The sequence below is a fragment of the Actinokineospora globicatena genome (genome assembly GCF_024171945.1).
Classification (GTDB): Bacteria; Actinomycetota; Actinomycetes; order Mycobacteriales; family Pseudonocardiaceae; genus Actinokineospora; species Actinokineospora globicatena.
Window position 1 is genome coordinate 1 of record NZ_JAMTCR010000002.1, and the last position, 57,671, is coordinate 57,671.

At 71.1% G+C, this 57,671-nt stretch carries 45 protein-coding genes, 1 rRNA gene and 1 other RNA gene (1 of these 47 running past the window's edge); 16 read left to right on the top strand and 31 right to left on the bottom strand.

Annotation, left to right across the window (positions count from 1 at the left end; genetic code table 11):
* The 4 genes from LV79_RS00010 to LV79_RS00025 form a co-directional block, all read right to left on the bottom strand.
* A 16S ribosomal RNA gene (locus LV79_RS00010) occupies positions 1 to 194 on the bottom strand; the annotation flags it as partial.
* Positions 195 to 624: 430 nt separating this feature from the next.
* Positions 625 to 4,158: an FkbM family methyltransferase gene (locus LV79_RS34310; RefSeq protein ID WP_253831118.1), complete on the bottom strand. Its 3,534-nt coding sequence runs from the start codon at positions 4,156 to 4,158 to the stop codon at positions 625 to 627.
* Between the two features lie 64 nt (positions 4,159 to 4,222).
* Positions 4,223 to 5,566 carry a type I glutamate--ammonia ligase gene (glnA, locus tag LV79_RS00020; RefSeq protein ID WP_253831119.1) on the bottom strand — a complete coding sequence of 448 codons (1,344 nt, stop codon included), beginning with the start codon at positions 5,564 to 5,566 and terminating at the stop codon, positions 4,223 to 4,225.
* Positions 5,567 to 5,582: 16 nt separating this feature from the next.
* Positions 5,583 to 6,860: an MFS transporter gene (locus LV79_RS00025; protein ID WP_253831120.1), complete on the bottom strand. Its 1,278-nt coding sequence runs from the start codon at positions 6,858 to 6,860 to the stop codon at positions 5,583 to 5,585.
* A 72-nt stretch (positions 6,861 to 6,932) separates the two neighbouring features.
* Here LV79_RS00025 and LV79_RS00030 point away from each other — a divergent pair, with 72 nt between their 5' ends.
* Positions 6,933 to 7,904, top strand: a complete 972-nt coding sequence (locus LV79_RS00030) for a GlxA family transcriptional regulator (protein ID WP_253831121.1) — start codon at positions 6,933 to 6,935, stop codon at positions 7,902 to 7,904.
* Here the strand turns inward: LV79_RS00030 and LV79_RS00035 are convergent.
* Positions 7,885 to 8,460 carry a hypothetical protein gene (locus LV79_RS00035; RefSeq protein WP_253831122.1) on the bottom strand — a complete coding sequence of 192 codons (576 nt, stop codon included), beginning with the start codon at positions 8,458 to 8,460 and terminating at the stop codon, positions 7,885 to 7,887. The genes LV79_RS00030 and LV79_RS00035 overlap by 20 nt on opposite strands.
* Positions 8,461 to 8,637: 177 nt before the next feature.
* Here LV79_RS00035 and LV79_RS00040 point away from each other — a divergent pair, with 177 nt between their 5' ends.
* From LV79_RS00040 to LV79_RS00050, 3 genes are all read left to right on the top strand, one after another.
* The gene (locus tag LV79_RS00040) at positions 8,638 to 9,342 is read left to right on the top strand and encodes an LppX_LprAFG lipoprotein (protein ID WP_253831123.1); all 705 of its coding nucleotides are present in this window, start codon (positions 8,638 to 8,640) and stop codon (positions 9,340 to 9,342) included.
* Complete coding sequence (locus LV79_RS00045; RefSeq protein ID WP_253831124.1) at positions 9,339 to 10,865, top strand: MFS transporter; 1,527 nt, start codon at positions 9,339 to 9,341, stop codon at positions 10,863 to 10,865. Before LV79_RS00040 ends, LV79_RS00045 begins: the two co-directional genes overlap by 4 nt.
* A 957-nt stretch (positions 10,866 to 11,822) precedes the next feature.
* Positions 11,823 to 12,362, top strand: a complete 540-nt coding sequence (locus LV79_RS00050) for a GNAT family N-acetyltransferase (RefSeq protein WP_253831125.1) — start codon at positions 11,823 to 11,825, stop codon at positions 12,360 to 12,362.
* Here LV79_RS00050 and LV79_RS00055 read toward each other — a convergent pair.
* The gene (locus tag LV79_RS00055) at positions 12,359 to 13,894 is read right to left on the bottom strand and encodes an alpha/beta hydrolase (protein WP_253831126.1); all 1,536 of its coding nucleotides are present in this window, start codon (positions 13,892 to 13,894) and stop codon (positions 12,359 to 12,361) included. The genes LV79_RS00050 and LV79_RS00055 overlap by 4 nt on opposite strands.
* Positions 13,895 to 13,906: 12 nt before the next feature.
* Positions 13,907 to 15,487, bottom strand: coding sequence for an alpha/beta hydrolase (locus tag LV79_RS00060; RefSeq protein ID WP_253831127.1), 1,581 nt, complete (start codon positions 15,485 to 15,487; stop codon positions 13,907 to 13,909).
* A 109-nt stretch (positions 15,488 to 15,596) separates the two neighbouring features.
* On the opposite strand from LV79_RS00060, the gene secA2 reads away from it, so the two are divergent.
* On the top strand, positions 15,597 to 17,948 hold the full coding sequence (gene secA2, locus LV79_RS00065) for an accessory Sec system translocase SecA2 (RefSeq protein ID WP_253831128.1): 2,352 nt from the start codon (positions 15,597 to 15,599) through the stop codon (positions 17,946 to 17,948).
* An 860-nt stretch (positions 17,949 to 18,808) separates the two neighbouring features.
* Here the strand turns inward: secA2 and LV79_RS00070 are convergent.
* From LV79_RS00070 to panB, 6 genes are all read right to left on the bottom strand, one after another.
* Positions 18,809 to 19,570 (bottom strand): helical backbone metal receptor, encoded by a 762-nt coding sequence (locus LV79_RS00070; protein WP_253831129.1) that lies wholly within the window; start codon positions 19,568 to 19,570, stop codon positions 18,809 to 18,811.
* Positions 19,563 to 20,231, bottom strand: coding sequence for an NADPH-dependent F420 reductase (gene npdG / locus LV79_RS00075; RefSeq protein WP_253831130.1), 669 nt, complete (start codon positions 20,229 to 20,231; stop codon positions 19,563 to 19,565). Before npdG ends, LV79_RS00070 begins: the two co-directional genes overlap by 8 nt.
* A gap of 45 nt (positions 20,232 to 20,276) precedes the next feature.
* A complete protein-coding gene (locus LV79_RS00080; protein WP_253831131.1) occupies positions 20,277 to 21,677 on the bottom strand; it encodes an RNB domain-containing ribonuclease in 1,401 nt (466 codons plus the stop codon).
* A 54-nt stretch (positions 21,678 to 21,731) separates the two neighbouring features.
* Positions 21,732 to 23,456: an NAD+ synthase gene (locus LV79_RS00085; RefSeq protein WP_253831132.1), complete on the bottom strand. Its 1,725-nt coding sequence runs from the start codon at positions 23,454 to 23,456 to the stop codon at positions 21,732 to 21,734.
* A 91-nt stretch (positions 23,457 to 23,547) separates the two neighbouring features.
* Positions 23,548 to 24,495 (bottom strand): prolyl aminopeptidase, encoded by a 948-nt coding sequence (gene pip / locus LV79_RS00090; protein WP_253831133.1) that lies wholly within the window; start codon positions 24,493 to 24,495, stop codon positions 23,548 to 23,550.
* Between the two features lie 115 nt (positions 24,496 to 24,610).
* Entirely contained in the window at positions 24,611 to 25,471 is an 861-nt protein-coding gene (gene panB / locus LV79_RS00095; protein WP_253831134.1) for a 3-methyl-2-oxobutanoate hydroxymethyltransferase, read from the bottom strand.
* Between the two features lie 159 nt (positions 25,472 to 25,630).
* On the opposite strand from panB, the gene LV79_RS00100 reads away from it, so the two are divergent.
* Positions 25,631 to 26,749, top strand: a complete 1,119-nt coding sequence (locus LV79_RS00100) for a M48 family metalloprotease (RefSeq protein ID WP_253831135.1) — start codon at positions 25,631 to 25,633, stop codon at positions 26,747 to 26,749.
* 21 nt (positions 26,750 to 26,770) lie between these two features.
* Here the strand turns inward: LV79_RS00100 and LV79_RS00105 are convergent, their stop codons facing one another.
* The 9 genes from LV79_RS00105 to rnpB all read right to left on the bottom strand — a co-directional run bounded on the left by LV79_RS00105 (position 26,771) and on the right by rnpB (position 35,765).
* Positions 26,771 to 26,974 carry a hypothetical protein gene (locus LV79_RS00105; RefSeq protein ID WP_253831136.1) on the bottom strand — a complete coding sequence of 68 codons (204 nt, stop codon included), beginning with the start codon at positions 26,972 to 26,974 and terminating at the stop codon, positions 26,771 to 26,773.
* Positions 26,975 to 26,983: 9 nt separating this feature from the next.
* Entirely contained in the window at positions 26,984 to 27,487 is a 504-nt protein-coding gene (locus LV79_RS00110) for a hypothetical protein (RefSeq protein WP_253835617.1), read from the bottom strand.
* 20 nt (positions 27,488 to 27,507) lie between these two features.
* Positions 27,508 to 28,515 carry a C40 family peptidase gene (locus LV79_RS00115; RefSeq protein WP_253831137.1) on the bottom strand — a complete coding sequence of 336 codons (1,008 nt, stop codon included), beginning with the start codon at positions 28,513 to 28,515 and terminating at the stop codon, positions 27,508 to 27,510.
* The gene (locus tag LV79_RS00120) at positions 28,512 to 29,132 is read right to left on the bottom strand and encodes a hypothetical protein (protein WP_253831138.1); all 621 of its coding nucleotides are present in this window, start codon (positions 29,130 to 29,132) and stop codon (positions 28,512 to 28,514) included. The genes LV79_RS00115 and LV79_RS00120 overlap by 4 nt, the downstream gene beginning before the upstream one ends.
* A 4-nt stretch (positions 29,133 to 29,136) precedes the next feature.
* Positions 29,137 to 31,161 (bottom strand): magnesium transporter, encoded by a 2,025-nt coding sequence (locus LV79_RS00125; protein WP_253831139.1) that lies wholly within the window; start codon positions 31,159 to 31,161, stop codon positions 29,137 to 29,139.
* A gap of 97 nt (positions 31,162 to 31,258) precedes the next feature.
* Positions 31,259 to 34,189: an ATP-binding protein gene (locus LV79_RS00130; protein WP_253831140.1), complete on the bottom strand. Its 2,931-nt coding sequence runs from the start codon at positions 34,187 to 34,189 to the stop codon at positions 31,259 to 31,261.
* Positions 34,173 to 34,703, bottom strand: coding sequence for a hypothetical protein (locus tag LV79_RS00135; RefSeq protein ID WP_253831141.1), 531 nt, complete (start codon positions 34,701 to 34,703; stop codon positions 34,173 to 34,175). Before LV79_RS00135 ends, LV79_RS00130 begins: the two co-directional genes overlap by 17 nt.
* 19 nt (positions 34,704 to 34,722) lie before the next feature.
* A complete protein-coding gene (locus tag LV79_RS00140; protein WP_253831142.1) occupies positions 34,723 to 35,013 on the bottom strand; it encodes a hypothetical protein in 291 nt (96 codons plus the stop codon).
* A gap of 363 nt (positions 35,014 to 35,376) precedes the next feature.
* Positions 35,377 to 35,765: RNase P RNA component class A (gene rnpB, locus LV79_RS00145), an RNA gene on the bottom strand.
* A gap of 219 nt (positions 35,766 to 35,984) precedes the next feature.
* Between rnpB and ssuE the strand changes: the two genes are divergently transcribed.
* The gene (gene ssuE / locus LV79_RS00150; RefSeq protein ID WP_253831143.1) at positions 35,985 to 36,554 is read left to right on the top strand and encodes an NADPH-dependent FMN reductase; all 570 of its coding nucleotides are present in this window, start codon (positions 35,985 to 35,987) and stop codon (positions 36,552 to 36,554) included.
* 205 nt (positions 36,555 to 36,759) lie between these two features.
* Here ssuE and LV79_RS00155 read toward each other — a convergent pair whose 3' ends face one another.
* The 5 genes from LV79_RS00155 to LV79_RS00175 all read right to left on the bottom strand — a co-directional run bounded on the left by LV79_RS00155 (position 36,760) and on the right by LV79_RS00175 (position 41,297).
* Complete coding sequence (locus LV79_RS00155) at positions 36,760 to 37,857, bottom strand: bifunctional RNase H/acid phosphatase (protein ID WP_253835619.1); 1,098 nt, start codon at positions 37,855 to 37,857, stop codon at positions 36,760 to 36,762.
* A gap of 2 nt (positions 37,858 to 37,859) precedes the next feature.
* Positions 37,860 to 38,597 (bottom strand): zinc ribbon domain-containing protein, encoded by a 738-nt coding sequence (locus LV79_RS00160; protein WP_253831144.1) that lies wholly within the window; start codon positions 38,595 to 38,597, stop codon positions 37,860 to 37,862.
* Positions 38,594 to 39,433: a Nif3-like dinuclear metal center hexameric protein gene (locus LV79_RS00165; RefSeq protein WP_253831145.1), complete on the bottom strand. Its 840-nt coding sequence runs from the start codon at positions 39,431 to 39,433 to the stop codon at positions 38,594 to 38,596. Before LV79_RS00165 ends, LV79_RS00160 begins: the two co-directional genes overlap by 4 nt.
* Positions 39,430 to 40,461: an Rv2231c family histidinol phosphate aminotransferase CobC gene (gene cobC, locus LV79_RS00170; RefSeq protein WP_253831146.1), complete on the bottom strand. Its 1,032-nt coding sequence runs from the start codon at positions 40,459 to 40,461 to the stop codon at positions 39,430 to 39,432. The genes LV79_RS00165 and cobC overlap by 4 nt, the downstream gene beginning before the upstream one ends.
* Before the next feature lie 668 nt (positions 40,462 to 41,129).
* A complete protein-coding gene (locus LV79_RS00175; RefSeq protein ID WP_253831147.1) occupies positions 41,130 to 41,297 on the bottom strand; it encodes a hypothetical protein in 168 nt (55 codons plus the stop codon).
* 30 nt (positions 41,298 to 41,327) lie between these two features.
* On the opposite strand from LV79_RS00175, the gene LV79_RS00180 reads away from it, so the two are divergent.
* Genes LV79_RS00180 through LV79_RS00190 form a run of 3 tightly spaced genes read left to right on the top strand, consistent with a single transcriptional unit; the run spans position 41,328 to position 43,419 of the window.
* A complete protein-coding gene (locus tag LV79_RS00180; RefSeq protein WP_285470513.1) occupies positions 41,328 to 41,783 on the top strand; it encodes a low molecular weight protein-tyrosine-phosphatase in 456 nt (151 codons plus the stop codon).
* A gap of 32 nt (positions 41,784 to 41,815) precedes the next feature.
* Positions 41,816 to 42,610: a fructosamine kinase family protein gene (locus LV79_RS00185; RefSeq protein WP_253835623.1), complete on the top strand. Its 795-nt coding sequence runs from the start codon at positions 41,816 to 41,818 to the stop codon at positions 42,608 to 42,610.
* A gap of 20 nt (positions 42,611 to 42,630) precedes the next feature.
* Positions 42,631 to 43,419, top strand: a complete 789-nt coding sequence (locus LV79_RS00190; RefSeq protein WP_253831148.1) for an SURF1 family cytochrome oxidase biogenesis protein — start codon at positions 42,631 to 42,633, stop codon at positions 43,417 to 43,419.
* On the opposite strand, the gene LV79_RS00195 is transcribed toward LV79_RS00190, so the two are convergent.
* Positions 43,316 to 44,326: a cobalamin biosynthesis protein gene (locus LV79_RS00195; RefSeq protein ID WP_253831149.1), complete on the bottom strand. Its 1,011-nt coding sequence runs from the start codon at positions 44,324 to 44,326 to the stop codon at positions 43,316 to 43,318. The genes LV79_RS00190 and LV79_RS00195 overlap by 104 nt on opposite strands.
* 102 nt (positions 44,327 to 44,428) lie before the next feature.
* Between LV79_RS00195 and LV79_RS00200 the strand changes: the two genes are divergently transcribed.
* The 4 genes from LV79_RS00200 to LV79_RS00215 all read left to right on the top strand — a co-directional run bounded on the left by LV79_RS00200 (position 44,429) and on the right by LV79_RS00215 (position 52,838).
* On the top strand, positions 44,429 to 45,994 hold the full coding sequence (locus LV79_RS00200) for a DUF2397 domain-containing protein (protein WP_253831150.1): 1,566 nt from the start codon (positions 44,429 to 44,431) through the stop codon (positions 45,992 to 45,994).
* A complete protein-coding gene (locus LV79_RS00205; protein WP_253831151.1) occupies positions 45,984 to 47,222 on the top strand; it encodes a TIGR02678 family protein in 1,239 nt (412 codons plus the stop codon). The genes LV79_RS00200 and LV79_RS00205 overlap by 11 nt, the downstream gene beginning before the upstream one ends.
* Positions 47,219 to 51,469, top strand: a complete 4,251-nt coding sequence (locus tag LV79_RS00210; protein WP_253831152.1) for a TIGR02680 family protein — start codon at positions 47,219 to 47,221, stop codon at positions 51,467 to 51,469. Before LV79_RS00205 ends, LV79_RS00210 begins: the two co-directional genes overlap by 4 nt.
* Before the next feature lie 259 nt (positions 51,470 to 51,728).
* Positions 51,729 to 52,838: a DUF2399 domain-containing protein gene (locus LV79_RS00215; RefSeq protein WP_253831153.1), complete on the top strand. Its 1,110-nt coding sequence runs from the start codon at positions 51,729 to 51,731 to the stop codon at positions 52,836 to 52,838.
* Here the strand turns inward: LV79_RS00215 and LV79_RS00220 are convergent.
* Positions 52,828 to 53,505: a FadR/GntR family transcriptional regulator gene (locus LV79_RS00220; protein WP_253831154.1), complete on the bottom strand. Its 678-nt coding sequence runs from the start codon at positions 53,503 to 53,505 to the stop codon at positions 52,828 to 52,830. The genes LV79_RS00215 and LV79_RS00220 overlap by 11 nt on opposite strands.
* Before the next feature lie 98 nt (positions 53,506 to 53,603).
* Between LV79_RS00220 and LV79_RS00225 the strand changes: the two genes are divergently transcribed.
* Both LV79_RS00225 and LV79_RS00230 read left to right on the top strand, forming a co-directional pair.
* Complete coding sequence (locus LV79_RS00225) at positions 53,604 to 54,095, top strand: gluconokinase (RefSeq protein WP_253835624.1); 492 nt, start codon at positions 53,604 to 53,606, stop codon at positions 54,093 to 54,095.
* Positions 54,092 to 55,450 (top strand): GntT/GntP/DsdX family permease, encoded by a 1,359-nt coding sequence (locus LV79_RS00230; RefSeq protein WP_253831155.1) that lies wholly within the window; start codon positions 54,092 to 54,094, stop codon positions 55,448 to 55,450. The genes LV79_RS00225 and LV79_RS00230 overlap by 4 nt, the downstream gene beginning before the upstream one ends.
* A gap of 37 nt (positions 55,451 to 55,487) precedes the next feature.
* On the opposite strand, the gene nudC is transcribed toward LV79_RS00230, so the two are convergent.
* Positions 55,488 to 56,459, bottom strand: a complete 972-nt coding sequence (gene nudC / locus LV79_RS00235) for an NAD(+) diphosphatase (RefSeq protein WP_253831156.1) — start codon at positions 56,457 to 56,459, stop codon at positions 55,488 to 55,490.
* A 95-nt stretch (positions 56,460 to 56,554) separates the two neighbouring features.
* On the bottom strand, positions 56,555 to 57,671 hold the 3' portion of the coding sequence (locus LV79_RS00240) for a M16 family metallopeptidase (RefSeq protein WP_253831157.1). 239 nt of this gene lie beyond the right edge of the window; only the last 1,117 of its 1,356 coding nucleotides appear in the window; its start codon lies off the right edge, out of view; the stop codon is at positions 56,555 to 56,557.

A 57,671-nucleotide genomic window follows, 5' to 3' on the forward strand; every position in this document is an offset into this window, starting at 1 on the left:
CACACCATGCGGTGCGGGGTCATATCCGGTATTAGACCCAGTTTCCCGGGCTTATCCCAGAGTATGGGGCAGATTACCCACGTGTTACTCACCCGTTCGCCGCTCGTGTACCCCGAAGGGCCTTACCGCTCGACTTGCATGTGTTAAGCACGCCGCCAGCGTTCGTCCTGAGCCAGGATCAAACTCTCCAAAGATGCTTTAAGAGTAATACCTGACAAACAGACACCAAACTGGCATCATATTCATCTCAAAGGAACCCACAAATAGGGTTCAATCATTCAAGCTCTACTGGCTTAAATCGGCACACTGTTGAGTTCTCAAACAACACACGCACATCCGATTCAACCGCCACCATGGGCGACCTCATCCGAGGCTGGTATTGCCTAGCAAGTTTGTATTCACCTGATCGTATCCCACCCGCGCCGGACCGGAAGGCCCTGTGCTGGGAGAAGTAGATCGTGGCAACGTCGCAGTACTTTACTCGGTTCGGTTCGCGGTGTCAACCGCTCGACCCGTTCTGTCTCCGAGTCCGTCCCCGCCAGGCTCTTGCGTCCTGTTCCGTCCGGCGCTCCGTGCGACATGGAGAAAGTTACCCACCCCGAATTCCAAAGTCAAATCGCCTGGTCAGCGGCTTGCGGGGGGTCGCAGCCACAGCGTGCGGACCCGCCCGGCGAGCACGTCGGAGACGAGATCGGCCACCGCGGCGGGCACCTGCTCGCCGACCCGCACCAGCTCGTACCCCCACGCCTGGAACTCGCTGAGCACGGTGGCCGGGTCATCACCGAAACCGCTGGTCATGGCGCCGTCGAAGGCGAGGATGACGTTCGGTCGATCCTTGCGCAGGCGGCGCACGAGACCCCCCAGGGCGCGGTGCCCGAGGCCCGGAATGTCCACTTTGACGACCGTCAGCCGCTGCCCCTTGGTGGCCTCGATGGCGTCGAGCTCGCGGTCGAGCCGGACCGCGGGGACCGCTGATCCACTTTGTGTGTCCGTGGTCACTTCCGGTGATCCGGCTGGCCGAACCCCGTAACCGCCGCCCGGCGCGGGGGTCCCCACGAGCGGGGTCGTGCTGTCCCAGGCCGCGGCCTGCAGCACGACGAGGTGGTCGGCGACCACGTCCGAGACGTTCTCGGAAACGTTGTGGCGCAACAGTTTCACCGCGTCCGGGTCGGGCTCCACGACGACGACGGTCCCACTCGTACCGAGTCGGCTGAGGACTCGGATCGCGTGGTAGCCGACGTAGGCGCCCACGTCGAGGAACACGCTGTCGGGCTCGATGAGCGAGTCGACCAGCTCCGCGACGTCGGGTTCCCAGACCCCGTTGCTCGACAGAACGGCCGACATGACGCTGTCCTGCGCAGGTAGCCGCAAGAGTCCCGCGTCGCACAAGACGGGAGAGCTGGGTACATCGACCGAGACCCCGCGTTCGTGCTGCCGGACGACGACACGGCGAAGGGCATCAGTGGCGCGAAGTGCCTGGTCCGCGGACCACGAGCCCATCACGAGTCGGCTCTCCGCCTCGGCCTGCTGAGCGGCCAGGCGCGCTTCCATCGCATCCAGCCTGGCGTTGCTCGCGGCTAGGGCGTCGGTCAGTGCCCGGACCTCGGCAGAGCTGTCGTGTTGCTCCCTTGTGGACACATCTCGGACTTGTGCGGTGAGGTCGTCCACTATGCGTGTACCTGCCGCGGTCTCCCCCCTCAGGCGAACGACTTCCTCGCCGGTAGCGGAGACCTGCTTGCCGAGTTGGCCCATCCGGTCCACGACCAGGTCGAGGTCCGCGCGTAGTAGGTCCGCGTCTAGGCCCGCACCCGCGCTAGAGAGCCTGTCTTGGCGTTCGACGAGCTCGACGGCCGTGCGCTCTATGCCGTCGATCAGCGAGGCGAGCACCGAGGTCAGATGCGCGTCGTAGTGGTTGAGCACGCGCAGCACGGCCCGGCGTAGCTGCGGGGCCATCGGGATCTTGTGCCCCACGTCGGTGTCCGGTCGCCGGTGGAGGGCGTGCCGGGCAGCGCGTAGTGCGCGCAGTGGGTCGTCTTCGGTGGCAGCGGCGAGTGCACGCCCCGCTCTCCAACTGCGGTACGCGAGTTCGACCCGTCTGCGCACGGCAGCTCCAGCGGCCGCAGGTGCGAGTCGTTCGAGCACGTGCGTGCGCGCGGCCGAGCCGATCTTGTCGGCGGCCGCGTGGTCGTCGACCAGGTCGCGGATGGCGCCCGCGACCATCGTGTCGGCTGCGAACTCGTCGGTGGGTAGTGGGACGCAGCTGTCTGGTCCGAGCAGGTCAGCTGCCGCTCCCCCGGCGAGGGTGATCGTCGGGACTGCCCGCAGAGACACCTCTGCCAGCCAGCGGTTAACCCGGGCCGAGTCAGAGCTATCCGGCTGATCCAGCGACACGACCCAGTTCGCCGCGTCAGCGACGGCGACGAAGGTGGACTCGTCGGGGACTAGCCGGACACGGGAGTCCGCCGCCGCGGAGAGCCGGAGTCTCTCGGAAGCCTCGGAGCGCGCGAACGCTGTGGGCACCAAGAGCACGAGTCGGACGTCTTCGCGGCCTGGGAAGGCGGCGGCGAACGCTGCCAGCAGGTCGTCTCCACGATCCGCGAAGGCGACGAAGACGAATTCGTCTCCCAGCCCTAGTCGGTGTCTCGCGTGGTCACGTGCGACCTCGTCGCGCGCGCCTGGGTCAGGCAGTGGCAACGGGACCGTGTGTGTGGCTATGCCGTCTGGAGCGGGAGCGACAGTAGGCCAGACCAGCCATCGTTCGTCGGCCCGGAACGGGATCGGCGTGAGGTCGTCTCTAATCGCGATGACGTGGCGCTGTCGCGGTAGTCCGCCTGGTACTCCGCAGGCGAGGACCACCGGGTAAACCGGCTCGTCGGAGATGGGGAGGCCGGATGCCTCCGCGGCGAGGCGGACGCGGTCCGCGAGTGGGCCCGTGCCGATGACGGACACGCCGATCTGGTCGATCAGGGTGACGTCGACGGTCTGCTGGCCGGGTACCGCGCGCTGGTGGAGGCGTCCCGCGAGCACGGCGTCGGTCGCGCACCAGTCGCGGTAAGCGGCGGCATCGACCCCGAACGGCTCGGGGAAGCGTTCGCCCAGTTCAGGGTCGCCCTGCCAGAGCGCGAACGACCACCTGGTGGCGTCGGGAACACCTGGTTCGGGAGCACACGCCCAACGCAGGAACCCGGCGGGCTCGACGCCCGCGGGCGGAGGCGGGTCTTGGCTGCTCCTAGCGGCGCGGTACGCGGCGCGCAGGGGTGCGGGGAAGACAGTGCCATCTGCGAGTTTGCCAAATCGGACTGTCGATTGCGGTAGCTCGTACACGTCGTCGAGCGCGGTGGCGTAATCGGTGACGACTGAGGCCAACAGCGGGTGTTCCGAGAGGAGAACTCGCGGGTGGTCGGTGATTTCCGCGGTAAGAAGCCACGGTTTGGCTGGGTCGAAGCCTTGGAATATCGCCGTGCGTAGAGTCGCCGCGCCCGCGGTGAGGTTGCCGGTGGCATCACGCGCTAGCGCCCGTTGGGCGGCGTTCCACCCGGAGAGCCCTAGACCGGGGTCACGCAATACGTGGTGGTCAGCCATGGCAGGGGCACCGTCGAGGAACGACCCCGCGCGCGCGGGGTCGTCCAAGCAGGCCTCTGCCCAGGCGTGCAAGAAGGGCTCCGCGCCGTGGCTGACCGCGATGAGGCCGTCGTCGTAGATCCCGGCGGCGAGCAGTTCCTGCTGGGTGGGGCGCAGGCCGTCCGCTGGTAGCGGCCGCAGCACCCTGGGCACCAGGACGACGGCGGCCTGGTCGAGCGGGGCGGTCACCGCGGCCGCGAACGGCGCGTACACCCTGGTCCACGGCGCCAGGTAGATCACCGGGCAGGTGTGGTCGACCAGCAGCGACTCCAGCAGCCGGGGGCGCAGCGCGGCGCACGCCTCGGCCGCGGTGTGGCCGGTGGCGAGGTCGGCGAGCTCGGCCGGGTGGACGCCGATGTCCTCGGGCACCAGCACCCCGTCGGAGCGTTCGCCGTCGACCAGCAGGGTCACGAACCGGGCACCGGGGTGGTGGTCGAGGAAGGTCCTGGCCGCCAACCGGGCGGCTGGCAGGTCCTGCGCGGCCACCGCGGTACAGGCGATCACGGTCGTCACGGCGTCGGGGGGCACGTCGGGCACCCGGTCAACCTAGTGGCTCGAAGGGCGCCCGTGGGCCTACCAGTCGAGCGATCGGGTGATCGGACTAGAGCATCGGGAGAAGAGTTCGCAGCTCGTAGGGGGTGACGCTGCGCCGGTATGTGTCCCATTCGGTCCGCTTGTTGCGGAGGAAGTAGTCGAAGACGTGCTCGCCGAGCGTCTCGGCGAGCAGCTCCGAGTTCTCCATCTCGGCCAGGGCCTCGCCGAGGTTCTGCGGCAGGTTCGCGTAACCGGCGGCGCGGCGCTCGGCGTCGGACAACGACCACACGTCGTCCTCGGCGGCCGGGGGAAGCGGGTAGCCCTCTGCGACGCCCTTGAGGCCCGCAGCGAGGATGACCGAGAACGCCAGGTACGGGTTGCAGGCCGAGTCGAGCGAGCGGATCTCTACGCGGCGCGACGACGCCTTGGTCGGCGAGTACATGGGAACTCGGACCAGCGCGGACCGGTTGGCGTGTCCCCAGCAGACAGCGGTAGGGGCCTCACCACCGACGATGAGCCTCTTATACGAGTTGACCCACTGGTTGGTGACGGCCGAGATCTCGCGTGCGTGCTTGAGCAGACCCGCGACGAACGCCTTACCGGTTGCCGATAGCTGATACGGGTCCTCGTTGTCGTAGAACGCGTTGCGGTCGCCTTCGAAGAGGCTCACGTGGGTGTGCATGCCGGAGCCGGGCTGATCGGAGAACGGCTTGGGCATGAAGGACGCGAACACGCCCTGGGTGAGTGCGACCTCCTTGACCACGTACCGGAAGGTCATGACGTTGTCGGCCATGGTGAGCGCGTCGGCGTAGCGCAGGTCGATCTCCTGCTGGCCGGGCGCGCCCTCGTGGTGGCTGAACTCGACCGAGATGCCCATCGCCTCGAGGGTCTCGATGGCGTGCCTGCGGAAGTGCGTGGCGGTGGCGTGGCTGGCCTGGTCGAAGTAGCCGCCGTTGTCGGCGGGGGTCGGCTCGCTCCCGTCGTGCGGCAGGTCGTTGAGCAGGAAGAACTCGATCTCGGGGTGCACGTAGCAGGTGAACCCGGCCTCGCTGGCCTTCGACAGCGTGCGGCGCAGCACGTGCCGTGGGTCCGCCCAGGACGGTGAGCCGTCCGGCATGGCGATGTCGCAGAACATCCGCGCCGAGTAGGGCTCGCCGTCCGGGGTCTCCCAGGGCAGCACCTGGAAGGTCGCCGGGTCGGGCTTGGCGATCATGTCCGACTCGTACACCCGGGAGAATCCCTCGATCGCCGAGCCGTCGAACCCGATGCCCTCGGCGAACGCGCCCTCGAGCTCGGCGGGCGCGACCGCGACGGACTTCAGGAAGCCGAGCACGTCGGTGAACCACAACCGGACGAACCGGATGTCGCGTTCTTCGAGCGTGCGCAGGACGAACTCTTGCTGGCGATCCATGTGCGCAGCGTAGACATCAACTGGTGGTGCGCGCCTTATCGAGCCCGTGTGAGGTGATGCGCAGTGACATGACGGCCGCTAGAGCGCACAGTCCGCCCGAGACGTACCAGGCGATGTCGTAGCTGCCGTGGTGGTCGCGCGTGAGTCCCGCGCCGACCGCGGCGAGCGCGGCACCGACCTGGTGGGAGGCGAAGACCCAGCCGAACACGATGGGTCCGTCGTGGCCGTAGACCCTCCTGCACAGGGCAACCGTCGGTGGGACCGTGGCGACCCAGTCGAGACCATAGAAGACGATGAACGCCCACATGGGTGGTTCGGTGGTGGGGGCGAACAGCTGCGGCAGGATCAACAGCGACGCGCCGCGCAAGGTGTAGTAGGCGCCGAGTAGGTAGCGCGGGTCGACCTTGTCGGTAAGCCAACCGGACGCGATGGTGCCGATGACGTCGAACAAGCCGACTAGGGCGAGGAGTCCCGCAGCGGTCGTAGTGGGCATCCCGTGGTCGTGGGCGGCAGGTACGAAGTGGGTGCCGATGAGCCCGTTGGTCGAAGCGCCGCAGATGGCGAAGCCGCCCGCGAGGAGCCAGAACGTCCCGGTTCGCGATGCCTGGCTGAGCACCTGCAGGGCTCGGGACGCGGTTCGCCCGCTGGTGGCGGGGATCGGATCTTCCTTACCGGTGGCTCCGTAGGCGGTAGTGCCGACATCGCTGGGCTTGTCCCGGAGCGCGATGAGGACAAGAGGGACGACGGCGAGCGCGGTGAAGGAGATGGCTAGGGAAGCCGTGCGCCAACCGCTGTGGGTGGCGAGCTGGGCGACTACGGGCAGGAACACGAGCTGCCCGGCCGCGCCTGCCGCGGTGAGTACGCCGCTGACGAGGCCTTGGTGCTTCACGAACCACCGGGAGGTCACCGTGGCGACGAACGTGAGCGCCATCGAGCCGGTGCCGACACCCACGAGCACGCCCCAGAGGAGGAGCAGCTGCCAGCTCGAGTTCATGAAGACGGTGAGTCCGCTACCGGCGGCGACGAGCACTAGGGCGCCCGAGACGACTCGGCGCATTCCGAGCCGCTCCATGAGCGCGGCCGCGAACGGCGAGATCAGTCCATAGAGGAGCAGGTTGATGCTGACAGCGGTCGAGATGGTCGCGGTGGACCAGCCGAACTCGCGGTGCAGGGGGTCGATCAGCACGCTGGGCGCTGCGCGGAACCCCGCGGCGCCGACCAGGGCGACGAAGGCGACGCCCGCGACGAACCAGGCCCAGTGCGGCCGCCGGACCCGGATCTGTGTCTGTGTCACGGCGTCCAGGGTGCGGTGTCGGCTCCACTGTGGCCTAGTGGCCTGATTGCCAATATGTGCAAGAATCTGGCCATGACGCACCGGGTGGCGGTCCTGGCCATCGACGAGGCGGTCGGCTACGACCTGACGATCCCGCCGCAGGTGATGCGCGCGGCGGTCGACGGCGAGGGCGTGCCGCTCTACGAGGTGGTGGTGTGTGGGGTCGACGCGAAGCCCGTGCGGATGACGACGGGGTTCACCGCGCTGCTCGACCACGGCCCCGAGGCGCTGGAGACCGCGGACACGGTGATCGTGCCCGGCACCCGCTCCCCCGGGCCGCGGCACCTGGGCACTCTTCCGGGTGACATCGGGGAGGCACTCGCGCGGGTGCGGCCGGACGCGCGGGTGATGTCGATCTGCACCGGCGCGTTCGTGTTGGGTGCCGCCGGGGTGCTCGACGGGCGCCCCGCGACCACGCACTGGAAGTTCGTCGACGAGTTCCGGGCGCTCTACCCGTCGGTGCGGTTGGACCCGGACGTGCTGTTCGTCGACGACGGCGACGTGTTGACCTCGGCGGGGTTGGGCGCGGGCGTCGACCTGTGCCTGCACGTCATCCGGACGGACTTCGGCAGCGAGGTCGCGAACCGGGCCGCTCGCTACTGCGTGGTGCCGCCGTGGCGCGAAGGGGGGCAATCGCAGTTCATCGATCGCCCGCTGCCCGAAGGTGGCTCTGACGGCGTCGCGCCTACTCGCGCGTGGGCGCTTGCCAGGCTGCACGAGCCGCTGGAGCTGACGGCGTTGGCCGAGCATGCCGCGATGAGTGTGCGCACGTTCTCTCGACACTTCCGCGCGGAGACAGGGCTGTCGCCGGGGGCGTGGTTGATTCAGCAGCGCATTCGATTGGCGCGGCGGCTGCTGGAGACGACAGATCTACCGGTCGACCAAGTCGCCGAGCGGGCTGGTGTCGGTAGCGCTGCCTCGCTGCGGCAACACCTGCGGGCCGCGATAGGCGTGTCTCCGCTGGCTTACCGCAAGATGTTCCGACCTAGCTCATCGCAGGGATAAGAGCGCGGGACAGGTTCCACTCGATCAGGTCCATGCGCTCGGACAGCCGGTAGAGGAAGTCCTCGAAGTCGCGGCTGTGCTCGGGCGAGACCAGGGCCTCGGTGGCGCCGACGGCCTGCTCGATGAGCCAGGACGAGACGCGCCGCAGGCCCAGCGACGGGGTCTGGTCGACCCAGGCGAGTAGCTGGTCGCGCATCGCGGGGTCGGCGCAGTGGACCGCGACGAGGCGGCGCCTGCGCAGGGCAACGGTGAGGTCGGTGCCCGCGAACAGCGGTGCGCGGTCGGCGCGGCGGATCACGGCCGCGATCTCCTCGAAGCCCTCTTCGACGATGGACCCCATGCCCGCGACCGACGTCATCTCCGCCGCGGTGAGCTGGCCCGCGGCCAGGACCTCCGCCTGACCGCCGATGCCGACGCACGGGGTGGCGAGGTAGGTGGCCATCCGACCCGCGAGCGGGCCGACCCGGTCGGTCACCTCGAGGAAGACGACGGACGCGTACGGCACCAGGTCGGCCCACACGATCGCTGGCACCTTGTCGAGAGCTACGTCACTCAATGAACACCTACCACTCGTTCCCGCCATCAACACCACCCACATTGAGCCCCCATTTGGGGGAACTCAAGCACTCTCCGACACCAACACCCGAAAGGTTGAAGCTTGTAACACCTGCGGGCGCGGTGGGCTGTGGACAACTTCCGCGGCCCTCAGCTCGATCCGCCTACGATCTGGGCCATGGTCAAGCGTGGGTGGGTTGGAGCGGTCCTGGCCGTGGTCGGGCTGCTGGTCACGGGGTGCACGTCGGAGGAGCCGACCGGGGGTGGCGGCGACCTGCCGGACGGGGCGGCGCTGGTGCGCGAGTCGGCGGAGGTGACGAAGGGGATCAAGAGCGCGCATTTCTCGCTCAAGGTCAACGGGTCGGTATCGGCCATCCCGGTGCAGAACGCCGAGGGTGACCTCACCCGGGAGGGCGGGCCGTCCGGCGCGGCCAAGGGCACGGTGAAGCTGACGCTGCTCGGCCAGCTCATCGAGGGCGAGTTCGTGCTCGTCGACGACTCGCTCTACATCAAGGGCCCGACCGGGGGGTTCCAGAAGTACCCGGCGTCGCTGAGCTCGAACATCTACGACCCGTCGGCGATCCTCGACCCGGACAAGGGCATCGCCAACGTGCTCGGCAAGATCCAGAACCCGCGCACCGACGGCAAGGAGTCGGTGGAGGGCACCTCGGCGTACAAGGTGTCCGGCAAGGTCACCAAGGACGTCGCGAGCGCGCTGGTGCCCGGGGTGAACAGCGACGTGGACATCTCCGTGTGGCTGCGCGAGGACAACAAGCAGCCCGTCAAGGCCTCGGTGAAGCTGCCCGGCGGTGAGGGCCAGACCGCGTCGGTCGACCTGACGCTGTCCGACGTGGACAAGCCGGTGACGATCACCGCGCCATGAGCAGGGGACGCACCGTAGCGATCAGCGCGGGCGCGCTGGCCGTGCTGCTGGGCGCGCTGGACACCTACGTGGTGGTCAGCGTGCTCCGGCAGATCATGGGTGACCTGGAGATCGCGGTGAACCGCCTCGAACAGGTCACCCCCATCATCACCGGCTACCTGCTGGGCTACATCGCGGCGATGCCGCTGCTCGGGCAGGCGTCGGACCGGTTCGGGCGCAAGCTGCTGCTGCAGCTGTGCCTGGTCGGGTTCCTGGCGGGCTCGGTGCTGACCGCGCTGGCCGAGGACCTGCCGACCCTGGTCGCGGGCCGGGTCGTGCAGGGCATCGCGAGCGGTGCGCTGCTGCCCGTGACCATGGCGCTGGCGGCCGACCTGTGGGACGAGCGACGCCGGTCGACCGTGCTCGGCACCGTCGGCGCCGCGCAGGAACTCGGTAGCGTTATCGGCCCGCTCTACGGGGTAGCACTCGCCGGTCTCCCCCTGTGGGCTGACGCGTTCGGCATTTCCGGCTGGCGTGGCGTGTTCTGGGTCAACGTCCCCCTGGCCGTGCTGGCGATGGTGGCGATCCAGTTCACCGTGCCCGCGCACCGCAAGTCAGCCGATCCGGTCCGCGTCGACGTGGTGGGCGGGCTGCTGCTCGCGTTGACGCTTGGCCTCACCGTGGTCGGTCTGTACAACCCGGACCCGCGCAACGCCGTGCTGCCACCGTGGGGGTTAGGGACGCTGATCGGTGCTGCGGTGGCACTTGCCGCGTTCCTGCTGTGGGAGCGCCGATCCCGCACGAAGCTGATCGACCCCGCTGGCGTGAACATGCGGGTGTTCCTGGCTGCCCTTGTGGTGTCCGCGCTCGCCGGGTCGGCGTTGATGGTGACCCTTGTGGACGTGGACCTGTTCGCCCAGGCGCTACTCGGCAAGAACGACGAGGGCGGCGTCCTGCTGTTGCTGCGCTTCCTCATCGCACTACCGATCGGCGCCGTCGCCGGAGGCTACCTGGCGGCCCGCTTCGGCGAACGCGTCGTAACCGCTGCGGGCATGGCCATCGCGGGGGTCGGGTACCTGCTCATGTCGCAGTGGCCGGTGAACCCCGTAGCCGCGACATCGCTGTTCGGGCTGTCGCGAGTGGACGTTGACCTGGTGGTCGCCGGGCTCGGGTTGGGGCTGGTGATCGCGCCACTGTCGGCGGTGGTGCTGCGGGTGGTTCCTGCGGAGCGGCACGGCATCGCGTCGGCCGGTGTGGTCGTGGCGCGGATGACGGGCATGCTGGTGGGGGTGGCGGCGCTCTCAGCTTGGGGGCTGCACCGGTTCCACACGTTGACTGCGTCGTTGGCTGTTCCGCTGCCTTGGGGCAAGACGGCGGAGGTGGCGGCGCGGGAACAGCGTGAGTACCTGGACGCTTTGCAGGCGGCGTTGTTGACGCAGTTCACGGAGATCTTTCTGATTACCGCGGTGCTGTGCGGGGTGGGTGCTGGGGTGGCGTTGTTGTTGGGAGTTCCGTCGCGGGAACGGGTTGCTGTGGAGGGGTGAGTGGGGGGTTATCCACAGGGGGTGGAGTTGTCCACAGGGCTGACTTTCAGCCTCTCCGGTCTTGTGTGCTCGTCGGTAGGCTCTATATTCGGGGGACTTTGGGCGGGTTGATCTTGGCGGCCGTGGTTGGTGGGGCGTTGAGCTGGGGGAAGTCCGGGTGTCGGGCCTTTGCTTCGCTGCGGTAGACGCCTCGCCTGCGGCATCGAACAGGCGCGAGTTTCGAGCTTTGCTCGATGGGGCGAACTTGTTTTGCGCGGGGCCCCGAGACCACCCGTGGCAGGACCGCAAAGCAGGGGCCCAAAAGCATGGCCCTGTCCGCGCAACGACGCTACGGGTGGTCCTCCCCCACACAAAACAAGTCCACCCCATCGAGCCGGCCTGGCACCAGCGGCTTGAGGGAGCGGTGGTGGGCCAACGTCGTCGGCGGGCGTCTTGAGGCCAACGTTGTCGGCGGGTGCTCTAGGGCCAATTTTGTTGGCGTGTGCTTTAGGGCCAAGGGGGTCGGCGGGCGGTGTTGGGGTCAATGTCGTTGACGGGTGAGTGGGGGCAGTGCGGGCGGGGTCCTGGCCTGTCGGTGGTGGGTGGGGCTGGTGGGTGGGGGCTTGGCGGAGCGGAAAGGCGTTCGGGTGGGGGTGGGGGTGGTGGGTGGGTTATTTGGGTGTGGCGCGGTCGGGTTGTTGGGACAGTGGGGCGTTCCTGGTGCGGGGCTGGAAACTCGGAGGGGGAGGCTCGGATGAGTGATGGGGTGTGGGGTCGGGTCCGGGAATTCGAGGAGCGGTTCGCTAGGGCGCAGGCCACTGAAGTGGTGGAGTGGGGGTGGGGGTATGCGGTGGTGCAGGCGGAGTTTTGGGCTTCTTGGCACCACAACCGGGTGGTGGTCACGGGGGAGGTTGAGCGGGGGTGGTTCGGGGGGCTGCTGACGAGGTGTTGGGTGGCCGGGGGCTTGGGCATCGGTTGGTGCAGTTCGAGCGGGACGAGGTAGGGGCGGCCGCGGCGGCGGAGTTCGCTGGTTATGGGGTGCACGAGCGGGTCTTGACGATGGTGCACTCCGGGGTGTTGCCGCCGGAGGGCGGTGGGCGGGTCGAGGCGTTGTCGGTGGCCGAGTTGGTGCCGTCGCTCGTGGCGGACTGGCGGTTGGGAGAGCCGGGCCGCACCGAGGAGCAGGTTCGGCAGTTGGCGGAGCGGATCACACTGTACGAGCGCGGGGCCGACGTCACGTTCCTCGGTGTTCGGGACGACAACGGTGATGTCATCGCGCGTGGGGAGTTGTACGTCGCGGACGGGGTCGCGCAGTTCGAGGACGTGATCGTGCGGGCGGAGCACCGGGGGAAGGGGCTGGGCAAGCAGCTCTTCTCGGCGGCGTTGCACCGCTCGGCGGCGGCCGGGGCGGATGTGTGGTTCTTGATCGCGGATGACGACGACTGGCCGCGTGGGTGGTACGAGCGACTGGGGTACCGGGCCGGACCGGTGATGCACGTCTACCAGGGCATGGCCTAGCAGGTGAGGTCTTGGGTGGGGAGCTTCAGTTCCACCAGGTAGTCGACGCCTGCGTTGTCGACGCAGGAGGAGCCGTCCAGGAAAGCCGTGTGTTGGGTGGCTTTGTAGGTGATGAGGCGGGCGTTGAGGGACTTGGCGAGGTTCACGCCCGCGGCGTAGGGGGTGGCGGGGTCGCCGGTGGTGGAGATGACTACGAGGGTGGGGATGCCCGCGACCTTCGGTTGGTGGGGCTCGCTGGTGTTGGGGACCGGCCAGAAGGCGCAGGTGTCCAGGGCGGGGAGTTGTGGCTCGGTGTCGGCCATGAAGGTGCCCTTGGTGGCCTCGACGATCTCGCGGGAGGTCGACTCGAGTTGGGCGCGGTCGGTGATCCGGGGCTCGTCGACGCAGCGGATGGCGGTCAGGGCGGCCATCAGGTTCGTGTACTCGCCCTCGTCGTCGCGGCCCAGGTAGGCGTCGGCGAGGAGCATGAGGGTGTCGCCCTTGCCCTGGGTGAGTTCCTTGAGCGCCTGGGTCAGGATCGGCCAGTACTCGTCGTTGTAGAGGGCGGCGGCGATGCCGGTCGTGGCGTCGCTGAGCGACAGCGCGCGGTCGTCGACCTTCAGCGGCGCGTCCTCCAGCGGCTTGAGCAGCTCCTCAAGCCGCGCCTTGGTCTTGACCTCGCACTTGGCGCACTGGGCGAAGTACGCGTCCAGTGCCTGCTCGAAGCCCTTGACCTGGCCGATGACCTGCTGCACCGGGTCCTGGTTCGGGTCGACCGCGCCGTCGAGGATCATCGAGCGGACGTTGGCGGGGAACGCCTCGGCGTAGGCGGTGCCTATGCGGGTGCCGTAGGAGTAGCCCAGGTAGTCGAGCTTCTCCTCGCCCAGCGCCGAGCGCAGGACGTCCATGTCGCGCACGACGTCCCGGGTGCCGACGTTGGCCAGCACCTCGGCGCCGCCGCTGCGCTGGGCGCACTTCTCGGCGAACTCCTTGTTGTCCGCCTCCACCTCGGGGACGGTGTCCAGCGACGGGGCGACGCGCTCGGCGTCCATCTCCGCGTCGTCCAGGCACTCGATCCGCGGCTCGCTGACCCCGACTCCGCGCGGGTCGAACCCGATGATGTCGAAGCGCTGAACAAGAGCTGTCTTCTTAGCCTTACCCGCGATGTAGACCGCGGCAGACATACCGGACGCACCAGGGCCGCCAGGGTTAATCATCAGCGAACCGACTTTCTCCCCACTGGCGCGTTGGCGCAAGACGCCGATCGTGATGGTGCGGCCGTCCGGCTTCGTGTAGTCCAACGGGACGCTCAGCAGCGCGCACTCGACGCCCTTGGTGGCGAAGGCGCCCTTGCTCTCGTCGTCGTGGGCCATGGCCCGGCAGTCCCGCCAGACCAGCGCTTGACCGTAGTAGCGGTCGAGCCCAGCGGGCACGGGCCCCTTAGGACCGAGCTGCTCGGTGACGCCGACGATCGGGGTACCGGTGATGGTGGTGGTGCAGCCGCTCACCACGAGTGCGGCCGCTGCCAACACGATCACGCGAGATGTACGCACGTCTCCATACTGTCAGGCCGAGCAGCGAATGCCCTCTTGTGGCAACCGGAGCTCGGTGAGGTAGGCGGCGCCAGCGTCGTCCACGCAGCGCACACCCTGCAGGAACGCGGTGTGCTGAGTGGCCTCGTAGGTCAACAACCTGCCGCCCAGCGCGTCGGCCAACGCCACACCCGCTTCGTAGGGCGTCGCCGGGTCACCTGTTGTGGATATGACCAACACCGGCGGAAGGCCCTCTACGGACGGGAGGTGCGGCGTGCTGGTAGGCGGCACGGGCCAGAACGCACAAGCGTCAAGAGCCTCAGAAGCCGGCTTTCCGTCGTCTAAAAACGGGGCGGCTTGCTTGTAGCGCCGCTGGGCCTCTAACACTGCCGCGCGGTTGGTGACACGGGTGTCATCGACGCAGCGGACCGCGACGAACGCGTCCTGTGTGGTCGTGTACCGGCCGCTCTTATCCCGCTCGAGGTAGGCGTCAGCTAGAGCCATGAGCGTGTGGGACCGGTTCTGCTTGAGTTCGTTGAGCCCGGTGTTGAGCAGCTCCCACAGCTGCTCCGAGTACAGGGCCTGGGTGACACCGGTGGTGGCGTCCGAGTACGACAGCCGCCGACCGTCACCGGTCTCGATCGGGCGCTCGGCCAGTGGCCGGACCAGGGCGTGGAACGCGCGCAGCGCGCGGGTGGCGTCGCGGCCGAGCGCGCAGTCCTGCCGCTGCACGCACCAGGCGACGAAGTCGGTGAACGCGGACTGGAAGCCGGTGGCCTGGGCGACCAGCTCGGCCACCGCGTCCTGGGTGGGGTCCACGGCGCCGTCGAGCACCATGGCGCGGACGTTGCCGGGGAACGCCTCGGCGTAGGTGCTGCCGATCCGGGTGCCGTAGGAGTACCCCAGGTAGGTCAGCTTCTCGTCGCCGAGCGCGGAGCGCAGCACGTCGAGGTCCCTGGCGACGTCGCGGGTGCCGATGTTGGCCAGCATCGCCGCGCCCTTGCCGGTGCGTTCGGCGCACTTGGTGGCGTAGGCGCGCTGGTCGGCCTCGACCTTGGCGACCCCCTGCGGCGAGGTGTCGAGCTCGTCGTCCTCGGCGCGTTCGACGTCGCGCTCGGCGTCGGTCAGGCAGCGGACCACGGGCTCGCTCGCCCCGGTGCCGCGCGGGTCGAACCCGACGAAGTCGAAGCGCTGGTTCACCCCGGCCACACCGGACAAACGGGCCGCCGTGGACAAGCCGGACACGCCGGGCCCGCCGGGGTTGATGATGAGTGACCCGATCCTCGCGCCATCATCAGTTGCCGGTTTTCGCGACAGCGCCAGGGTGATCGTGTCGCCGCCGGGCGCGGTGTAGTCGAGCGGGACGGTCAGCCGGGCGCACCGCAGGCCAGGGGCGCGCAACGGCTGGCGATCACCATCCGTTCGGGCGTAGGGGGCGCAGTCTTCCCAGGTCAGTGCCTGGCCGTAGTACCGTTCCAGCCCGGCGGGCACGGCACCGCGAGGTCCGCGCTGTTCGGTCACCGGCGCGGGGGGTTCGTCGCTCGAACAGGCCGCGAGCGCGCTCGCGGTGAGGGCGAGCGCGGCAACCAGAGCCCTCGCGACCGACCTCCGCACCGGTGTGATCCTGCCACCCGGATGCGGAACTCACCTGCCGTGCTGCACCGTTAGGTGGCAGGGCGAGAATTGCGTCACGTGGTGGACGAGGGAAGAGGTGGCCGGAGACGTGGCTGCGTTTCTGACACGGGTCAAGAGCGGGTTCCAACGCCTGTTGGAGCGCCCGTCGACCGTCGACCTCAAGAGGTACGCCGAGGTCCTGACCTCGATCGAATGGCGTGAGGAGCGGGTAGCCAAGCTGGACGACGCCGAGCTGACCGAGGCGGCCGCCGCGCTGCGCGAGAAGGTCACGGGCAGCGCCAAGGACCTGGACAGCCAGGCGATGGTCGAGCTGTGCGCGCTCGGCCGGGAGGCGGCGCGGCGCGCGCTGGACCAGCGGCCCTACGACATGCAGCTGGTCGGCGCGATGGAACTGCTGCACGGGCGGGTCGTGGAGATGGGCACCGGTGAGGGCAAGACCCTCGCGGGCGCGCTCGCCGCGGCCGGGTACGCGCTGCAGGGCCGGTCGGTGCACGTCATGTCGGTCAACGACTACCTGGCCCGCCGGGACGCGGAGTGGATGCGCCCGGTGTACGAGCTGCTCGGCGTCTCCGTCGGCTGGGTCGACCAGGAGGCGGACGCCGAGCACCGGCGCGCGGCGTACGCGGCCGACGTGACCTACGGCGCGGTCAGCGAGATCGGCTTCGACGTGCTGCGCGACCGGCTGTGCGTCGACCCGGACGAGCTGGTGCAGCGGGCCCCGGACGTGGCGCTGATCGACGAGGCCGACTCGGTGCTGGTCGACGAGGCGCGGGTGCCGCTGGTGATGGCGGGCTCGACCGACGACAGCCAGGGCGACCCGGAGGTGGCGCAGGTCGTGCGGGCGCTGCGGCCCGGTCAGCACTACGAGCGCGACGAGGACAACCGCAACGCCTGGTTGACCACCCGCGGCGCGAAGGTCGTGGAGAAGGCACTCGGCGACATCGACCTGTACTCCGGCGACCACTCCGACCGGCTCGCGGCGGTCAACGCGGCGCTGCACGCGCACGCGCTGCTGCAGCGCGACGTCGACTACATCGTCCGCGACGGCAAGGTCCACCTGATCAACACCTCCCGCGGCCGGATCGCGCTGCTGCAGCGCTGGCCGGACGGGTTGCAGGCGGCGGTGGAGGCCAAGGAGCGGCTCAAGCCGACCGAGAGCGGCGAGGTGCTCGACTCGATCTCGGTGCAGGGCCTGGTCGGCCGGTACCAGCGGGTGTGCGGGATGACCGGCACCGCGCAGGCCGTCGCCGAGCAGCTGCGCGAGTTCTACGAGCTGAAGGTCTCGGTGATCCCGCCGAACAAGCCGTGCGTGCGCGAGGACGAGCCGGACCGGGTCTACGAGACGGTGGAGGCCAAGGAGTCCGCGCTGGTCAAGGAGATCGTCGAGCAGCACAAGGGCGGGCGGCCGATCCTGGTCGGCACCATGGACGTCGCCGAGTCCGAGCGGATCGCCGAGAAGCTGACCGAGGCGGGCGTGTCGAGCGTGGTGCTCAACGCGAAGAACGACGCCGAGGAAGCAGCGATCGTGGCCGAGGCGGGCGCGTTCGCGGCGGTGACGGTGTCGACGCAGATGGCGGGCCGCGGCACCGACATCCGGCTCGGCGGCGCGGAGGGCGACAGCGACGACCACGACAAGGTCGCCGACCTGGGCGGGCTGTACGTGATCGGCTGCGGGCACTACCCGTCGAGCCGGTTGGACAACCAGCTGCGCGGCCGGTCCGGGCGCCAGGGCGACCCGGGCGGGTCCGTGGTGTTCGCGAGCCTGACCGACGACCTGGTCAACCAGTACGCCCCGGACGCGGCGGCGGGCTCGGACGCGGACGACGACGGGCGGCACACCGACGACCCGACCGCGCGCCGGTACATCGAACACGCGCAACGCGTCGCCGAGGGCGTCAACATCGACATCCACCGCAACACGTGGCGCTACACGCGGCTGATCGAACACCAGCGCGGCATCGTCCTGGCCTACCGCGACGACGTGCTGAACACCGACCTCGCCGCCAAGCAGCTCAAGGAGCGGCTGCCGGAGCGGTGGGAGGAGCTGGACCTGCCCCCGGAGGTCCTGGAGCGGGCGGCGCGGCACGTGCTGCTGTTCCACCTGGACAGCCGCTGGTCGCAACACCTGGCATACCTGTCGGACGTGCGGGAGACCATCCACCTGCGCGCCCTCGCCAGGGAAACCCCGATCGACGAGTTCCACCGAGCCGCGATCGGCGAGTTCCGGGGACTGCTCAAGGAGGTCGGCGACCTGGCGGCGGAGACGTTCGAAACGGCCTCGATCACCGCGGACGGGGTGGACCTGGACGCGGCGGGGCTGCGCAGGCCTTCGTCGACGTGGACGTACATGGTGCACGACAACCCGTTCGACTCGGACGCGGAACAGGCGCTGCAGCGGGTGCGGGCGTCGCTGAAGAAGATCAAGGCCGGGAAGGCTTAGCGGCCTTGGGTGGTGCGCTCGGGTGTGGTGGGCGCACCACCTGGATTTATCCACTGTGGACGGTTGATGCCGTTCTGGTCTCAATGTCGATCACTCGCGGGACGACTTGCTGGCGAGCCGGGGTGGTTCTGACGGTCCCAGGCGCCTGACCAGCGAATTCCTTGCCGATGGGGTGACTGAATCCACTCTGATGGGTGACAGAAGTTATCCACATGTGGATCTCTGCGGGGGCTTGCTCAAGATCCACTGTCGGGGGGTGCCGATAGACTGGCCCAGGGACGCCCCCCGGAGAGGGTGGGGGCCGGGCCAGGCTTGGGGGTGGCCCCCGGGGGCGTCAAGGGGGTTCGCCCGAAGGTGTTACGGGCGGGCGTCAGCGGCGGGGTGGGCGTGGTCTGGAGGCCGCAGGCCCTGACGCCGGACGGCGGGTCTGGAGGCTCGCAAGTCGCGATGCCGGAGGGCGCGTGAGCCGTGACGCTGGAGGGCGCGTCTGGAGGCCGCAAACCGGGGCGCTGGAGGGCGAAGGGCGCATCCAGGGCGGACTGGGGTGGAAGTTCGATTTCTGGGCGGACTGGGGCGCCGGGGCGAACGGTGGTGTCTGGGCGCCGGGGCGGGGCAAGAGGTGTCTGGGCGCCGGGGGGGAACGTGGAGTGTCTGGGCGCTGGTGTGGAAATGGGCGTCTGGGGGTGACTGCGGCACCTGGAGACGGCATCGGGCGGATGCGCGGAATGGCTGGGTGCGAAGTGGGCGCGGGGCCTGGGCAGGCGCGCGGGCGGGTCTGCGCGGCGGGCGGGCCTATGCGGCAGGCAGGGCGCCGGAGTGCGGGGGCGGCGCGGGCGGAGGGGTGGCTGGAAAGAAATGGGTTAGCGGGCGGGGGATAGGGCTTGGGTTAGGGATTGTTTGGCGGTGACGAGGGAGGGGCCGTACCAGGTCAGGTGGCGGCCGGGGGTGAGGATGGGGTGTTTGGTGGGGAAGAAGTTGGGGCCGTCGGTTGGGGTGAACTCGTAGGGTTCGTCGGGGAGGATTACGAGGGTGGCTGAGGTGGCGTTGAGGTCCTCTATGGACAGGCGCGGGTAGCGGTCGGCGTGGGTGGCGTAGGCGTTGATTACCCCTAGCCGTAAGAGGATGTCGCCGGCGAAGGTGGAGTTGCCTAGGACTATCCAGGGTTTGCGCCAGACGGGGATGATGGCGGTGGCCCAGGGTGCTTCGGTGTGGGACCAGAGGGCGTCGGCTTCGTCTAGCCAGTCGGGGGTCGCGCCTAGGCCTGCCAGGAGGAGGCGGGTGGAGGCCAAGCCCGCGGGGACGGTGGTGGGGGCGTCGGTCACCCACACCGGGACGCCCGCTGACCGGAGAGCCGTCACGTCCTCGAGGCGGTTCTCCTCGGTGTTGGTGATCACCAAGTCCGGCGCCAGGTCCCGCACGGCGGCCAGGTCCGGGTACTTCGAGCCGCCGACCCGGGGGACGTCCAGGTCCGCCGGGTGGGTGCAGTAGTCGGTGGCGCCGACCAGCAAGCCCGGGGCGGACACCGCGACGGCCTCGGTCAGGGACGGGACCAGGCTGATGACGCGGCGGAACGAGCCGACGGGTCCCAAGAGCGTGCCGTGGTCGTCGAGCGCGTCAGACATCGGTGATCCGCAGGCCCGCGTGCGACTTGTACCGGCGGTTGATGGCGATCAGGTTGGCCGTGAACGCCTCCACCTGGTGGGCGTTGCGCAGTCGGCCGCCGTAGACGCCGCGCATGCCGGGGATGGCGTCGGCGAGGGCGCGGACGGTGTCGGTGGCCTCGCGGTCGTCGCCGAGGACCAGCACGTCGATGTCGACCTCGGCCACCGACAGGTCGCCGAGCAGCACCGCGGACACGTGGTGGAACGCGGCCGTGACCCGCGAGTCCGGCAGGGTCTGCTCGGCCTGCTGCGCGGCGCTGCCCTCGGCGACCGGCAGCGCGAACGGGCCCTGCTTGTCGAAGCCGAGCGGGTTCACGCAGTCGACGACGATCTTGCCAGCGAGCTGGGACCGCAGGCTGACCAGCAGCTCCTGGTGCCCTTCCCACGGCACGGCGACCAGCACGAGGTCCGACTCCGCCGCGCAGCCCGCGTTGTCCAGGCCGGTCACGTGCTCGACCCCGGCCGCCTCCCGCAGCTCAGCCGCGGCTGCCTCGGCGCGGTCGGCCGCGCGCGAGCCCAGCACCACCGGGATACCGGCCTTCGCCCAGCGCAGCGCGAGGCCGCGGCCCTGCGGACCGGTCCCGCCGAGCACCCCGACCTTGAGCTGACCCAACTCCGCCACGTCCCGCCCCTTCCCGTGAAGACACTCCCCACGAACGGTAGCGAGTCAGGCGCGCTCGAACGCGACCCGGCGGCGGACCGGGTCGACGGCGGTCAGCCGGACCCGCACCGACTCGCCCTCGCGCAGCCCCTCCCCCGCGGCCTTGGCGAGCACCGGCGGGGTGGGGATGAAGATCTCCGCGACGGTGGCCTCCGCGCGCAGCACGACCGCGTCGAACTCGGCGCCGACCTGGTCGGCGAGCACCCAGGCCTCCACCTGGTCCAGGCTGGCGCGGTCGACCTTGGCGGCGAGCGTGTCGGAACTCTCCATCAGGCCCGGCAGCGCGGGCAGGGCGGCGCGCACCCAGTCCGCGACCGGCTCGCCCGCGCAGACCGCGAGGCAGATCTCCGTGCCGAACCGGTCGACCAGGCGCCGCAGCGGGGCGGTGACGTGGGCGTACGCGGCGGCGATCCCGGCGTGCGTGACCAGCTCGGGCAGGTCGCCGTCGAACACGGTGTACCCGGCGCCGCGCAGCAGCCGGGTGGCGTCCATGAACAGCGCGAGCGCGGCCGGGTCGGCGGGGTCCAGGCCCGCGAGCAGCTCGGCGGTGCTGGTGCTGGGCGGCCACTCGATGCCCAGCGCGGCCGCCGAGCGGTGCAGCCACTCGACGGCGTTGTCGTCGGCGGGCGGCAGGGTCCGCAGCACACCGACCTTGGCGCGCAGCATGATCTGGGCCGCGCACATGCCGGTGAGCAGCGACAGCTCCGCGTTCCAGGCGTCGACGGCGGTCCGCGTGCGCAGCACCAGACCCCAGGTGTCGCCGTCCTTGTCGACGTCCTGCTCGGGCAGTTGCAGCTCGACCGCGCCCCGCTTGATGGCCAGCGAGCGGCGCAGCGAACCGACCTCCGGCAGGAGCGTCACCGACGGGTGCTCGCGGCCCGCGTCGATGTCGGCTTGGACGGTCGCGTAGTCGAACTGGGCCACCGACCGGATCCACGCGCGCTTGACGTCAGCGCTAACCGGCTGCCCTTCGGTGTCGAGGTCGATCGTCCACAACGCGGCGGCGCGGCGTTCGTCGGGCAGCAGGCTCGCCGCGCCTTCGGACAGCACCGTTGGGTGCAACGGGACGTTGCCGTCCGGCAGGTACATGGTCTGACCGCGCTCACGGGCGACGGTGTCTAGAGCGCCGTCTGGGACTAAGAACGCACCGAGGTCTGCGATCGCGTAGTGCAGCCGGTAGCCGCCTTCGAGTCGACTCAGGCACAGGGCTTGGTCGAGGTCCTTGGCGCCGGGCGGGTCGATGGTGACGAACGGGATGTCCGTCGCGTCCACGCGCGAGCCCCGCGGGCCGTCTGACACGGCTTTCTCGGCCTCGGTTAGCGCTGCCGGGGGGAACTGGTCCGGGAGGTCGAAGTCGGCGCGGACCCGCGCGAAGTCCCCGCCCGTCGCGTTCGCCGAGGAATCCACGGGGGAACCCTAACCGGTGAACGTGACGGGCGGGGGATGGTGAGACGGAGCCGGTCAGCGGCTGCCCTCGCGCCACGCGTTGGTGATCGGCAACCTGCGGTCCCGGCCGAACGCCCGGAAGCTGATCTTGGTGCCCGGCGGGTACTGGCGCCGCTTGTACTCGGCGAGGTCGACCATCCGCAGCACCCGGTCCACCACCTCGGCGGCGAACCCGGCGGCGAGCAGGTCGGCGTAGCCCCGGTCGCCCTCGACGTAGTCGTCGAGCACGGCGTCGAGCAGCGCGTAGTCGGGCAGCGAGTCGCTGTCGAGCTGGCCGGGGCGCAGCTCGGCCGACGGCGGCTTGCTGATCGAGTCCTCCGGGATCGGCGGCACCTCGCCGCGCTTGTCGGCCTCGGCGTTGCGCCAGCGGGCCAGCTCCCAGACCAGGGTCTTGGGCACGTCCTTGATCGGGGCGAACCCGCCGACCGCGTCGCCGTAGATGGTCGAGTAGCCGACCGCGAGCTCGGTCTTGTTGCCGGTGGCCAGGACCAGGTGGCCGTGCTGGTTGGACAGCCCCATCAGCGTGACGCCGCGGCAGCGGGCCTGGACGTTCTCCTCGGCGAGCCCGGTCAGGCCCAGGTCGCCGACGAACACGTCGACCATCCGCGCGATCGGCTGGACGCTGTAGTGCACCCCGGTGCGGTCGGCGAGTTCCTTCGCGTCCGACTTCGAGTGCTCCGATGAGTAGCCCGACGGCATAGAGACGCCGTGCACCGCGTCAGCGCCAAGGGCGTCAACGGCGAGGGCAGCGACAACGGCCGAGTCAATGCCGCCCGAGAGCCCTAGGACTACCGAGCGGAAGCCGTTCTTGGTGACGTAGTCGCGTAGGCCGGTCACGAGCGCGGCCCACACCTCGGCCTCTTCGGGCAACGCCTCGGCGATCGGCGGCACGTGCGCGGGCTCGTAGGCGGGCACGGGCTGGTCGGAGATGGTGGTGCGGCGGATCGCGAACTCGTCGTCGGCCTGGGCGTCGGTCTTCGTGGCCCCGCCCGGGAGGTCGAGGTCGACGACCATCAGGTGCTCGACGAACTGCGGTGCCCTGGCCAGCAGCGACCCGTCGGCGCCGACGACCATCGAGTCGCCGTCGAAGACCAGGTCGTCCTGGCCGCCGACCTGGTTGACGTACACCAGCGGCGCCCCCGCCTCACCGGCGCGCCGGGCCACCAGCGGCAGCCGCGCGTCGTCCTTGTGGCGCTCGTACGGCGAGGCGTTCGGGGCGACGACCAGGTCGACCCCGGCCCGGCCGAGCGCGGCGATGGGGCCGCCCTCCTGCCAGATGTCCTCGCAGATGACCATGCCGACCTCGAGGCCGCGGATCCGCACGATGTCGAGGTGGTGGCCGGGCTTGAAGTAGCGGCGCTCGTCGAACACCCCGTAGTTGGGCAGGTGGTGCTTGAACTGCCGCGCGACGACCTCGCCGCCGTGCAGCACGGCGGCGCCGTTGCGGGGTCCCTCGACGTCCTGCTCCAGGTAGCCGACGTAGGCGGGCAGGTCGCCGCAGCCCGCGTCGGCGAGGTCGGCGGCGAGCCGGGTCAGCGCGCCCTTCGCGGCGGCGGCGAACGACTGGCGCAGTGCCAGGTCCTCCACGGGGTACCCGGTCAGCACCATCTCCGGGAAGACGACCAGGTGCGCCCCGGCCTCCGCGGCCCGGCGCGCCCAGGCCACGACGGTGGCGGCGTTGCCGCCGAGATCCCCCACGGTGGGGTTGACCTGGGCCAGTGCGATCCGTAGCTGCGGCATGTCCTCATCCTCCACCATGTTTTCGCCTCAGAGGCGAAAATACGGGTCCCGGGTGAGGAACACCATAGGTCAGGGCGTGCTGACCTGGGAATCAGCGGAACTCGTCGGTCGCGGCGCGCAGGGCGTCGAGCACCCCGGGATCGGCCGTCGAGTGACCGGCCTGCGGCAAGATCGTCAACCGCGCCGTCGACCACGCCCGGGCCAGGAGCCAGGCGGACGCGGGCGGGCACACGGCGTCGTAGCGGCCCTGGATGATCCGGCCGGGGATGCCCGCCAGCAGGTGCGCGTTGAGTAGCAACTGGTCCTCGGTAAGCCAGCCGCCGTTGGCGAAGTAGTGCAGTGCGACGCGCGCGAACGGCACGGCGAACGACGGGTCCGCGTACTGCGCGACAAGAGCCGGGTTGGGCACAAGAGACACCGTTGCGCCCTCCCAGTTGCTCCACGCCGTGGCCGCTTCAGCCTGGACAGCGGGATCCGGGCTGGTCACTAAGGCTTGGTAGACGGCGAGCGGATCGTGGCCTTCTGGCACCAGGCGTAGGAAGTCCGCCCAGGCCTCGGGGAAGATCGCGCCCGCCCCGCCGCGGTAGAGCCAGTCGAGTTCCGCGCGCCGCAGCAGGAAGACACCGCGCAGGATGATCTCGGTGACCCGGTCGGGGTGGCGCTGGGAGTACGCGAGCGCCAGCGTCGCGCCCCAGGAGCCGCCGAAGACCTGCCACCGGTCGATCCGCAGGTGCTCGCGCAGCCGTTCCAGGTCGGCGACCAGGTGCCAGGTCGTGTTGGCCGTCAGGTCCGCGCCAGCGGAGCCGACGTGCGGCCAGCTGCGGCCCGCGCCGCGCTGGTCGACGAGCACGACCCGGTACGCGGTCGGGTCGAAGTGCCTGCGCTGCACCGGGTGCGTGCCCGCGCCGGGGCCGCCGTGCAGGACGACCACCGGCTTGCCGCGCGGGTTGCCGCTGACCTCCCAGTACACCCGCTGCCCGTCGCCGACGTCGAGCATGCCCCGGTCGTGCGGCTCCACCGGCGGGTACAGGGACAGCATGGCCTCCATGCTGCCCTACGCCCCGCGTCGGGAACCACGGCGCGATCGGCTGTTCCGTCCCACCGGGAGCGGGACGGGCTGACCCCACCCCGAGCCGGGGCGGGGTCGTCCGGCCTCAGTGGAACGCGTGCTCCGGGGCCGGGAACTCGCCGCCCCGCACGTCGTCGGCGAACGCCTTAGCGGCGGTCAGGAGCGTGTCGGCCACGTTCGCGTACCGCTTCACGAACCGCGGCGCCTTGGCCCGGCGCAGACCGGCCATGTCCTGCCACACCAGCACCTGCGCGTCACAGTCCGGCCCGGCGCCGATGCCGACGGTCGGCACCCGCAGCTCGTGCGTGACCCGCTTGGCGACCTCGGCGGGGACCATCTCCATGACCACCGCGAACGCCCCGGCCGACTCGATCGCCCTGGCGTCGGCGACCACCGCGTCCCCGGTCTCGCCGCGGCCCTGGACCCGGTAGCCGCCCAGGTTGTGTTCACTCTGCGGGGTGAACCCGACGTGCCCCATGACCGGGATGCCCGCGTTGGTGATGGCCCGCACGTGCGGCGCGAAGGCCTGCCCGCCCTCCAGCTTCACCGCGTGCGCCCGGCCCTCCTTCATGAACCGGACGGCCGTGGTCACCGCCTGCTCCACCGACACCTGGTAGGACCCGAACGGCAGGTCGGCGACGACCAGCGCCCGCGACGTGGCCCCGGCGACCGCCCGGACCAGCGGGATCAGCTCGTCGACGGTGACCGGCAGCGAGGTGTCGTACCCGAACACGTTGTTGGCCGCGGAATCACCCACGAGGAGGACCGGGATCCCGGCCTCGTCGAAGAGCTCGGCGGTGTACATGTCGTACGCGGTGAGCATCGGCCACGGCTCGCCGCGGTCCTTGAGCTCCTGCAGGTGGTGCACCCGGACCCGCTTCGCGGGCTTGGCGGCGCTGCTCCCGGTGCCGTACGGGGCGGCGACTTCGGGGTTGTCGGTAGCCATGTCTGCTCGACCGTCCTTCCCTCGAGGCCCACGTCAGCGCGGGTCCCCGGGTGTTCGCGGATGGCTTACCCACCCAGCGTCGCACCAGCGCCGCCACCGGGCGAGGCCGTGGGACAGACCTCACACGGCCCCCGAGCGGGGCGCGGGCATCATGGCGGGGTGGACGCAAGATCATCCGAAGAGGACCTCACCAGCCCTCCCGGTGCGGACCGCGCCACCAGGTCGGCCGCGGTGCTCGCCGTGGTGTCCTACCTGGTGACCGCCGCGATGCTGGTGTTCTGCTGGTGGTTGTTCGTGTGGGCGAGCCGCGAGGACGGCATCTCCGGGTACTTCCTCTACGGGTTCGCGGCGCTCATGGTCCTGCTCACGCTCACCACCGGGCCGCGGTTCGGGTTGCTGGACTTCGGGCACAACGTGGTCGAACGGGAGTCCGCGCCGGACCTGTACGCGTTGGTGGACCGGATCGCCGACGAGCTGGGTGCGCGGCGGGTCTGGCGGATCGAGGTGTCCGAGGACTTCAACGCGGGGTACCGGATGGTCTGGTACCGCAGGCGCCCGGTGATCACGTTGGGCTACCCGCTGTGGAACCTGTTGGCACCGCAGGAGCGGGTCGCCCTGCTGGCGCACGAACTCGCGCACGGGGTGAACGGCGACAGCGCGCGCTCCGCCCTGATCGGGCCGTCGCTGGACGGGCTCACCAACGGGTTCGAGGCGCTCGAGGTCCCGGTCACGGTCGACAGCTCGGAGTTCGTGGAGCTGTTGGCGGTGATCTGCGCGCCCGTCGGGTACCTGCTGACGTTCCCGCTGCGGTGGCTGGCCGCAGGGCAGGAGCGGTTGCTGCGGGAGTCGTCGCGGCGGGCCGAGTTCTACGCCGACCACCTCGCGACCGGGGTGGCGGGCCGACCGGCGACGGTGTCGATGCTGGCCAAGCTGACCCTGGAGACCGAGGCGACGCGTGAGTTGGTCGCGGCGATGCGCAGGGGCGACGCGGACGTGTGGGCGGCGCAGCGGACCTGCCTGGCCGGGATCGAGGACCTCTCCGACATCGATATCCAGGACGAGCACGCGGTCGACTCCACGCACCCGTCGACGGAGCGGCGGATCGACGTGCTCTACGACCGCGAGTACGGCGAGCCGCGACTGGAGTCCAGCGCGCGGGAGGCGCTAGCGGTCGACGCGGAACTGGCGGCCAAGCTGCCCGAGGTCATCGAGGCCCTGCGCAAGCTCGACAAGGAGCACCACCACAACGACGAGCCCGGGAGCGGCGACCCGGCGTGATGGGCCGGGCCGCCACCCGGGTCAGTCCTCGTCGCGGTCCCAGTTCTGGTCGGCCTTGTCCGCGGCCTTGGTGCGTTCGCGGGCGATGTCGAGCGCCCGCTCGGCGGTGGCGCGGTCCGGGTACGGGCCGAGGAGGTCGACCGAGCGGGACCGGGTGCCGTGCTCCACCTGGTTGGTCTTGGTGTTGTAGTACCAGCCGGGGTCGGGGTTGGGGTCGTCTGCCATGACGATCAGCTAACCCCAGTTGGGGGCCTGCTGCACCGGGAACCCGCGCGGCGGGGTGTCCTGGTTGGCGTTGTGGTGCTGGCTGGGGATGGGGTCCAGGCAAGAGACCAGGACCTCTTGGCGCTCCGGGTGCTCGATGCGGCGGCCGTTGCGCTCGCGGTAGACCAGCTCGCCGTCGGTGTCGATCTCCACCATGCAGCCGACCTCCGCGAGCTGGTCCTCGTCCAGGTCGACCAGGCGCTCGCGGCGGGACGGGACGACGCGGTACTCGGGCCAGTCCAGGTGCGCGTAGACCTGGTGGAACTCGTGCAGCAGGTGCGCCATGTGCTGCTGCCACGGCAGCGGCATCGCCTCGGCGAGCGAGCGCGGCAGCACCACGTAGCCCTCGCTGACGCCGGGACGCGGGGCGGTGTTGAGGAAGTCGCGCACCGGCGCGCCGGAGGCCACCGGGCCGGTCGGGCGGGCGATGGGGGCCGAGCCGGGGTGTCGGGGGCCCGGCCCGGGTGGGTACATGTTCACGGTGGTGCCCTTCCTCAGACCCCCGGCCGCACGGCCTGGTTCATCAGTTCGCCCTCGGTCCACGACAGCGGCCGGATGTGCACCGGCACCCCGTTCTGCTGGGCCTCCACGATCTTGCCATCGCCCAGGTACATCGCCACGTGGTGGATGGTCCTGGGGTTGGACTCGTCGTAGGCCCAGAACAGCAGGTCGCCCGGCTGGGCCTGTTCGACCGGCAGCAGCGCGCCCGCCCAGTACTGCTCGCGCGAGGTGCGCGGCAGGCTGATGCCGCCCGAGCGGTAGGACTGGACCATCAGGCTGGAGCAGTCGTAGGAGTTCTGCTGGTTGGTCGCCGCGCCCCACTGGTAGGGCTTGCCCTGCTGGCCGAGGGCGAACTGGATCGCGGTGCCCGCGGCGACGGTGGGGGCGGGCAGCAGGTTGCCGAAGCCGGTGCCGCAGCCGGTGAAGTTCTCGATGTGGGCGAGTTCGCCGATGAGGTGGGCGGCCATCGACTCCCACCGGTGGTAGCGGTCGGGGAAGGCGGAGCGCTCCACGTCCTGGGCGGACTCCCCCGGGCGCTGGCTGTCCCAGTTGGGCACGTTGAGCAGCACGTCGTAGAACTTGTTGATGGCGTAGGTCGGGTTGGTGACCTGCTCCGGGGTGCCCCAGCCCATGGAGGGCCGCATCTGGAAGATGCCGAGGGAGTCGCGGTCGCCGAAGTTGAGGCTGCGCAGGCCGGACTCGGTCATGCCCGCCTGGATGGCGATCTGCCAGGCCCGGGACCCCAGTTCGCGCTGCTTGCCGATGGTGATGATCATGGCGACGATGCCGCGCTGGTCGTCGGTGAGGTTGGCCGCGTCGGCGGCGCCCGAGCCAGCCGGGCCGGTGCTGGACGGGCCGAGCGCGGCGTTGCAGGTGCCGAGCCCGGCCGCCCTGGCCTCCTGGGCCTGCTCCTGCTGCACGACCTGGCTGACCGCGCCGGTGCTGATCACGGTGGTGACGACCGCGACCACCACCGTCCCGACGATCAACGCGGTCTTCACCCGGACCCCTCTTGGTAGTCGGCGACCTTCCAGCCCTGGCCGGTGTCGATGACCGTCACGTGCAGCGGCCGGTCGTTGGTGGGCACCTCGGCCTCGACGGACTTGGCGTAGGAGGTCTCCGCGCGGACCGGGCCGGTGACCTTGGTGGCCTTGATGTTGGCCGGGTCGACGGTGCCCATGACGCCCAGGTACTCCTCGGTGGTGTACGGGCGCAGCCGCTCGAGCCAGTCCTTGCCGGTGATGCCCGCCGGGTGGTCGACCCAGAGCTCGGCCCACTTGGTGACCGCCTCCAGCGCCTGCGGCGACACGGTCTCGCGGGTGGTGGGGCTGGGCGCGGAGGTGATCCTGGTCGGCAGCGGGCTGGTGCTGGGCCTGCTGGTGACGCCCTGGTCGGGGACCTGGCCGGGTCGGGTGGTGGTCGGCGCCGATGACGACGCGCCAGCCGAGACCTGGTTGGTGGCCTTGGTGCCGATCACCTTCGGGACCACGATCCCGGCGGCGGTGAGCACGAGCGCGGCGATGAACACCGCGACGCCTAAGTGCCGGGGCGAGCGCAGCGGCCAGCCCCACAGCTTGCGGTACACCGCGGCACGGCCCCGGTTGGTGCGGATCGGCACGGCGTCACCTCACCACGGCGTCGGTCTCGCGCGGGCCGTCGTTGAGCGGCATCCGGCGCGGCGGGGTGTTGTCGGCGACCTCGAGACCGCGCGAGGGCCGGTAGACCACGTGCACGGGCCTGCCCGCGACCATCTCGACGTCGGCGACCCGGGGGGTCGGGTTCGGCTGGGCCTCGACCGGCGCCTCGTACTCGCCGCGCCTGCTCGACACCATGGACGGGATCACCACGGCGTCCTCGCCGCGGTCCCAACCCCGGTCGGCGACCGGCGCGGTGTCGACGGTGCGGCTGGCGCGGCCGGAGCCGATGGTCAGCCTGGTCGCCCCGGCGGCGCCGTTGAGCACGAGTTCGCCCTGGACCTCGGTGTTGGAGCTCCCGGACTCCAGGCTCGGCCGTGACCGCGCGATGGTGGCCTGCGCGCGGCGCAGGTCCATCCGCTCGGCGTGCACGGTGACCGGGTTGCTGGCCTCGGGCCGGGGCCTGCGGCCGATGGTGCGGGCCAGCGCGCCCGCCTCCGCGGTCTCCTCGGCCCCGCCCTCGCGGACCTGCTCCCAGAAGTCGTCCTGCGGGGTCGGCCCCTGGTGCTTGTTGCGGCGGAACCGGGAGAAGATCCCGGCGCCCGCCCCCGGCATCGACGCGCCGGCCGCGCCGACCGAGAGCTCCAGCATCTGCCACATCCGCCGCGCGGGGCGGCCGACGAGGAAGAACACCAGGGTCACGATGGCCGCGAGCAGCATCTGGGTCAGCAGCGAGAGCTTGGCCTCCGGGGAGAAGATCAGCTCGAGGAACTTGAAGTGGATGCCCGCCAGGATCGCCAGCACCAGCACGTTGAGCACCACGGCGCCGACCGCGCGGCCGACCTTGCGCAGGATGTCGTGGTGGATCAGCGCGACCAGGCCGATGACCGGGGCGGTCAGCGCGAGGATGCGCAGCAGCAGTTGCGCCAGCAGCACGGCGAGCTTGGCGAAGAGCTGGAACAGCGAGTACACAATGGACTGGAACAGGGCGAGCACGCCGGCGCCGGTGCGCGAGCCGTCGGTGCCCTTGAAGTAGCCGGTCGCCGGGCCGAGCTGGGTGGCGATGGTCTTGTACTCGTTCTTCTTGGCCTGCTCGGCGGCGTTGTCGGCGTCGCGGCCGGTCACCAGGTCGTCGCGGGTCCAGGACTGCGCGTCGAGCAGCTTGCGGCCGAAGTCGCGGGCCTGCGGGGAGTCGGGGCTGCCGAACTCGCCGCGCAGCCAGTTCTCGTAGATGACCTTGTTGTGCAGGTCGGTCGGCAGGATGTGCCGGACCACCCGGTCCTCCTCCGGGTCGACGAAGCCGCCCTGGATGCCGGTGGTGGTGCGCACGATCAGGTCGTCGACGCGGTCGTAGTTGGCCACCAGGACCGCCGATGACGCGGCCAACCACATGCCTGCCAACGCGAACAGCGTGCGTTTGCTGACCGTGGCCAGGTCGCCCTTCCAGATCTGGCGGAACAGCAGGATGGCCAGCAGCAGCATGAAGACGCTGAACAGCTGGGTGTAGATGTTGTCGAAGACCGAGTCGGCGGCCTTGCCGATCTGCTCGTTGAGCCCGCCCATGACGCCACCGGTCATCAGCGTGTAGTGCAACGAGTTCGTGGCGCCGACGATGTTCTTCGCCATGTTGAACAGCTCGTTGCCCGCCCAGTTGTCGATCGTGGCACCGGGGTCGGACACCCCCGCGGGCACGAGGCCACCGCAGGACTCGTCGTAGACGTGCCAGACCAGGCCCGCGTAGCCGTAGATCAGGTACGGGCTGTCGGCCTCGCCGTTGCCCTGGGGTGGGTCGATCGCGCCGACCATCCCAGCGCCGGGGCGCTCCGGGTTCGGCACGCAGGAGTCGTTGGCCTGCGCCAGCGCCGGGCTGCCGATGACGGCCTGCAGGGCGACGACGCCGATCACGGCGACCATCGACCAAGACCGCCGCGACATCGCCGCGCCGCGTTGTCTCCTCCGCCGCCGCGCCGCGAGCAGCAGCGTGGCGGCGGCCACCACCAGGAGCGTGATCATGTGACGTCCACCAACCTCGCCGGGCTCGGGTAACCGACCTCTAGCTTGATCAACTTAGCCAACCGGACACCGCCGCGGACAGCGTCCGCACCGGTACTCATGCCGCGTCCTCACGACCGCGCTTCTTACCGCCCCCTGGCTCGTCCCCGCCGCCGGGCACCGGCTCCCCGACGAAGTCCTCCTCGGTGAGCCCGAGCTCGAACTCGGCGGCCCGCTCGAACTCCTCGTCGGTCGCGGTCCCGTCCAGCGGCTCGAACTCGTACTCGCTCGGCGGGGTCGGCGCGGGCAGCTGCGGCGGCTCGACCACCTGGCGGGTGGACTCGCGCTGCGCGTCCGGGGTGGTGTCCATGACCGTGCGCAGGTGGTTGAGGTGTTCGCCGGACAGGTCGACCCGGATGCGCTCCACCCCGCCCGCGCCGTCGCCGAAGATGAACTGCCGGGGCGAGGTGTCGCGCTCGGTCATCCCGCGGTGCGCGCCCGGCCTGCGACCGAGGCTGGCCACGACCTGCTCGTAGCCCGAGCCGACCGGGACCTTGAGCAGCCGCAGCGCGTCGGCCTGCGCGGCGTCGTCGTCGAGGCGGCCGATGAACACCGAGTCCAGCAGCGCCACGAAGCCCTGGATCTTGAGGAAGTCCGCCGGGATCTGCGAGGACAGCAGCACCCGCACGTTCCACTTCCGCGAGTCGCGGGCGAAGCGGTTCATCAGCACCCGACCGGTGGGCACCTCGGAGAGGAAGAACGCCTCGTCGATCCAGACGCCCTTGCGCATGTCCTTGGGCTTGTCGTAGATCGAGCGCTGGGTCAGCCAGGCGGCCAGGTTGAGCATCTCCACGCCGAGCGCCTCGGCGTCGGTCCAGTGCTCGCGGCCGACGCCGTCCTTGGGCAGGGTCAGGCCCGCCATGGTCAGCACGGTCATCCGGTCGTCGCGCTGCTCGTCGTACGGGTCGGCGCCGCGCTCGGGGATGAGCAGCGACATCCGCTCCTTCATCTCGTCGAGGAAGTCGGCGACCACGACGGCGTGCTCGTGGTGCTCGCTGGCGTCGCGGCGCAGCGCCTCGAACACCAGGCTCGGGTCGGCGTCGACCCGGCCGCCGACGGTGCGCACCGCGCGCAGCAGCACGATCCGGCTCTGCGGCAGCCTGGCCACCTCGTAGGGCAGCAGACCGGTGAGCACGTCGAGCACCAGGCGGCGGCGGGTCGCGGCGGCCAGCGCCTTCTCCCGGCGCCAGGCCCGCTCGGGGTCGTCGTCGTCGAGGAAGTGGTCGATCTTGGGCTCGGCCACCACCCGGTACGGGTTGAGGATGCCCGCCTGGGCGTTGAGCAGGTTGATCGGCCGCGCGTAGGGCCGCAGCTCCGGCAGGTCGCACAGCCGGGCCAGCGGGCCGGACGGGTCGAGGATCGTCCAGTGCGCCCCGGCCCGCAGCGTCTTGTAGACGATGCCGCCGCCGAGGAAGGACTTGCCGCCACCGAGCCCGGCGACCATCGCGGTCAGGCCGGAGCCGTCGCGGATCTCCTGGGCCATCCACGGGTCCCACGCCACCGGGCGGCGGGTCGCGGTGCAGGTCTCACCGAGCAGGATGCCGCGGCGGTCACCGACCTCCGCGGTCGCCGTCGGCACCGCGGAAGCCGCCCACACAACGGAACCACGGCGCAGGTAGGCGCTAGAGGCGAGCGGTTCACCGGGGATGAACTCGCGCGCCATGGCGTACTGGGCCTCGGGGTGCTCGATGGCGACCTTCGGCTTGTAGAGGTCCAAGAGCTGCTGGGCCAACCGGAGCGCGTCCCGCTCGGTCGGGCCGGACACCGCCAGCCGCCACCACGAGCGGACTCGGGTGGCCAGCGCGGTGAAGCCCGAGGTCATCTCGTCGTCGATCTCCAGCACCCGGCTCGCCTGGCGGGCCAGCGACTGCGGCGGCTCCAGCTCGTGCTCGTCGGTGTAGTGCTTGACCTGCGAGCGGACCTTGTTCATCTGCCGCTGCAGCTCGCCCTGCACCTCTTCGGGCTTGCGCACGTAGAGCCGGGCCGACCACTCGACCGACGCGGGCAGCCGGTCGCTGCGCTGCACCCACGGGTCGTCGATCTCGGGGATCTGCAGGCCGTGCATCATGCCGACGGTCAGCACGGTCACGTGCCGGGTCACGCCCGCGTTGGAGCCGGTCCGGCCGCGGACGGTGACGGTCGGGGCGTACGGGTCCTGGTGGAAGTCGGCGGCGTCGGTGAAGCTCGCCAGGTCCTCCGGTTCCCAGGCGGCGCCGGGCACGGCGGGCATGTTGCGCGGCGCGGGCAGGCCGAGCGAACAGGACCGGTGCATCAGCCAGGACATCTCCTCGGCGGTGGCCGCGCGGCCCTCCAGACCAGCGGAGCCGATCACCTGGTCGAGGTGCTCGACCTCGCTCTCGATGGCCAGCAGCTCCGCGTCGACCGCGTCCGGGAACACCTTGCGCAGCAACGGTGCCGCGCGCTCCACGGCCCGGTCGACCACGTTGCGGGTCTGCACCTGGACACCCAGGTAGACCTCCTTCTCGGCCATGGAGCGGCCCAGGAGCTGCTGCTGCTCACCGATGAGGTAGTCGTCGAAGCTCAGCGCGCCCGGCACGTCCGGCAGCCGGTTGACCGCGTTGTGCACGTGCGCCTCGGCCCACATCCGGATCGGGTAGGGCCGGGTGGTGACCCGCAGGTGCAGCCAGCGGCCAGCCAGCTCGGCGTACTGGCCCGCGATGGCGGCCACCAGGTCCTGGCGCTGCGAGTCGGACCGGAACGACCAGCGCTGCGGGGCGAGCCGGTACCAGGCGTAGACGTCGGTGCCGGTGCGCAGCAGGTGGCCGTCGATGGTCCTGGCGGCGATCTCCGGGGTGTAACTGGGCATCGCGGCCTCGCCTGGGAGCCGCTTGTTCGCCTTGCGCGGTGCCTGGGCCTGTTGGTATCGCGCGCTGTGCCGGGTGCGCCCCTGCTGGGGTGCTCGGTCGAGCGGCTGGCCCGCCGGATAGGGCGCGAGGGCGTCCCGCTCGCGCTTACGGCGTCCGAACACCGCTGCCCTCCCTGTTCCTCGTGTTCCTGGCATATCCGGTACCGCGGGGTGCCGCGGGTGGGTTGGCCGTGCGCGCGGCCCTGGCGCGGCGACGGGCCTCTTCTGCCCTGCGGGCGGTCTTGGCACGGCGGCGGTCCGAGCCGCGCTGGTCCCGGCGGGGTAACTCGGCGCGCACGCGCACGCCTGCGGCGCTCACCGCGCCCCCCGCGCCGGAAGTGGTCTCGCGCGGGCTGTTGAGCTCGCGGACCCACATGGTCAGCACGGCGCCGAGCGGGCGCTCGTGGCTGATCCGCGAGCAGATGACCATGGTGATCGCGATGGTCGCCACCAGCCCCCAGGCGAAGGACCAGAACAGCCCGACGCCCAGGTTGCGCAGCACCGTGAGCACCAGCAGGAAGACGACGGTGCCGACCCCCCAGGCCACGTACCTGGCGCGGAACGGGAAGGTGGCCTTGGGCGGGCCGAGCCAGACGGCGTCGACCCGGTAGACCTCGTCGTCGGTGCGTATCCGCACGTGAGTTCCCCGCGCCTGGTCAGCCGGTGAACAGACCGGCGAGCCAGCGGCCGATGCCCTCACCGGCGTTGGTCACCGCGAGGCCGACGATGGCGAGCGCGACGATCACACCGCCGAGCCTGCGCATCACGCCCGCGTTGTCTCCCTTGCCGCCACCGAGCCAGAGCAGCAGCAGCGCGACGACGAGCAACAACAACGGGATGATGTTGTTGAGGATCCAGTCGCGCAGGTTGTTGGTGTCCAGGTCGGTCTTGGGTGGCTGCTGCTGCTGGGCGAGGTCGAAGAGGGCGGCGATGGTCGGGGTAGTCATCTCGATCTCCCAAGTGCGCGGATGCGGTCGGGGCGTCGTGCTCCCGCGCGACAGGTCTGTGCGGTGCCAGTCGAGTACAGCACGAGCGGCACATCATTGTCATTACTTACGGTAGCTAGCAGGATGCGTTCCGTAGAGCCTGGTGGCACTCCTCTGTCCCGTCCGGCTGCCATCTGACCACACCATCATCATCCTGGCGGGGCCGGTCAGGACCCACGACCACCCGATTTTCCTAGTCCGACGGCCGTTTCACCCGCACGCGCGATCATCGACCACTCAGAGTGAGGCAATTCACAACGAATTTCCCGGCGTGCCGCGTGCGGAACTACTCCAATCGGTGTAGGCGCCGTTCGGACTACAGGGCGGGCGAGCCGACGTCTAAGCCGGATCCTGTGTCCCGAGACCCGCGTCTCGGGCGGCGACCATCCATCTAGGCCTGCCGTCGCCGGCAGGCTCGTGCGGCCTACCCGCAGACTCGGGCGGGCAGCCCTCAAGCGTCTGCGCAGGGGTCTCGCGACCCCTTCTTGGCCTTGCTCCGGGTGGGGTTTACCTAGCCACCCCGGTCACCCGGGGTGCTGGTGGTCTCTTACACCACCGTTTCACCCTTACCTGGCCCGGAGGCCAGGCGGTCTGTTCTCTGTGGCACTGTCCCGCGAGTCACCCCGGGTTGCCGTTAGCAACCACCCTGCCCTGCGGAGTCCGGACTTTCCTCGTCGGTGCTCGCGCACCGCCGCGGCCGCCCGGTCGACTCGCCCGCGGGGACAAGGATACGGGGGTCCACCCAGCGGTCCGCACGTCCCATGGCGTGGACGCCGTTGAACCGCCCCGACCTGGACTGATCTACTGCGAGCATGTCCGGTGACCGCTTACTCACCCGGCGCAGGCACGTGGACTTCCTGCTGCTCGCGGGTGGCGGTTGTCGTCGCTGACGCCGCACCGCCGTCACCGACAACCAATCACAGGGGGACCCCGTGGGCTCGATCCTGATCATCTCCGGCAGCCCGTCGCCGTCCGCGCGCGCGGGCGTGCTCGTGCGGCACGTGTCCGACGAACTGCGCGGGCTCGGTGAGCACACCCGGCTGCTGAGCGTGCGCGACCTGCCCACGGTGTCCCTGCTCGCCGAGGACACCACCGACCCGGCCATCGCGGCGGCCATCGACGAGGTCGCCGCCGCCGACGGCATCGTGGTCGCCAGCCCGGTCTACCGGGCCGCCTACAGCGGGCTGATCAAGTCGCTGCTCGACCTGCTGCCGTCCGGGACGCTGGCGGGCAAGGCGGTGCTGCCGCTGGCCACCGGGGGCACCCAGGGGCACCTGGTGGCCATCGACGGGGTGCTGCGGCCGCTGCTGTTCGCCATGGGCGCCACCAAGGTGCTCGCCGGGCACTTCGTGCTCGACCAGATGATCGCCGACGAGCACGAGGGCCACGCGCACGTGCGCCCGCTCGCGGCGGCCGCGCTCGGCGAGGTGCTGACCGGTTTCACCGAAACCGTCCGCCGCAGGCGCCCCGCGGTGGTCCCCCTGGTCCCCCTCACCGGCTGACCCCCCACACCACCGACCAGAGCACGGAACGCCCCCCCCACCAAGCCGGAAACGACGCCCGGCAGGGATACCGGAACGGCACCCCACTAAGCCGGGAACGATGCCAGAACGTCCCCCGCCAAGCCGGGAACGAAGCCGGAACGCTCCCCTGCCAAGCCGGGAACGATGCCGGGCGGGGACGTGGGGGCGGGCGGCGGGGAGAGTGTTATAGATGCGAGATGTCGTTGACCAGGCGCACTGAGGCGTTGCCATCGGGGTAGAACTCGACGATCGACAGTGACGCCAGGTCCAGGTGCAGCCGGAACAGCAGTGACGCCCCGACGTCGAGCCCCAGGCGCAGCAAGGACTTGATCGGCGTCACGTGGCTGACCACCAGCACGGTGCGGCCCGCGAACTCCTCGACCAGTTCGTCGCGCACCTCGGTCACCCTGCGGTGCACGGCGTCGAAGCTCTCCCCGCCCGGCGCGGCGACGGCGGTGTCGGACAGCCAGCGGCGGTGCAGGTCCGCGTCCCGCTCGGCGGCCTCGGTGAAGGTCAGCCCCTCCCAGCGGCCGAAGTCGGTCTCCAGCAGGCCGCTGTGCGTGCGGACCCGGCCGCCGGTGGCGCTCGCGACGGCGGCGGCGGTGCGGGCGGTGCGCGAGAGCGGTGAGGCGATGATCGGGGTGTCCGCGTCGACGCCGTCGAGCTTGGCGATCCGGCGGCCCGCCGCCTCGGCCTGGGTGGCGCCGAGCTCGGTCAGGTCGACGTCGCCGCGACCGGAGTAGCGGCGGTCGACCGACATCGGGGTCTGCCCGTGCCGCAACAACAGGATCTTGGTCGGCGAGCCGGTGGCACCGGACCACGAGGTGGGTGGCACGCGGTTCTCGGCGCCGGTGGACCGGTCCGCAGGCGCGGTGGACCCGCTGGTGGCCTGGCCGTCCATGGCCTGGTTGGCCAGCCGGTCGGCGTACTGGTTTCGCTCGCGCGGGATCCAGGTGTAGGTCACGTGGTCGAACCGGGCGGCCAGCTCCCCCGCCTCGCGCGCCAGCGGCTTCATCGACGGGTGCTTGACCTGCCAGCGCCCCGACATCTGCTCCACGACCAGCTTCGAGTCCATCGCGACCTCGACCGCGTCCGCGCCGACCTCGGCGGCGGCGGCCAACCCGGCGATCAGACCCCGGTACTCGGCGACGTTGTTGGTCGCCACCCCGATCGCCTCGGCCCGCTCCGCGAGCACCTCGCCGGTCGCCGCGTCGCGGACCACCGCGCCGTAACCGGCCGGTCCCGGGTTGCCCCGCGACCCGCCGTCGGCCTCGACCCGCACCCTCACAGGCCGGACTCCGGCGTGCGCACCATGATCGCGCCGCACTCCTCGCACTCGACGACCTCGTCGGCGGCGGTCTCGCGGATGCGGGAGATCTCCCGGCTGTCGAGCTCCAACCGGCACGCGCCGCAGCGGCGGGCGCGCAGCAGCGCCGCGCCGATCCGGCCCTGGCCGACCCGGCGCTCGTAGAACGCGAGCAGGTCGGCGGGCAGGCCGGGCAGGATCTTGGCCCGCTCGGCGGCGCGCCTGGCGTCGACGGTGTCGAGGTCGGCCAGGTTCTCGTCGCGGCGGTGGGTGGCCTCGGCGAGGACGTGCTCGGCCTTGGCCAGCTCCACCTCGGCGTGCTTGACGTCGAGCTCGACGGCCTCGCGGCGCTCCATCAGCTCGAGCAGGTCGTCCTCGAGCACGCTCTGCCTGCGCTCGAGCGAGTGCAGCTCGTGCTCCAGGTCGGCCAGCTGCTTGGCGCCGATCGTGCCGCCCTGCAGCAGCTTGCGGTCGCGGTCCTCGCGGGCGCGGACCGCGTCGATCTCCTTCTCCTGCCTGGCCGCTTCCCGGTCGAGGTCGTCGAGCTGGGTGCGGATGGCGACCCCGGCGTCGCGGCGGGCGCGGACGGCGGCCTCGGCGGTGGTGATCTCGGCCAGCTCCGGCATGGTGGTGCGCCGGTGGCGCACGCGCGAGAGTTCGGCGTCGACCTCGGCGAGGTCGAGCAGGCGGCGCTGGACAGCGGGATCGGCTTTCACCCGGTGAACCTCCCGGTTCGGGTTGGCGCGCAAGCGGCCTGGGTGGTCCAGGGGTCGGTGCGGCGGATGGAGACGTCGACGGTGACGGTACCGCCGAGGCCGGTGCGCAAGATCCCCGCCGCCTGGCCGCACCAGGGCCACTCGCTCGCCCAGTGCGCCACGTCGACCAGCGCGGGCGCGCCCGGGACGGCGAGGTGCTCGGCGGCGGGGTGGTGGCGCAGGTCGGCGGTCACGAAGGCGTCGACCCCGGCGGCCGTCGCGGTGCCGAGGTACGAGTCGCCCGCGCCACCGGAGACGGCGACCCGCGTGATTAACCGGTGCGGGTCCCCGGCTGCCCGGACGCCGCCCTCGGTGTGCGGCAGCGCGCGGGCGACGCGCTCGACGAAGGCCGCGAACGGCTCCGGCTCGGGCAGCTCGCCGAGCCTGCCGATGCCGGTGCGGCCGTCGGGGTTGGGGTTGAGCGGGCCGGTGACGGTGAGACCGAGCGCGTCCGCGAGCGCGTCGGAGACACCGGGGTCGGCGGCGTCGGCGTTGGTGTGGGCGCAGTAGAGGGCGACACCGGCGCGGATCAGGCGGTGCACGAGGGAGCCCTTGGGGGTGTCGGCGGGGACACCGTGGACGCCGCGCAGCAGCAGCGGGTGGTGGGCGAGCAGGAGTTGGGCGCCGGTCTCGACCGCTTCGTCCACTGTGGACTCGGTGGGGTCGACGCAGACGAGGACCTTGTCGACGGTGTCGGCCGGGTCGCCGCAGACGAGGCCGACGGCGTCCCAGCCCTCGGCCAACCCCGGCGGGTACGCGACCTCGAGGACCCGGACCACGTCGGCGACGGTGCTCATGATCGAACCTCCAGTTCGGCGCGCAGGGCCGCGATCAACGGCTCGCACTCCCGCGGCGACCGCACGGCGACGCGCAGGTGGTCCGGGCCGAGTCCGGGGAAGGTGTCGCCCCTGCGCACAGCGATGCCCCGGTCACGGAGCGCGCCGCGGACCCGCTCGCCATCGGGGACCTGGACGAGCAGGAAGGGGGCTCGCGGGTCACCGAGGACGAAGTCGGCGAGTTCGACCTGGAGCGCTTCGCGGTGGGCCTGGGAGTCGAGCGCGGCGATCTCGGACTCGGCCAGCGCGGGGGCCTCACAGCAGGCGGTGACGGCCTCTAGGACCAGAGTGCTGACCGGCCACTGTGGACGGTTCGCGGTGAGCCGGGCGATGAGGTCCGGGTGGCCGATGGCGTAGCCCGCGCGGAGACCGGGCAGGGCCCAGGTCTTGGTGAGACTGCGGAAGACGAGGGTGTCCGGCTCACCCGCGAGGCTCTCGGGTTCGCCGGGGATGGCGTCCATGAAGGCCTCGTCGACCAGCACTGTCCTGGCGCGGCCCTGGTTGGCGATCTCACGGATGGCGTCGGCGGGGTGCAGGGTCGAGGTGGGGTTGGTCGGGTTCCCGATGACCACGAGGTCGGCGTCCTGCGGGACGCGGTCGGGGTGGAGCCGGAAGCCGTCTTCCTGGTCGAGCAGCACCCGATGAACGGGGACGCCCGCAGAGCGCAAGGCCACCTCAGGCTCGGTGAACTGCGGGTGCACCACCGCGGCCCGACTGTCCACAACCCGCGGCACCAGCGAAAACCCCTCCGCCGACCCGTTGAGAACCACGACCGCCTCAGGCTCACACCCGTGCCGCGCCGCCACCGCCTCCCGCGCCCGCAGATCATCCGCAGCAGACGGGTACACCCCAACCCGCCCTAGAGCCCCCACCAACCGCTCCAACAACCACTCGGGCGGCCGCCCCCCACGCACATTGACCGCGAAGTCCACCAACCCGGGAGCCGCATCCACATCCCCGTGGTGCCGAAGCAAGTCATCGCTGGTCATCCCCCCAATCCTAAGCCGCCCCCACCTCGCCCCCCGAGGCCCCGCCCCCTGGGTCCCCACCCCAGCGACCCCGTCCCCCGCGTGCACCGCCTGGCCCGCCACCCGCCCCTGCCAGACCGCCGCCCCCGCCCGGCCTCAACACCCCGCCACACCGCTCGCCCTGCTGGGCCGCCGCCCCCACCTACCCTCACGGCCCACCCACCTAGCCCAACACCCAGTCGCGCCGCCCAGCCAACCCACCACCGCCGCCCGCCGCTGCCAAACAGCGGGCAGGGAGAGCACGACACCCCCGAACCTTCCGAGACGACGCCGGACTCAAACCGCCACCGAGTGGCCTCCGGCCAACGAGCCCGCCCCCGACGACCCAGCGAGCCCCGCCCCCAATGGCCCGTCGAGCCTCCCGCCCCAGCGGCCCGCCGCACCCACCCAGCCCTACCGCCCCCGGATCGCGCCCGCGCGCGGTCCCTCCCCCGCCCAGCCCCCACCCTCTCCGGGGGGCGTCCCTGGGCCAGTCTACCTGGGGGTACCGACAGTGGATCTTGAAAGCATCCCTGCGGAGATCCACATGTGGATAACTTCTGTCACCCATCGGCATGAACATCGGGGCAGGAGCGACGCGCTGACCAGGGGGCACGTGCCGGATGGGTGAATGGCGGGTGGGGGTGGGGCTAGTCGCAGTCGGTGAGGGGGGTTAGGTCGTTGGCGCGGAGCCAGCGGCGGGCGCGGCGGCGGGCTAGGTCGTCGGGGGAGGTGCGGAGGGTGATGTGGTGTTCGACCGCGAGGAGGAGGCGGTCGGGTGGGGGGTTGGTGTCCACCGTCCACCAGGGTTCGTCCACTGCTGGTCCCCTTCCTCTTACCCTGGCCGCGTGCACATTTGCTTCGTCTGTACCGGGAACATCTGCCGGTCCCCGATGGCCGCGCTCGTGTTCGGCGAGCACCTGCGGCGGGCCGGGTTGGCCGGGCGGGTGCGGGTGACCAGCGCGGGCACGGACGGCTGGCACGTCGGTGACGCTGCCGACCCGAGGACCGCGCGGGTGCTGGCCAGGCACGGTTACCCGACGGCGCACGTGGCGGCGCAGGTTGGTGCCGACCACCTCGACGCGGACCTGCTCGTCGCGATGGACGCCGGGCACGCGCGGGCGTTGCGCGCCCGGGTGGCTGACCCCGAACGCGTGACATTGTTCCGGGTTTTCGACCCGGCCGCCGAGACGGATCTTGACATTCCGGACCCCTACTACGGCGGGCCGGACGGGTTCGACGAGGTGTTGGCCATGGTCGAGGCCGCCTGCCCGGGGCTGGTGCAGTGGGTGCTGGACAACTGAACCCGGCGGCGGCCGTGGCCGAGCTCACCGGGATGACCCCGACCGGGGTCCACGCGCTGGCCGACCACGTCTTCGAGGTGGACACCGACGACGGTGACCTGGTGGTGGCCAAGTTCGACCCGCGGCCGGGGGCGATCGCGGCCGAGGTCGCCGGGTTGCTGTGGCTGGCGGAGCCCGGCGCGGTGGCGGTGCCGGAGGTCCGGGCGCACGACGACCGGTGGCTGGTGATGGCGCAGGTGGAGCCAGCCACGCCGAGCATCGTTGCGGCTGAGCACCTTGGTCGTGACCTCGCTGACCTGCACGCGGCAGGCGCCGAGGCGTTCGGCGCATCGACCGGGCCTGAACAAGCATGGATCGGTCTCGCCCCGATGCGTTGCGTGCCGAGTGGTGACTGGGCGCACTGGTATGTCGCCGATCGCATCGAGCCCTACCTGCGCAACGCTGCTGACCGGCAACTCATCGATCGCGACGGTGTCGCGGTCATCGAAACGTTGTGCCGTCGGATCGAGGTCCCGGCCGAACCGCCCGCGCGGCTGCACGGTGACCTCTGGAGCGGCAACGTTGTGTGGGCGCGGCAGGCGTGGTTGATCGATCCCGCCGCGCACGGTGGACACCGGGAGACCGACCTGGCGATGCTGGCCCTCTTCGGCTGCCCGCACCTAGACAGGGTCATCGCCGCCTACGACGAGCACCGGCCTCTAGCGGACGGTTGGGCTGCCCGAGTCCCCTTGCACCAACTGTTCCCGCTGCTCGTTCACACTGTCCTGTTCGGTTCGGGATATGCGCGTCAGACCGTCGCCGCAGCCCGGGCGGCACTAAGGGGATGAGCCTGGCCTACCGTGGTGGGGTGCGGTTGAAACTGCTGCTCCGTCCCGGCTGGCTGGTGCTGGCCTTCGTCGTGGTGGCGTTCGCCGTGGCCTGCTTCACGCTGCTCGCGCCGTGGCAGTTCCAACGGCACGACGAGCGCAAGGCGACGAACACCGCCGTGCAGAACTCGTTCGACGCCCCTCCGGCCCCCATCGGCTCGGTCCCGCCGGACCAGTGGCGACGCGTCACGCTCGCTGGCACCTACCTGCCCGATGGCGAGGCTCTAGCGCGGCTCAGGACAGTTCAGGGCAACGCCGCCTTCGAGGTGTTGACCCCATTCCGCCTCACGGACGGCAGCGTTGTCCTGGTCGACCGGGGTTATGTGCGCCCGGCCGAAGGCGTCAGCGTCCCGAACTACGCACCGGCCCCAGCCGGTGAGGTCAACCTGCTCGCGCGGGTCAGGATCGGGGAGTCGACAGACCGCCAGGCGTTCGAGGAAGACGGTCACCGTCAGGTCTATGCGATCGACCCCGCCGTAGTGGGTCGCGCGGCCAGTCTCAACATTCGGCCGGGCTACGTGCAGCTCGAAGCGGGCTCCCCCGGCGTTCTCGGGGTGTTGCCGCTACCGCAGCTAGAGGTCGGACCGTTCCTGTCTTACGCATTGCAGTGGATCGCGTTCGGTGCGATGGCCTTGCTCGGGCTCATCTACTTCACCTGGCGCGAGATCAAGCCCGGCGGGAGCCTCGCCGAGGAGACCAAGACGCGGCGGAAGTCGGTGTCGGAGATCCTCGCCGAGGACGAGGCCCGGGAGCGCGCCGCTTCATCGTGATCAGCGCGGCCAGCCCGGCCGTGAGCAGCCCAACGGCCCGAGACAGCGTTACCGCCCGTGCGACGTCGGTAGCGTCAGGTGCGCGCCCCTCCCCCAACACCGGCCGGTCTTCAACGCCGTAGGAGTACTCGGTGCGGCCACCCAGCTGAACTCCGAGCGCGCCCGCGAACGCCGCCTCGACCTGACCGGCGTTAGGACTCGGATGAGCCCCCGCGTCCCGCTTCCAAGCCTCCCGCGCGCGCTGACGGTCCCCCTTCACGGCAGGCGCAGCGACGACCGTTAGCGCTGCCGCCAACCGAGCGGGCACCAGGTTCGCGACGTCGTCCAGCCGCGCGGACGCCCACCCGAACCGGAGGTACCTAGGCGACTTGTGGCCCACCATCGCGTCCATCGTGTTGATCGCGCGGTACCCCAGCAGCCCAGGTACCCCTGCCACAGCCCCCCACAGCAACGGCGCCACTACGGCGTCAGAGGTGTTCTCGGCGACAGACTCCACAGTCGCCCGCGCCAACCCTGCGCTATCCAGCGTCGATGGGTCCCGACCACACAGGTTGGGCAACCGCTCCCGGGCCCCCGCGATGTCGTCCGCACTCAACCGGGCCCCGATGGCCCAACCCTCGGATGCCAGTGACCGACCGCCCAGCACGACCCAGGTCGCCACCGCGGTCCCCACGATCCGCACGATCGGGTTACGCGAACGCTCGACCACGACACCGAGCCCGACAGCGCCACCCGCCAACACAGCCGTGTAGAGCACGCCAGCACCCCGGTGGTCCCGGTGCACGACCCGCTCCAGGCGCTGGGCGACCTGCCCGAACCCGGCGACGGGGTGCCACCGGCGGGGATCGCCGAACGCCGCGTCGGCCGCGACCCCCAGGAGCAGGCCGAACGCGCGCGACGCGGACACTGGCTGCCCTCCCGGTCGGTTTCCCCCTGGCGGGTGGAACCGTAGCGCGGGCGGGCGGCCGGGGTGCGCGGCTGTCGGCCGGTCGGGCTATCGTGGCCCGCCGTGGATGACGAGCAGGGGGAGGCAGGCCTGGAGGCCGCCAGCAGGCTTCAGCTCTACGCCTACCTGCAACCCCGTGAGCACCACCACACCTACCTCGCGATCATGCGGCTGTTCACCTCGACGCTGCTGGCCGACCTGTCCGCGGGCGAGGTGTCGAGCGCGCTGGCCGGTGCCGAGCGCGACGGGCGCATCGACATCGGCGAGTCGCACATCGACGTGGTGATCCCGCGGCTGCGGCAGCTGGTCGAGTGGGGCAACCTGGTGCACGGCCGCCGGGAGACGATCGCGGCGAGCATCGCGGAGTTCCAGCAGGGCTCCATGCGCTACCAGGTGTCGAAGCTGGCCGTCCGGGTCCAGCGCGACGTCGACGAGCTGCTGCGGGTCCCCGAGGGCGCCCGCGAGGTGTCCCGCGAGCTGCTGCCCGCCATCGAGCGCGGTCTCGGGGAGCTGGGCGAGGCGTTGGCCATCGCCGTGGCGCGCGGTCAGCGCGACCCGGGTTCACTGCCCGCGCGGCGCGCCCGTGAGCAGCTGGCCGAGCGGGTCACGACCCTGTTCCTCCAGCACGTGGAGTTGGCGGCCACGGTCCGCGACTTCTATGCCTACCTCGGCCAGATCCTGACCCGGCACCACTTGGCACCGGAGGAGATCGCGGGTTTCCGCAACCTGCTGGTCGAGTACATCCAGGTGGTGGTCGAAGACGTACTGCGACACACCCCCGCGATCGCGACAGCTCTATCCGCGCTGGCCCGGTCTCGTAGTGAGCTGCTGCGGTTGCTGCGGCCTGCTGACCAACTGGGCGCGGCGGTGGAGCGCACAAGAGGCCGCGGTGAGGCTGACTGGCAGGAGCTGACTGACTGGTTCGTCGACCGGCCGGGTAACCCATCGCAGGTCACGGCCCTGCGCGAGGCGACGACTAGGGCTATCGGCGCGCTGCTGGCGACAGTGCGGCGGGCGACCACTGGCGGCGGGTTGCTGCCGAGCAGGCGCGCGGAGCTCGTGCGGCTCGCGGGGTGGTTGAACGACGCGACACCCAAGCGTGCGCACGCCCTCTACGCAGCCGCGTTCGGTCTGCACTCGGCGCGCAACCTGCTGCCCGCCCCCGAGCACGACGGCGACGACGAGCACACCCCGTGGCGCGACGGCCCGGCGATCGACGTGTCGGTCAGCGTGCGCGGCCGCGGCGACCGGGGCGCGCGCGGGCGGACGTCGCGGATCATGGACGACCCGATCACCGAGCAGGGGCTGCTCGCCCAGGCGCGGGAGGCCGACGAGCTGCGGGAAGCGGCGGCAGCGGAACTGGCGGCAGCCGCGACGGACCTCGACAACACGACGTTGTCCGGTGCGGCGTTGCGGGCGTTCTGCGAGTTGCTGACGCTGGCGATGGCGCAGCGCGAGGGGGCTTCCGATCCAGGCTCCGCGACCGATCAGGTGCGGGGGCTGGCGTTGACGCTAACTCCGCAGGTAGGCCAAGTGACGCGGATTCGAAGCAAGTCGGGCACCTTGACCTTGCGCGACACAGTGGTGGGGATCTCCCGGGTGGAAACGAGGGGTCGCGGTGGCCGTTAAGTCACGTCCTGACGTCCTCGGCGACCTGTCCGACATCGACGCGTCGAACGTCGCTCGATGCGCGAAGGTCTTGTTGCGACACCCGCTCTTGCGGCCTGGCGGCCCTGACGGCGATCTACTTCCTTTGGTCTACCGGTACCGGATCTCTCTCCAGGAGATGTTCGCGAGCCTGCTCGGCTACCGCCTTGTCGTGGAGCGCCGGTTCGCACGTCTCTACAAGTGCGGCCCAGGCGAGGACCACACGCGCGGCGAGTCAAGCCTGACTCCGCGCGGCTACGCATACGTCTGCCTGACCATGGCAGCGCTGACCGGCGTCGGGCGGCAGGTACTGCTGTCTCGTCTGGTGGCGGACGTTCGTGGCGCGGCCTCTGAAGCCGGTATCGACGTCGTCGACGACGTAGGAGACCGACGGGCGTTGACGGCCGCGCTGCGGCACCTGATCTCGCTCGGCGTGATCACCGAGACCGACGGCACGGTGGCGGGCCTGATCTCCGAGACCCCACCGGAAGCGCTGATCACCATCCACACCGACCTGCTCGGCCAACTGCTCGCGGGTCCGCTGGCGGAGGCGACCAGCGCGGACGAGCTGGTCGACCTGGCGTCGGCGCCCGGTCGGCTCGGCGTCGAGCACGCGGTGCGGCGGCGGCTGGTGGAGAACCCGGTGACGCTGCACGCGGACCTGCCGCCGGAGCAGGCCGAGTGGCTGCTGCGCAACCAGCGGCGGGAGTCGGTGGTGCTGGAGCGCTGCTTCGGGCTGGTCACCGAGATCCGCGCCGAGGGGGTGGCGGTGACCGACCCCGAGGAATACCTGACCGACGTGGTGTTCCCGTCGACCGGGACCGTGGCCAGGGTGACCCTGCTTGCGCTGCCCGAGCTGGTCGACCAGAGCGACCTGGGCGACGGGGACGACGAGCCCCCGTACCGGCCGGACGGGCGGGTGCCGGTAAGCCGCGAGCGGCTGCTGGAGGTGTGCGGCAACCTGGTCGCAGACTACCCGGCCGCGTGGTCGCGGCAGGCGACTGACGACGTCACGGCGCTGGCCGACGACGTCACAGACCTGTTGGTGCGCTTGACGTTGGCGGTGCCGGACGGCGACGGGTGGCTGATCAGCCCGGCGGCGCACCGGTGGTTGCCGCAGCCGGACGACTCGCCGGGGCGCCCGGTGGCCGTGTCCGAGCTACCGCCGGAGCCGGGGTGGTCGCTGTTCGACGAGGAGGGGGTTCGGTGACCGAGCACGACCAGGTCGAGCAGGCCGCGGCCGGGGTGGCCACCGACGAGGTGTCCGCCGAGGGGCTGACGACCGACGAGTTCGGCGGCACCGAGCAGGCGCCGGAGGTGGGGCGGTGGCGCCTGCACCGGGGCGGGATCGTCAACATCTGGCAGTACCGGGAGCAGACCTTCGACTTCTCCGGTGGGCGCGCGATCTTCCAGGGCACCAACGGGTCCGGCAAGTCGCGCACGCTGGAGTTGCTGCTGCCGCTGTGCCTGGACGGGGACCTGCGGTACCTCGGGTCCAAGGGCGCGGGCACGGTGTCGATCCGGCGTCTGATGCTCGACGACTACGACGGTGGGCCCAACCGGATCGGGTACGCGTGGATCGAGCTGCACCGCACCACGGCCAAGGGCGCCGACGAGTACCTGACGTGCGGTATCGGCGTGAAGGCGTCTGCGACCTCGCAGCAGATCAGCGACTCGTGGCGGTTCGTGACCCCGTCGCGGGTGGGGACGCACTTCCAGCTCGCTTCCGCTGACCGCGTGCCGTTGGGGCCCGCGGCGCTGCGGGAGGTTCTAGGCGCGGACAGGGTCTACGACGAGGCCGCGTTCCGCGCCAAGGTCGCCGAGACGGTCTACGGCGTGCCCGGTGGCCGCTACGGGGATCTCCTGCACCTCCAGCGGACCCTGCGGAACCCGGACATCGGGTTGAAGGTGCAGGACGGTCAGCTCGAGCAGATCCTCACCGATGCGCTGCCGCCGTTGGACGCTGGTGTTGTCGAGCAGTTGGCGACCTCGTTCGAAGACCTGGAGTCGATCCGGGAGAACATCGGCAGGCTAGGAGCCGCCGACACGGCTATGAGCGCGTTCCTGGCCACCTACTCCGGTTACGCACTTAGCGCACTGCACGCGGCTGGCAGTAGATCGCAGGCTGCGTCTAAGACGTTGGATAGCGCGCACGCCGAGATCCGGAAGCTAGAGCAGCGACTGGTGACCGACGAGGAGCGCCACGCTGAGGCTGAGGAACGGGTTCGCGTCCTAGAGGAGCGCGATCTCGAACTTGAGAACAGCATCGACTCGCTGAAGTCGTTGCCCGCCTACCAAGGACTCCGCGACCTGCAAGACCGCGAGAAGCTGGTAGAGCGAACGCGCGAGGCAGCCAGTGCGGCGCTGGATAACGCTGGGGTGCAACGCAACCACGCCGACCGCGCTGTGGAGACAGTGCTAACTGTGCTGCGCAGGCTCGGCGGTGACATCGAGGACGCCGCGGAACTCGCCCTGTCCACTTCGGACGCTGTGGCCGCCGCTGGGCTCGACCCCGCGCTGTGCCCCTCCGTGCCCGCCGCGCCGGAACCGGTGCCGGGGACCGAGACCGACCGGGTGCGGGCCAAGCCGGACCCGGAGGCCGAGCCGCTGACCATCCAGCGCCGCACGCCGCCACCGGTCGCGCCGGACGAGCTGTCCGCCGTGCTGTCCGAGGCTGCTGGCCGGGCCGGGGAGCTGACCAGCGTCGTCGCTCACCGGGCCGCACTGGCCATGTCGCTGCACGACCGGGCGATGTCGCTCGACGCCGACCGCCAGGAACTGGACAAGCTGCAGGCCAAGGCCCGCGACGCGCAGATCGAGGCGACCGAGTCGGCCGGGTGGCGCAACGAGGCCCGCCAGCGGTTCACCGGCGCGGCCGAGGTGTGGCGCGAGAAGGCCACCGCGTGGACCACCGCGGGCCCGTTCGCCGACGACCACGCCGCCCGACCGCCGCGCCCACCGGCCAGCGAGGCCGTGCTGACCGGGCCGGAGTCGACCAGGCAGGCCAGGGACGCCGCGCGCCAGTGGGCCGCCCCGCACCTGACCGGCCTGCGGCAGCGGGTCGTGGCGGCCCGCCAGTCGGTCGACGACCTCGTCGGCCGGGTGAAATCAGCCGAGGCCCGGTTGATCGAACTCCGCAAGGGCGTCGACGCCGCACCGCCCGGGTTGGTGGACCAGGGCTCCGGAGCGCCGTTCTACCGCCTGGTGGACTTCACCGGCCTCACCCCGACCGACCGCGCAGGCCTCGAAGCCGCCCTCCAAGGCTGCGGCCTCCTGACAGCCTGGGTCCGCCCCGACGGCGGCGTGGGCGACCCCGCCACGGACGACCCGGCACTGAGCACTGGCGCTGCTTCGAAGGCGGCCAGCGGATCGGTGCCTGCTGGGGTGGTGGCGGGGATCTTGGCGACGGTGGCCGGGGCCGCCCCGTCGCCGTTGGGGGCTGTGTTGGTGCCTGCGGTCGAGCCGGATGGGGCGGTGCCCGCTGAGGTTGTGGCGGGGTTGCTGGCGTCGGTGTCTTACGGCGAGGAGTACGAGGGCCTCGCGGTGTGGCCGGATGGGCGTTGGCGGGCTGGGGTGCTGCGCGGGGCGGGCAGCAAGCCGGACGCGGAGTTCGTCGGTGCTGGGGCGCGGGAAGCGGCGCGGCAGCGGGCGATCGCTGAGCTGGCGGAGTCGCTGGAGGTCCTGCACACGGAGTTGTCGGCGGCGGAGTCGGAGCTGCGGGACCGGTCGCGGACGGTGGAGGTGTGGGACCGGCACCTGGACGGGTTCCCCGACGACCGGGAGCTGATCGGGGCCCGGGTGACCGCCGAGCAGGCGGCGCGGCAGGCGGCGGACGCGGCGACCAAGGCGGAGCGGCGGCGGGCCGAGCACGTGGCCGCCGAGGGCCGGGTCAGCGCGATGGAGACCGGGTTGTCGCAGGACGCGGGCGCGGCGGGGTTGACCGCCGACACCGAGGCGCTGCAGCAGGCGCACCGGGCGGCGACGCAGGCCAGGGGGTCGGCGGAGAGCCTGCGGGACGCGCTGGCCAAGCGGTGCGTCGGGACGGTGCGCGACCTGGTCGAGGCGCTGCACGACCACAACGCGGCGGTCGACGACCGGGAGACGGCCGAGCGCGTGGCCGACGACAAGTGCGTCGCGTTCCACCGCGAGGCGGCCGCGTTGGCGGAGCTGACGGCGGCGGTCGGCAGCGCGGCCGAGGAGGTCGCGCGGCAGCTGGGCGAGCTGGAGCGGTCCCGCCGCGAGGCGCGCGCGGAGCTGCCCGAGGCTCGCCGGGGCGCCGGTGAGCTGTCCAACCAGGTCGTGAAGACGCAGACGTTGCTCGACACCCGGGGCGCGGAGATCGACGGCAAGCGGTCAGCGGCTGGAGCTGCGGCGCAAGCGTTTGCCGAGGCCCTGGCGGCGCCCGGCGTGTGGCCCGCGGCGGTCGACGACGACCGCCCCGCCGACGACGCGGACGCCTGGGACCTGCTCGCGACGGCCGTCGCCGAGTCCAAGCGGCTGCCCAGCGAGGAGAACGTGCTGGGCAAGCTGCAGAACCTGCAGTCGTCGCTGGCCGGGACGCACAACGTGCTGCCCGAGCGGCACGCCGGGATCCTCACCGTCGTGGTGTCGGCGGAGGAGGGCCCGGCCCCGGTCGCCGTGGCGGCCCGCCGGGTGGCGACCCGGCTCTCGGAGCGGCGCGGGTTCCTGACCGAGCAGTACCAGGGCATCTTCGCGCTGCACCTGGTGCGCGAGCTGGCCGAGCGGCTCTCGGCGCAGATCGCGGTCGCCGAGGACCTGACCAGGCGGATGAACGAGGTGCTCGACACCGCGCGGTCCAGCCAGGGCGTGCACGTGCGGCTCGACTGGCAACCGGCCGCGTGGCTCGACGAGTCCACCCTGGAGGCGCTGCGGCTGCTGCGGGTGCCGTTCGCGCAGCGCACCGAGGAGCAGGACGCGCGGCTGCAGCAGGTGTTCACCGAGCGCATCGAGTCCGAACGCGACAGCGCCACCGGCGGCTACACCGAGATCCTGGCCCGGGCGCTGGACTACCGCTCGTGGTTCGCGTTCACCGTCCGCGTCCGCGACACCGGCCCGGACGGCAAGCCCCGCTCCCGGCGCCTGCGCCAGCTGTCCTCCGGCGAGACCCGCCTGATCTCCTACGTCACCCTGTTCGCCGCCGCGGCAGCGTTCTACGGCGCGATCTCAGCGGGCCTGGCCAGCACCATGGCCCCACTGCGCCTGGTGCTGCTCGACGAGGCCTTCGAACGCCTCGACGACCCCACCATCGCCCGCATGCTGGAGCTCCTGGTCGACCTGGACATGGACTGGGTCATCACCTGGCCGAGCGGCTGGGGCGTGTCCGACCGCATCCCCCGCATGCACATCTACGACGTCCTACGCCCCAAATCCGGCCACGGCGTCGCCTGCACCCACACCACCTGGGACGGCACCTCCCTGGACCGCGACGACCCGTGACCCCGCCGACCACACGACACCAACCGACCGCACGACCCAGGCCAGCCACACGACACCAGCCGGGCGCACCACAGCGACCGGGCACGCCTCTCCGGCTGACCGCACCGCGCTGGTCGGGCGCGCCGATCCTGGGCGAGCATGTGGCCAACGTTGGGCTGGTCGGTGCTCGGTCCGGGTTCGGGGGCCGGGCCGTGATCAACTGTGCCGGGGCGGGTGGCCGCCGTGGGGCTGGTTGGTTGGTGCGGGGAGTGGGATCGTCGTGAACGAGGAGTACCTGCGGCCGGAGTTCGCCGTGTTGTGGCGGCAGGCTCGGACCGCTGTGGCCCGGGGTCAGGTGAAGCTGGGGTTCAAGGCCCCGGACGCTGCCGCCGCGAGCGCGGTGGCGGGGTTGTTGGGGCGCGAGGTGACCGCCGGGGTCGGGATGACCGTCGTGGTCGCCGATCTCGATGCGCGGGTTCGCGCGCTGTTCAGTTGTGGGTTGGACGAGGTGCTCTCCTCTCTCTTCGGTGAGTCCGCGGGTGGTGTGGTGGCTCCGGCGGAGGCGGACGACATCCTCGGAGCGGCTGTGGCGGCGGCTGGGGTCAGGGGCGGGTGGGTGTCGTCGTGGGTGGATCAGGCCCGGCGGTACGCGAAGATCTCGCCGACCGACCTGGCCGGGATCGCGCCGAGGGCGGCAGCGGCCATCGCGCGGCTGCATCTGGACGCGTCAGCACCCGCGGCGTGGTCGGTGCTGTCCGATCTGGGCCTGGTTCGCGGAACACGACTGGCCGGGCTGGTGCTGCGGGCGGCGGCAGTGGCTCATGGGGTGCCGCTGCCCCGGTCCACTTCGGACGAGCGGCGGTTGTGGGAGCGCAGCGGCGTGCTGCTGGACGCGGTGTCGACAACGGTGCTGACATGGGCTTTCCCCGGGTGTGATGGGCGGACGGAGTTGGGCTTGCCCACCCATCTGACCATCCGGGACGCCATCGAGGCAGGGGTCGACGCGGCGGTGTGCACAAGTCCGGTGGTTGTGGACAACTCGATCGCCGCCGGGGTCCGGTTCCCGGTGATCTGCCTGTCCGGCCACCTCAACCCGGTCGCCAGGACCCTGCTGTCCCGCCTGGGCGGCGCCCGCGTGCACGGCGACTTCGACGCGCACGGGCTGCTGATCACCCAGCAGGCCCTGGCCATCAGCAACGGCACCCCGTGGCGGATGTCGGCCGCCGACTACCGCGCCGCCCTCACCCCCGGCCGCGACCTCCAGGCCCTGACCCCCGACCAGCTCGTCGCCCCCTGGGACCCCGAGCTCCCCGAGGCGATGCGCGCCGGGTGGGCCGTCCCCGAGGACGCCGTGGCGGAGTCCCTGGTCGCGGACCTGCTCACCTTCTGAGGTCGTCGAGCACCTCGGTGACGATGGCCCGCATCGACGCCTCGGCGCGGACCGGGTCGCCCGCCGCGACCGCCTCGGCCACCGCGACGTGCAGCCGCACGGCCTCAGGCTTGGGCGTCTCCGGCATCAGGTGGTGGTGCGTGCGGCCGGTCAGCACCGCGTCGACCACGTCGCCGAGCTGGCAGAACATGTCGTTGCCCGAGGCGGCCAGCAGCACGCGGTGGAAGGCGATGTCGTGGCCGAGGAACGCTTCGAGGTCGTGCGTGGTCGACCGGAGCTGGACGGCGAGCTCGGTCAGCTGACCGGCCTGCTCCGGGGTCGCGCGGACGGCGGCGAGCGCGGCGGCCACCGGTTCGGTCGCCGACCGCAGCTCGGTCAGCGAGCGCAGCTGGTCCGCCCGGTCCGAGCCGTCGAGCCGCCAGCGGATGACGCGGGGGTCGTAGAGGTTCCAGTCGGTCCGCGGCAGCACCGTGATGCCGACCCGGCGCTTGCTGCTGACCAGCCGCATCGCCTCCAGGACGCGCAGCGCCTCGCGGACGACCGTGCGCGACACCTGGAACGCGCGCTCCAGCTCCTCGGTGCGCAACACCGCGCCAGCGGGGTACTCCCCACTCACGATGGCGGGGCCGATGTCGTCGAGCAGGCGTCCGGGCAGTCCTGAGGTCACCCCGCCAGTGTCTCACTCATATGACCAATACGTGTCGAACTCTTGAATAAGTACTACCTTTGAGCTTCACTGAGTCGGTGCACAGCGTCGTGGTCGTGATGGGCGTGGCGGGGTCGGGCAAGACAACCGTCGCCTCGCTGCTGGCTGAACAGCTCGGGGTCCCGCTGGCCGAGGCGGACGAGTTCCACCCCGCGGCCAACATCGCCAAGATGAGCGCCGGGACCCCGCTCACCGACGAGGACCGCTGGCCGTGGCTGGACGCCATCGCGGACTGGATCCGCGAACGCGCCCACGACGGCGGCGGGGTCGTCACCTGCTCCGCGCTCAAGCGCTCTTACCGTGACCTGCTCAGTAGGGACGAACGCGTGTTCTTCGTCCACCTCAACGGTTCGCGGGAACTGCTGGCGGAACGGATGCGCGGCCGCAGCGGGCACTTCATGCCGGTGTCGCTCCTGGACTCCCAGCTGGCCGACCTGGAACCGCTGGCCGGGGGCGAACCCGGCCTCGAACTCGACATCACCGATCCCCCCGACCACCTCGCCGCGGCCGCCGCGCGCGGGCTGGCCGAGTTCGAAGGAGCACAGCCATGACCGAACCCCTGATCACGGCGGCGGCCTGGACCGGCCACGACACCCGGCTCGTCGGCGCGACCGTGCTGGGCATCGCGCTGATCGTCGTGCTGATCACCAAGCTCAAGTTCCACCCGTTCCTGGCCCTGGTGCTCGGCTCCGGCGCGCTCGGGCTGGTCGCCGGGATGCCGGTCGGCACGCTGATCGAGAGCTTCACCAAGGGCGTCGGGTCCACTGTGGCCGGTGTGGGCGTGCTGATCGCGCTCGGCGCCATGCTGGGCAAGCTGCTCGCCGACTCCGGTGGCGCCGACCAGATCGTCGACACGATCCTGGGCCGCGCGTCGGGGCGGAAGCTGCCGTGGGCGATGGCGCTGGTGGCGGCGCTGATCGGGCTGCCGATGTTCTTCGAGATCGGCCTGGTCATGCTGATCCCGGTGGTGCTGCTCGCCGCGCGGCGCAGCGGGAAACCGTTGATGCTGCTGGGGATCCCGGCGCTGGCGGGCTTGTCGGTGCTGCACGGGCTCGTGCCGCCGCACCCCGGTCCGCTGGTGGCGGTGGACGCGCTCAAGGCCGACCTGGGGCTGACGCTCGGGCTCGGCGTGCTGGTGGCGATCCCGACGGTGATCATCGCGGGACCGGTGTTCGCCAAGTTCGCGGCGCGGTGGGTGCCGGTCGAGGCGCCGGTGGTGGAGGAAGAGGTGGAGCGCCCGGCGACCCGTCCGAGCTTCGCCGCCACACTCGCCACGGTGCTGCTTCCCGTCGTGCTGATGCTGGGCAAGGCGCTCGCGGACATCTTGCTGGCCAAGGAGAACACCGTCCGGCACGTGCTGGACTTCCTCGGCGCCCCGCTGGTGGCGCTGCTGCTGGCGGTCCTGGTCGGGATGGTGACCCTCGGGCACGGGTTCGGGCGCGACAAGCTCGCGGCCTCGATCGGCGAATCGCTGCCGCCGATCGCAGGCATCCTGCTGATCGTGGGCGCCGGTGGCGGGTTCAAGCAGACGCTGGTGGACGCGGGCGTCGGCGACGTGATCACCGGTCTGGCCAAGGACGCGAACTTCTCGCCGCTGCTGCTCGGCTGGCTGATCGCGGTGGCCATCCGCCTGGCGACCGGCTCCGCCACGGTGGCCACCATCTCGGCCGCGGGCATCATCGCCCCGCTGGCCGTCGGGATGGAACCCACGCACGCCGCCCTGCTCGCCCTGGCCATCGGCGCGGGCTCGCTGTTCTTCTCCCACGTCAACGACGCCGGGTTCTGGCTGGTGAAGGAGTACTTCGGGCTCAGCGTCGGTCAGACGATCAAGACCTGGTCGGTGATGGAGACCCTGATCTCCGTCGTCGGCATCCTGATCATCCTGCCGCTCAGCTGGCTGCTCTAGACCCTCAAGTGCCGTCTCCCGAGGCAGGTCCACGCCATCATGCAGTCAGGCGTGCCCAGCCCGCGATCATCTGGCGGGCGATGGAGGTCTCACCGGGGAGGATCAGGTCCGGGAGTTGGCCGCCGTTGGACAGGGCCTCGGTGACCTGGGCCCGGGAGACCCAGTGCGCGTGCTCGATCTCGCCGTCGGCCGGGACCAGGGGGGCGGTGGGGTCGGCGGTGGCGGCGAAGCCGATCATGATGGAGCGGGGGAAGGGCCAGGGTTGGCTGCCCAGGTAGCGGATGTCGGCGACCTGGATGCCGACCTCCTCGGCGATCTCGCGCTCGACGCAGGCCTCCAGGGACTCGCCGGTTTCCACGAAGCCCGCGAGCACGGAGTAGCGGTGGGCGGGCCAGATGGGTTGGCGGGCGAGCAGGACCTGGTCCGCACCGTCGTGGACCAGGCAGATGACGGCCGGGTCGGTGCGGGGGTACTCCTCGCGGCCGCAGCCGGTGCACTTGCTGGCCCACCCGGCGGCGATCGGGGTGACCGGGGAGCCGCAGGACGCGCAGAACTTGGCGCGGGCGTGCCAGTTGAGCAGACCGACGGCGGTGGTGAACAGTCCCGCGGCGGTGTCGTCGAGCAGGGAGCCGATGCCGCGCAGGTCGTGCCACTGCTCGCCGGTGGCGGATTCCGCGCCCGCCCACAGGCTCCACGCGCCGGGGGGTGCGGCGACCGGGCGCAGCTCCTCGGTCGAGGGCAGCACCCAGTAGGCGACGTCGTCCTGTTCGCCGAGCAGCATGGCCTCGGCGGGGTGGTCGTCGGCGATCTCCAGGGCCTGGCGGGGGGCCAGCGCGGTGGCGCCGTCGCGGACCGGGGTGCGGCCGTGCTTGTCGACGAGCAGCACCTGCCCCGACTTCCACAGCCGGTCCAGGCGCTGCGGGTCCTTGCGGGCCGTCTCGTCGCGGGCGGCGGTGGCCCGGGACAAGGTGGGCAAACCGGCTAGCTGGAACGAATCGCCGACAGTCACGCGGAACCCCCTTGGCCGAACACGTCAGCGCCAACCCTACGCACCCGGGCGCCCGGTCCCCGCGCTGTCCTGTGTGGACAGCGCGGGGTCGCGGGTCACGGGAAGCGGACGCCGCCGATGCGGTCGAGCGGGGCGAGCTTGCTGACGTCGCCGACGATGACGCCGGTGAAGCGGGTGGGGGCGAAGAACTCCCGCGCGGCCTCGGTGACGTCGGCGGCGGTGACGGCCTTGAGCCGGTCGGGGTGGCCGACCAGCCACTCGACGCCGAGCCCGAGCACGGCGAGCGCCGCGATCTGCGAGGCGAGGCCGCCCTGCGACGAGGTGCTGGTGAGCAGGGAGCCGATGGCGTACTGGCGGACGATGTCCACCTCGGCCTCCTCGAGCGCCACCAGCGCGAACCGGCCCAGCTCGTAGCGGATCTCCAGCAGCGCGGCGGCGGTGACGTCGCTCGCGGTATCGGTGTCGATGAGCAGCGTGGCGCCGTCCGGGGTGAACTCCGGGTACGAGCGAGCGTGGTAGGTGTAGCCCTTGTCCTCGCGGATGTTCTCCACCAGCCGCGACGAGAAGAACCCGCCGAAGGCCAGGTTCGCCAGCTGCAGCGCCGGGTAGCGCGGGTCGGTCCGGGAGATCGACTGCGCGGAGAGCCGGATCTGCGACTGCACGGCACCGGGCCGGTCGATGACCAGCAGGTCGCCGGGGGTGACCGGGGGCAGCGCGGGCAGCACCGACGCCGAGGCCTCCGACTGCCAGCCACCCAGTGCCGCGGCGGCACCGGCGATGGCGCGCTCGGGCTCCACGTCACCGACCAGGACCAGCACCGAACCGCGCGGCAGCACGGCAGCCTGGTGCAACGCGCGCACGTCGGCGGGCTCGACCTTGGCGACGTCGGCCGCCTCGGGCAGCTCGCGGGTGAACGGGTGGTCGCCGTAGCGGTGCCGCTGCAGGGCCTGGCGGGCGATCACGTTGGGCTTGGACCTGGCCACGGTGATCCGCTCGATCAGCCGCGCCTTCTCCCCCGCCACCTCGTCGTCGGCGTAGGTGGCGCCGGTGAGCGCGTCGGCGAGCACGGCCAGCAGCGTGTCGAACCCGCTGGCCAGCGCGTTGCCGCCGAGGGAGAGCAGCTCGGGGTCGACCGCGGCGGACAGCTCGCCGCCGACCAGCGCCAGCTCGGTGTCCACGGCGACCCGGTCGCGCGACTCGGTGCCGGTGAGG

Excerpts from the sequence above, each read along its gene's own strand:
- glnA (WP_253831119.1), bottom strand. The coding sequence starts at position 5,566 with ATGGATCGCCAGCAAGAGTTCGTCCTGCGCACGCTCGAAGAACGCGAC.
- LV79_RS00030 (WP_253831121.1), top strand. The coding sequence starts at position 6,933 with ATGACGCACCGGGTGGCGGTCCTGGCCATCGACGAGGCGGTCGGCTAC.
- LV79_RS00040 (WP_253831123.1), top strand. The coding sequence starts at position 8,638 with ATGGTCAAGCGTGGGTGGGTTGGAGCGGTCCTGGCCGTGGTCGGGCTG.
- LV79_RS00045 (WP_253831124.1), top strand. The coding sequence starts at position 9,339 with ATGAGCAGGGGACGCACCGTAGCGATCAGCGCGGGCGCGCTGGCCGTG.
- LV79_RS00070 (WP_253831129.1), bottom strand. The coding sequence starts at position 19,570 with ATGTCTGACGCGCTCGACGACCACGGCACGCTCTTGGGACCCGTCGGC.
- LV79_RS00085 (WP_253831132.1), bottom strand. The coding sequence starts at position 23,456 with ATGCCGCAGCTACGGATCGCACTGGCCCAGGTCAACCCCACCGTGGGG.
- pip (WP_253831133.1), bottom strand. The coding sequence starts at position 24,495 with ATGCTGTCCCTGTACCCGCCGGTGGAGCCGCACGACCGGGGCATGCTC.
- panB (WP_253831134.1), bottom strand. The coding sequence starts at position 25,471 with ATGGCTACCGACAACCCCGAAGTCGCCGCCCCGTACGGCACCGGGAGC.
- LV79_RS00105 (WP_253831136.1), bottom strand. The coding sequence starts at position 26,974 with ATGGCAGACGACCCCAACCCCGACCCCGGCTGGTACTACAACACCAAG.
- LV79_RS00110 (WP_253835617.1), bottom strand. The coding sequence starts at position 27,487 with ATGTACCCACCCGGGCCGGGCCCCCGACACCCCGGCTCGGCCCCCATC.
- LV79_RS00125 (WP_253831139.1), bottom strand. The coding sequence starts at position 31,161 with ATGATCACGCTCCTGGTGGTGGCCGCCGCCACGCTGCTGCTCGCGGCG.
- LV79_RS00140 (WP_253831142.1), bottom strand. The coding sequence starts at position 35,013 with ATGACTACCCCGACCATCGCCGCCCTCTTCGACCTCGCCCAGCAGCAG.
- LV79_RS00165 (WP_253831145.1), bottom strand. The coding sequence starts at position 39,433 with ATGAGCACCGTCGCCGACGTGGTCCGGGTCCTCGAGGTCGCGTACCCG.
- cobC (WP_253831146.1), bottom strand. The coding sequence starts at position 40,461 with ATGACCAGCGATGACTTGCTTCGGCACCACGGGGATGTGGATGCGGCT.
- LV79_RS00185 (WP_253835623.1), top strand. The coding sequence starts at position 41,816 with ATGACCCCGACCGGGGTCCACGCGCTGGCCGACCACGTCTTCGAGGTG.
- LV79_RS00225 (WP_253835624.1), top strand. The coding sequence starts at position 53,604 with ATGGGCGTGGCGGGGTCGGGCAAGACAACCGTCGCCTCGCTGCTGGCT.
- LV79_RS00230 (WP_253831155.1), top strand. The coding sequence starts at position 54,092 with ATGACCGAACCCCTGATCACGGCGGCGGCCTGGACCGGCCACGACACC.